Origin of the sequence: Aeromonas jandaei, from assembly GCF_037890695.1 — a bacterium.
Lineage (GTDB): Bacteria > Pseudomonadota > Gammaproteobacteria > Enterobacterales > Aeromonadaceae > Aeromonas > Aeromonas jandaei.
The window spans coordinates 653,348-710,482 of record NZ_CP149571.1 but is presented as its reverse complement, the minus strand read 5'-3'; the positions used below and the strand labels follow the sequence as shown (position 1 = coordinate 710,482).

The 57,135-nt window shown below is 60.9% G+C and carries 52 protein-coding genes and 1 tRNA gene (2 of these 53 only partly in view); 26 read left to right on the top strand and 27 right to left on the bottom strand.

The window, feature by feature from the left end; genetic code table 11:
• From WE862_RS03550 to argS, 8 genes are all read right to left on the bottom strand, one after another.
• Positions 1-1,390 carry the 5' portion of an ATP-binding cassette domain-containing protein gene (locus WE862_RS03550; protein WP_339058701.1) on the bottom strand. Its footprint begins 365 nt before the window's first position, so only the first 1,390 of its 1,755 coding nucleotides appear in the window; its start codon is at positions 1,388-1,390; the stop codon falls past the left edge of the window.
• Positions 1,387-2,355: a secretion protein HlyD gene (gene hlyD / locus WE862_RS03545; protein WP_042029556.1), complete on the bottom strand. Its 969-nt coding sequence runs from the start codon at positions 2,353-2,355 to the stop codon at positions 1,387-1,389. Before hlyD ends, WE862_RS03550 begins: the two co-directional genes overlap by 4 nt.
• A gap of 85 nt (positions 2,356-2,440) precedes the next feature.
• Positions 2,441-3,082 carry a TetR/AcrR family transcriptional regulator gene (locus tag WE862_RS03540; protein ID WP_042029554.1) on the bottom strand — a complete coding sequence of 214 codons (642 nt, stop codon included), beginning with the start codon at positions 3,080-3,082 and terminating at the stop codon, positions 2,441-2,443.
• 146 nt (positions 3,083-3,228) lie between these two features.
• A complete protein-coding gene (locus WE862_RS03535; protein ID WP_042029553.1) occupies positions 3,229-3,579 on the bottom strand; it encodes a hypothetical protein in 351 nt (116 codons plus the stop codon).
• A gap of 126 nt (positions 3,580-3,705) precedes the next feature.
• On the bottom strand, positions 3,706-5,034 hold the full coding sequence (gene hslU / locus WE862_RS03530; RefSeq protein ID WP_033115662.1) for an HslU--HslV peptidase ATPase subunit: 1,329 nt from the start codon (positions 5,032-5,034) through the stop codon (positions 3,706-3,708).
• 60 nt (positions 5,035-5,094) lie between these two features.
• The gene (gene hslV, locus WE862_RS03525) at positions 5,095-5,628 is read right to left on the bottom strand and encodes an ATP-dependent protease subunit HslV (protein ID WP_033115661.1); all 534 of its coding nucleotides are present in this window, start codon (positions 5,626-5,628) and stop codon (positions 5,095-5,097) included.
• A 186-nt stretch (positions 5,629-5,814) separates the two neighbouring features.
• Positions 5,815-6,660, bottom strand: coding sequence for an SPOR domain-containing protein (locus WE862_RS03520; protein WP_042029552.1), 846 nt, complete (start codon positions 6,658-6,660; stop codon positions 5,815-5,817).
• A gap of 3 nt (positions 6,661-6,663) precedes the next feature.
• On the bottom strand, positions 6,664-8,409 hold the full coding sequence (gene argS / locus WE862_RS03515; protein ID WP_042029550.1) for an arginine--tRNA ligase: 1,746 nt from the start codon (positions 8,407-8,409) through the stop codon (positions 6,664-6,666).
• Positions 8,410-8,708: 299 nt separating this feature from the next.
• Here argS and WE862_RS03510 point away from each other — a divergent pair, with 299 nt between their 5' ends.
• The 3 genes from WE862_RS03510 to WE862_RS03500 all read left to right on the top strand — a co-directional run bounded on the left by WE862_RS03510 (position 8,709) and on the right by WE862_RS03500 (position 10,668).
• Positions 8,709-9,275 carry an LON peptidase substrate-binding domain-containing protein gene (locus tag WE862_RS03510; protein ID WP_042029548.1) on the top strand — a complete coding sequence of 189 codons (567 nt, stop codon included), beginning with the start codon at positions 8,709-8,711 and terminating at the stop codon, positions 9,273-9,275.
• A 141-nt stretch (positions 9,276-9,416) separates the two neighbouring features.
• Positions 9,417-9,986, top strand: a complete 570-nt coding sequence (locus tag WE862_RS03505) for a sigma-70 family RNA polymerase sigma factor (RefSeq protein WP_041209767.1) — start codon at positions 9,417-9,419, stop codon at positions 9,984-9,986.
• The gene (locus tag WE862_RS03500) at positions 9,979-10,668 is read left to right on the top strand and encodes a ChrR family anti-sigma-E factor (RefSeq protein WP_042029547.1); all 690 of its coding nucleotides are present in this window, start codon (positions 9,979-9,981) and stop codon (positions 10,666-10,668) included. Before WE862_RS03505 ends, WE862_RS03500 begins: the two co-directional genes overlap by 8 nt.
• A 64-nt stretch (positions 10,669-10,732) precedes the next feature.
• On the opposite strand, the gene bacA is transcribed toward WE862_RS03500, so the two are convergent.
• The 5 genes from bacA to galE all read right to left on the bottom strand — a co-directional run bounded on the left by bacA (position 10,733) and on the right by galE (position 15,924).
• A complete protein-coding gene (gene bacA / locus WE862_RS03495; protein WP_042029546.1) occupies positions 10,733-11,548 on the bottom strand; it encodes an undecaprenyl-diphosphate phosphatase in 816 nt (271 codons plus the stop codon).
• A 112-nt stretch (positions 11,549-11,660) separates the two neighbouring features.
• Positions 11,661-12,650, bottom strand: a complete 990-nt coding sequence (galM, locus tag WE862_RS03490) for a galactose-1-epimerase (protein WP_042029544.1) — start codon at positions 12,648-12,650, stop codon at positions 11,661-11,663.
• Entirely contained in the window at positions 12,647-13,795 is a 1,149-nt protein-coding gene (gene galK / locus WE862_RS03485; protein WP_042029543.1) for a galactokinase, read from the bottom strand. The genes galM and galK overlap by 4 nt, the downstream gene beginning before the upstream one ends.
• Positions 13,792-14,850: a UDP-glucose--hexose-1-phosphate uridylyltransferase gene (locus WE862_RS03480; RefSeq protein ID WP_042029541.1), complete on the bottom strand. Its 1,059-nt coding sequence runs from the start codon at positions 14,848-14,850 to the stop codon at positions 13,792-13,794. Before WE862_RS03480 ends, galK begins: the two co-directional genes overlap by 4 nt.
• 60 nt (positions 14,851-14,910) lie before the next feature.
• Positions 14,911-15,924 (bottom strand): UDP-glucose 4-epimerase GalE, encoded by a 1,014-nt coding sequence (gene galE, locus WE862_RS03475; protein WP_042029540.1) that lies wholly within the window; start codon positions 15,922-15,924, stop codon positions 14,911-14,913.
• Between the two features lie 203 nt (positions 15,925-16,127).
• On the opposite strand from galE, the gene WE862_RS03470 reads away from it, so the two are divergent.
• The 6 genes from WE862_RS03470 (at position 16,128) to WE862_RS03445 (ending at position 25,994) form a co-directional block, all read left to right on the top strand.
• Entirely contained in the window at positions 16,128-17,135 is a 1,008-nt protein-coding gene (locus tag WE862_RS03470) for a substrate-binding domain-containing protein (RefSeq protein WP_042029539.1), read from the top strand.
• A gap of 179 nt (positions 17,136-17,314) precedes the next feature.
• Positions 17,315-20,374 carry a beta-galactosidase gene (locus WE862_RS03465; protein ID WP_042029538.1) on the top strand — a complete coding sequence of 1,020 codons (3,060 nt, stop codon included), beginning with the start codon at positions 17,315-17,317 and terminating at the stop codon, positions 20,372-20,374.
• 244 nt (positions 20,375-20,618) lie between these two features.
• On the top strand, positions 20,619-21,608 hold the full coding sequence (mglB, locus tag WE862_RS03460) for a galactose/glucose ABC transporter substrate-binding protein MglB (RefSeq protein WP_041209758.1): 990 nt from the start codon (positions 20,619-20,621) through the stop codon (positions 21,606-21,608).
• Positions 21,609-21,661: 53 nt separating this feature from the next.
• Positions 21,662-23,182, top strand: a complete 1,521-nt coding sequence (gene mglA / locus WE862_RS03455) for a galactose/methyl galactoside ABC transporter ATP-binding protein MglA (RefSeq protein ID WP_042029537.1) — start codon at positions 21,662-21,664, stop codon at positions 23,180-23,182.
• 16 nt (positions 23,183-23,198) lie between these two features.
• Positions 23,199-24,209 carry a galactose/methyl galactoside ABC transporter permease MglC gene (gene mglC, locus WE862_RS03450; RefSeq protein WP_040069707.1) on the top strand — a complete coding sequence of 337 codons (1,011 nt, stop codon included), beginning with the start codon at positions 23,199-23,201 and terminating at the stop codon, positions 24,207-24,209.
• Positions 24,210-24,260: 51 nt separating this feature from the next.
• Complete coding sequence (locus WE862_RS03445; RefSeq protein WP_042029536.1) at positions 24,261-25,994, top strand: methyl-accepting chemotaxis protein; 1,734 nt, start codon at positions 24,261-24,263, stop codon at positions 25,992-25,994.
• A 58-nt stretch (positions 25,995-26,052) separates the two neighbouring features.
• Here the strand turns inward: WE862_RS03445 and trmA are convergent, their stop codons facing one another.
• The gene (trmA, locus tag WE862_RS03440) at positions 26,053-27,186 is read right to left on the bottom strand and encodes a tRNA (uridine(54)-C5)-methyltransferase TrmA (RefSeq protein ID WP_042029534.1); all 1,134 of its coding nucleotides are present in this window, start codon (positions 27,184-27,186) and stop codon (positions 26,053-26,055) included.
• A gap of 170 nt (positions 27,187-27,356) precedes the next feature.
• Here trmA and WE862_RS03435 point away from each other — a divergent pair, with 170 nt between their 5' ends.
• Both WE862_RS03435 and WE862_RS03430 read left to right on the top strand, forming a co-directional pair.
• Positions 27,357-28,505 (top strand): DUF5610 domain-containing protein, encoded by a 1,149-nt coding sequence (locus WE862_RS03435; RefSeq protein WP_042029531.1) that lies wholly within the window; start codon positions 27,357-27,359, stop codon positions 28,503-28,505.
• Between the two features lie 94 nt (positions 28,506-28,599).
• Entirely contained in the window at positions 28,600-29,133 is a 534-nt protein-coding gene (locus WE862_RS03430) for an ATP--cob(I)alamin adenosyltransferase (protein ID WP_042029528.1), read from the top strand.
• Between the two features lie 111 nt (positions 29,134-29,244).
• Here WE862_RS03430 and malZ read toward each other — a convergent pair whose 3' ends face one another.
• The 9 genes from malZ to WE862_RS03385 form a co-directional block, all read right to left on the bottom strand.
• Positions 29,245-31,074 carry a maltodextrin glucosidase gene (gene malZ / locus WE862_RS03425; protein ID WP_042029526.1) on the bottom strand — a complete coding sequence of 610 codons (1,830 nt, stop codon included), beginning with the start codon at positions 31,072-31,074 and terminating at the stop codon, positions 29,245-29,247.
• Positions 31,075-31,079: 5 nt separating this feature from the next.
• Positions 31,080-31,928 (bottom strand): HDOD domain-containing protein, encoded by an 849-nt coding sequence (locus tag WE862_RS03420; protein WP_040069699.1) that lies wholly within the window; start codon positions 31,926-31,928, stop codon positions 31,080-31,082.
• A gap of 70 nt (positions 31,929-31,998) precedes the next feature.
• The gene (locus WE862_RS03415; RefSeq protein ID WP_040069697.1) at positions 31,999-32,415 is read right to left on the bottom strand and encodes an META domain-containing protein; all 417 of its coding nucleotides are present in this window, start codon (positions 32,413-32,415) and stop codon (positions 31,999-32,001) included.
• 146 nt (positions 32,416-32,561) lie between these two features.
• Positions 32,562-33,929, bottom strand: a complete 1,368-nt coding sequence (gene yegD / locus WE862_RS03410) for a molecular chaperone (protein WP_042029524.1) — start codon at positions 33,927-33,929, stop codon at positions 32,562-32,564.
• 102 nt (positions 33,930-34,031) lie between these two features.
• Entirely contained in the window at positions 34,032-35,021 is a 990-nt protein-coding gene (locus tag WE862_RS03405) for a 2-hydroxyacid dehydrogenase (protein WP_042029522.1), read from the bottom strand.
• A 74-nt stretch (positions 35,022-35,095) separates the two neighbouring features.
• Positions 35,096-35,590: a CreA family protein gene (locus WE862_RS03400; protein WP_042029520.1), complete on the bottom strand. Its 495-nt coding sequence runs from the start codon at positions 35,588-35,590 to the stop codon at positions 35,096-35,098.
• Between the two features lie 26 nt (positions 35,591-35,616).
• A complete protein-coding gene (locus WE862_RS03395; protein ID WP_042029519.1) occupies positions 35,617-36,063 on the bottom strand; it encodes a DUF962 domain-containing protein in 447 nt (148 codons plus the stop codon).
• Positions 36,064-36,492: 429 nt separating this feature from the next.
• Positions 36,493-37,350, bottom strand: a complete 858-nt coding sequence (locus tag WE862_RS03390) for a hypothetical protein (protein ID WP_042029518.1) — start codon at positions 37,348-37,350, stop codon at positions 36,493-36,495.
• Positions 37,351-37,500: 150 nt separating this feature from the next.
• Positions 37,501-37,887: a TraR/DksA family transcriptional regulator gene (locus WE862_RS03385; protein WP_033115635.1), complete on the bottom strand. Its 387-nt coding sequence runs from the start codon at positions 37,885-37,887 to the stop codon at positions 37,501-37,503.
• Positions 37,888-38,354: 467 nt separating this feature from the next.
• Between WE862_RS03385 and WE862_RS03380 the strand changes: the two genes are divergently transcribed.
• From WE862_RS03380 to WE862_RS03340, 9 genes are all read left to right on the top strand, one after another.
• Complete coding sequence (locus tag WE862_RS03380; protein ID WP_041209747.1) at positions 38,355-39,686, top strand: glutamine synthetase family protein; 1,332 nt, start codon at positions 38,355-38,357, stop codon at positions 39,684-39,686.
• Between the two features lie 300 nt (positions 39,687-39,986).
• On the top strand, positions 39,987-41,348 hold the full coding sequence (locus WE862_RS03375) for an aspartate aminotransferase family protein (protein WP_042029517.1): 1,362 nt from the start codon (positions 39,987-39,989) through the stop codon (positions 41,346-41,348).
• A 54-nt stretch (positions 41,349-41,402) separates the two neighbouring features.
• Complete coding sequence (locus tag WE862_RS03370) at positions 41,403-42,500, top strand: polyamine ABC transporter substrate-binding protein (RefSeq protein WP_081849363.1); 1,098 nt, start codon at positions 41,403-41,405, stop codon at positions 42,498-42,500.
• A 120-nt stretch (positions 42,501-42,620) separates the two neighbouring features.
• The gene (locus WE862_RS03365; protein ID WP_042029516.1) at positions 42,621-43,706 is read left to right on the top strand and encodes a polyamine ABC transporter substrate-binding protein; all 1,086 of its coding nucleotides are present in this window, start codon (positions 42,621-42,623) and stop codon (positions 43,704-43,706) included.
• Between the two features lie 78 nt (positions 43,707-43,784).
• Positions 43,785-44,939, top strand: a complete 1,155-nt coding sequence (potA, locus tag WE862_RS03360) for a polyamine ABC transporter ATP-binding protein (RefSeq protein WP_042029514.1) — start codon at positions 43,785-43,787, stop codon at positions 44,937-44,939.
• Positions 44,936-45,841, top strand: coding sequence for an ABC transporter permease subunit (locus WE862_RS03355; RefSeq protein WP_042029512.1), 906 nt, complete (start codon positions 44,936-44,938; stop codon positions 45,839-45,841). Before potA ends, WE862_RS03355 begins: the two co-directional genes overlap by 4 nt.
• Positions 45,838-46,683, top strand: a complete 846-nt coding sequence (locus WE862_RS03350; protein ID WP_370689175.1) for an ABC transporter permease subunit — start codon at positions 45,838-45,840, stop codon at positions 46,681-46,683. Before WE862_RS03355 ends, WE862_RS03350 begins: the two co-directional genes overlap by 4 nt.
• Positions 46,684-46,728: 45 nt before the next feature.
• Positions 46,729-47,433, top strand: a complete 705-nt coding sequence (locus WE862_RS03345) for an MOSC domain-containing protein (protein WP_042029511.1) — start codon at positions 46,729-46,731, stop codon at positions 47,431-47,433.
• 155 nt (positions 47,434-47,588) lie between these two features.
• Positions 47,589-47,665, top strand: a tRNA-Pro gene (locus tag WE862_RS03340).
• Between the two features lie 387 nt (positions 47,666-48,052).
• Here the strand turns inward: WE862_RS03340 and WE862_RS03335 are convergent.
• Together WE862_RS03335 and WE862_RS03330 are read right to left on the bottom strand one after the other, a co-directional pair.
• Positions 48,053-48,580: a hypothetical protein gene (locus WE862_RS03335; protein ID WP_033115627.1), complete on the bottom strand. Its 528-nt coding sequence runs from the start codon at positions 48,578-48,580 to the stop codon at positions 48,053-48,055.
• Positions 48,581-48,704: 124 nt separating this feature from the next.
• Positions 48,705-49,169, bottom strand: a complete 465-nt coding sequence (locus tag WE862_RS03330; RefSeq protein ID WP_041209740.1) for a thioesterase family protein — start codon at positions 49,167-49,169, stop codon at positions 48,705-48,707.
• A gap of 133 nt (positions 49,170-49,302) precedes the next feature.
• On the opposite strand from WE862_RS03330, the gene recQ reads away from it, so the two are divergent.
• Positions 49,303-51,138, top strand: coding sequence for an ATP-dependent DNA helicase RecQ (gene recQ, locus WE862_RS03325; RefSeq protein WP_041209739.1), 1,836 nt, complete (start codon positions 49,303-49,305; stop codon positions 51,136-51,138).
• Between the two features lie 72 nt (positions 51,139-51,210).
• Here recQ and WE862_RS03320 read toward each other — a convergent pair whose 3' ends face one another.
• Positions 51,211-51,513: a c-type cytochrome gene (locus WE862_RS03320; RefSeq protein ID WP_042029510.1), complete on the bottom strand. Its 303-nt coding sequence runs from the start codon at positions 51,511-51,513 to the stop codon at positions 51,211-51,213.
• A 106-nt stretch (positions 51,514-51,619) separates the two neighbouring features.
• Between WE862_RS03320 and WE862_RS03315 the strand changes: the two genes are divergently transcribed.
• The 3 genes from WE862_RS03315 (at position 51,620) to WE862_RS03305 (ending at position 54,114) form a co-directional block, all read left to right on the top strand.
• Positions 51,620-53,047 (top strand): protein adenylyltransferase SelO, encoded by a 1,428-nt coding sequence (locus tag WE862_RS03315; RefSeq protein WP_042029609.1) that lies wholly within the window; start codon positions 51,620-51,622, stop codon positions 53,045-53,047.
• 10 nt (positions 53,048-53,057) lie between these two features.
• Positions 53,058-53,345, top strand: a complete 288-nt coding sequence (locus tag WE862_RS03310; protein WP_042029509.1) for a DUF3630 family protein — start codon at positions 53,058-53,060, stop codon at positions 53,343-53,345.
• 94 nt (positions 53,346-53,439) lie between these two features.
• Positions 53,440-54,114 (top strand): 7-cyano-7-deazaguanine/7-aminomethyl-7-deazaguanine transporter, encoded by a 675-nt coding sequence (locus WE862_RS03305; protein WP_042029507.1) that lies wholly within the window; start codon positions 53,440-53,442, stop codon positions 54,112-54,114.
• 268 nt (positions 54,115-54,382) lie between these two features.
• On the opposite strand, the gene rraA is transcribed toward WE862_RS03305, so the two are convergent.
• Positions 54,383-54,868 (bottom strand): ribonuclease E activity regulator RraA, encoded by a 486-nt coding sequence (gene rraA / locus WE862_RS03300; RefSeq protein ID WP_021138460.1) that lies wholly within the window; start codon positions 54,866-54,868, stop codon positions 54,383-54,385.
• Positions 54,869-55,012: 144 nt separating this feature from the next.
• On the opposite strand from rraA, the gene WE862_RS03295 reads away from it, so the two are divergent.
• Both WE862_RS03295 and WE862_RS03290 read left to right on the top strand, forming a co-directional pair.
• Positions 55,013-56,866 carry a methyl-accepting chemotaxis protein gene (locus tag WE862_RS03295; protein WP_041209793.1) on the top strand — a complete coding sequence of 618 codons (1,854 nt, stop codon included), beginning with the start codon at positions 55,013-55,015 and terminating at the stop codon, positions 56,864-56,866.
• Between the two features lie 122 nt (positions 56,867-56,988).
• A protein-coding gene (locus WE862_RS03290; protein ID WP_041209735.1) for a chromophore lyase CpcT/CpeT crosses the window boundary here: on the top strand, positions 56,989-57,135 show its 5' portion. Its footprint extends 498 nt past the window's final position; only the first 147 of its 645 coding nucleotides appear in the window; the start codon lies at positions 56,989-56,991; its stop codon lies beyond the right edge, outside the window.

Below are 57,135 nucleotides of genomic sequence, written 5' to 3'. Positions count from 1 at the left end.
GCAGGGATTCCGCCTTCTGATCGAGCCAGGGGGCGAGGGCAAAGGCAGTCACCATGGCATCGATCCGCGTCTGCTGGTGGCGGCCGAACAGGCCGTAGATACCGGCGAAGAAGGAGAGGTTCTGTGCCACGGTGAGCTGCTTGTAGAGGGAGAACTTCTGCGCCATGTAGCCGAGGCGCTGGCGCGCCGCCGAGGGGCTGTGAGCCAGATCGATGCCGGTCACCAGTGCCTGCCCCTCGCTCGGGCGCAGCAGGCCGCACTCCATCTTGAAGGTGGTGGACTTGCCCGCCCCATTGGGGCCGAGCAGGCCGAAGATCTCGCCGCGGCGCACCGCAAAGCTGACATCATCGGTGGCGGCAAAATCGCCGAAGCGCTTGGTGAGGTGGCGCGCCTCGATCACCGCCTCGGGAGAGACCCCTTGCGGCAGTTCAGCTTCCCGCATCCCGGCCGCCAGACTCGACTCCCCGCCGGGGCCGCCGCCGAGCAGGTCGATAAAGGCATCTTCCAGCCGGGGCTGGGCCGGTTGAAAGGCGCCGTGGGCGAGATGCAGCTCCGCCAGCGGTGGGGGCGTCATGCCCGGGTGCAGCAGCAGGCGAACCCGCTCCCCCGCCACCGCGCCATCCATCACCGCCGGGTGAGCCAGCGCCCGGCGCAGCAGGGCGCGTCGCTCGCGGCCATCCAGTTGCCCCGCCTCCAGCAGCCAGCAGCGGCTGGCCATGGCCCCCATCAGATTGGCCGGCGTGCCGCTGGTGCGCACCTCGCCATCCGCCATCAGCAGCACGTGGTCGCACAGCTCCGCCTCATCGAGATAGGCGGTACTCCAGAGCACCGTCATCCCTCCCTTGGCCAGCTCGCGTACCATCTGCCAGAGGGCGCGGCGAGAGATGGGATCGACCCCGACCCCGGGTTCGTCGAGCAGCAGCACATCCGGGGTGCCGAGCAGGGCGCAGGCCAGCCCGAGCTTCTGTTTCATCCCGCCAGAGAGCTTGCCTGCCGGTCGTGCGGTGAAGCGGGCAAGATCGGTGAAGGCGAGCAGCCGCGCGAAGGTGGGCGAGCGTTCGGGCTCCAGTACGCCGCGCAAGTCAGCGTAGAGGGTGAGGTTCTCCAGCACGCTGAGATCCTCGTAGAGGCCGAACTGCTGGGGCATGTAGCCGAGGCGCTGACGCAGCAGATCTCCCTCGCTCACCGGATCCAGCCCCAGCACCCGGATGGTGCCCGCCTCCGGGATCAGCAGACCGGCCAACAGGCGCAGCAAAGTGCTCTTGCCCGCGCCGTCGGGGCCGACCAGCCCGGTGATACCACCGGTCGGAATGGTGGCCGAGATGGCGTTGAGGGCGACCCGCTCGCCAAAGCGTTTGGTGAGCCCCTCAAGGGAGATGGCGCTGTTCATGGAGCAAGCCTGACGGTGACCGGCATCCCCTGGCGCAGGGCCAGGTCGGGATCCTGCACCACGATGCGCAGCCGGTAGACGAGGTGAGTGCGCAGGTCAGGCGTCTCCACCGATTTCGGGGTGAACTCGGCGGTCGGCGAGACAAAGCCCACCACCCCGTGATAGGGCTTGTCTGGCCGCGAGTCGGTGGTGAGGGTCACTTTGGCGCCGCTCGGGAAGTGGCCGAGCCAGGGCTCCTCCACATAGGCGCGCACCCAGACTGGCGCGGTCAGGGAGAGGTTGAAGGCGGTCGCTCCGCTCTGCACCATGCTGCCGTTCTCGATGGCGCGACTGATGATGATGCCGTCGCTGGGGGCGGTCAGGTTGGCATCTGCCAGCGCCAGTTCGGCACTGGCGAGCGCCGCTTTGGCTCCTTCCAGCTGGGCATCGGACTGGGCGATTTCCTCCGGGCGGTAGCCGGTTTCGAGCTGGGCGAGCTGTTCGCGGGCCGAGCGTACCTGCGCCTGGGTCTGATCTCGCTGGGAGCGGGCGGTATCGAGCTGACCGCGGGAGATGGCGCCGGTGGCTGCCAATGTGCTCTGGCGGCGCCACTGCTGGTCGGCTTCCAGCGCAGCGGCCTCGGCGGCGGCCAGTGCGGCCCGGGCGCGGTCGGTCTCTTCGCTGCGATAGCCTTTGTGGATCAAGGTGTTGGCGGCAGTGAGCGCGGCCAGATTGGCGCGAGCGCTGTCGCGGCTGTGGGTGAGGGGAGCCGGATCGAGGCGGGCCAGCAGTTGACCGGCTTTTACCCTATCCCCCTCATCGACCAGTACCTGATCGACGCGGCCGCCGACCCGAAAGGCCAGATTGACGTCGCGAATATCGACGTTGCCGTAGAGGATGGAGCCGTCGGCCGGGCGCCCCTGCCACCAGAGGTAGCCACCGATAACGGTTAGCAGCAGGGCCACGATTGCAATGCGTTGCTTCATACCACTTCTCCTTGAGGATGGCTCTGCAACCAGAGGCAACCACTGAGAACCGCCAGCAGCAGAGCTACCATCGCGATGCGTTGTTTCATGCCGCTTCTCCTTCTTTCATGTTGTTGGGGCGCAGGCCGCGCAGGGCCCATACCAGCCGCTGTCTGGCGGCCTCTGGGCTGTCTATCTGGCTCAGAAAGGGGGCGGCCTGTTCGGGCAGCCAGCCGAGCTGGCGACCGCTGCCGGCGATCACCAGCGGCAGGCCGACCGACCCCATGATGAAGATCATCAGCTGGAGCGGGTGACCGGCGACCAGCGACCCTTCTGCCTGTGCCATCCGTACCTGCTCGATCAGCAGCAAAGGGTGGCGGCGCGGCAGGCTGAGCAGAAAGCGCTGGGCCGCCCCTTCGCCCGCCAGCGCATCGCCAAACAGGTGGTTGATAAAGCCGCGCTGGCGCGCCACCAGCCCGATCAGCGCCTCCATGGTGGCCTCGAACATGGCGATGGCAGATGAGTAGGAGCCTTTGGCTGCTACCGCCTTGAGCTCGTCATAGAGGGGGGCGTACCAGAGCTCGACCAGCTCGTCGATAAAGGCATCGCGGTTGCCGAAGTGGTAGACGAAGGAGCCGAGGTTCACCTCGGCCGCCGCCGCCAACTCGCGCACCGTCAGGCCGCGCAGCCCCTTCTCGGTGGCGATGGCGAGGCCGGTATCGAGCAGTTTCTGCCGGGTTGGATTCATCTTTCTGGTTCCTGCTGCACAGATTTCGATCTGATTTATACGTATGTATAAATCAGCCGCGGAGAATAGGAAAGATCTTTTTTTGAGCAGATTTCAGCGGGGATGAAAAAATGACGCCTCCGCAGAGGGAGGCGCTCATAGGTCTCTTATTGGTCGGTTTCCCAGTCAGGAAACTCGAATGTCCAAATGCCGTTATTGTATTCGGAGACGTGTCCGCGCTTGCCGATTCTGTTCTGCATGGACCCTATGCTGGTCCACTCTAGGTCAAGGGACTGCTTTGGTTGCCGGGATAATGAATAAAGCCAATTCTCAGCATCGCTATCAGGACTGACTTCCAGACGGACTCTCTGGCCGCGGAGGCTGCCCATCAAGATAGCGGTGCCCCCAATGCCTCTCCTCAGGTGCTGCTGTCCCAAGGGGCCCAGCGCATGAATATCGATTATTTCATGCAGTTGACGTCCATTGAGCATCACGACTTCTAGATCTGGATTCATCATTGATTCTCTCCGTCTGAGGTGAGATTCAATAATATCAATTACTTATGTGACAGGCTCGTCAGGTTAGGCAAATAGTCTGGCATAAAAAACGCCTCCACAAGGGAGGCGTTTTCAGATCACTCGCGCTTACAGAATAAAGCGGCTCAGATCTTCGTCTTCAATCAGCTTGCCGAGGTGGGCGTTGACGTAGTCGGTGTTGATGACGAAGGTCTCGCCGGATTTCTCGGAGGCGTCGTAGGAGATATCTTCCATCAGGCGTTCCATCACGGTGTGCAGACGGCGGGCACCGATGTTCTCGGTACGCTCGTTGACCTGCCAGGCCGCTTCGGCCAGACGGCGGATACCATCCTGAGTGAACTCGATGTTGACCCCTTCGGTGGCCATCAGCGCCTTGTACTGATCGGTCAGGGAGGCGTTCGGCTCGGTCAGGATCCGCTCGAAATCTTCAGTGGTCAGCGCGGTCAGCTCGACCCGGATCGGCAGACGGCCCTGCAGCTCGGGGATGAGATCGGACGGCTTGGCGATCTGGAAGGCACCGGAGGCGACAAACAGGATATGGTCGGTCTTGACCATGCCGTGCTTGGTGTTGACGGTGCAGCCCTCGACCAGCGGCAGCAGGTCGCGCTGAACCCCTTCACGGGAGACATCCGGGCCCGAGCTCTCGCCACGCTTGCAGATCTTGTCGATCTCGTCGAGGAAGACGATGCCGTTGTTCTCGACCGCAGCGATGGCCTTCTGTTTCAGCTCTTCCGGGTTGACCAGTTTGGCCGCTTCCTCTTCGATAAGCGCTTTCATGGCCTCTTTGACCTTGATCTTGCGCTTCTTCTTCTGGTTCTGGCCCAGATTCTGGAACAGCCCCTGCAGCTGGTTGGCCATCTCTTCCATGCCCGGCGGGGTCATGATTTCGACGCCCATCGGGGAGGCGGCCAGATCCAGCTCGATCTCCTTGTCATCCAGCTGACCTTCGCGCAGTTTCTTGCGGAAGATCTGGCGGGTGTTGGAGTTGTCGGCTTTCTCTTCCTCGCCCCAGGTGTTGCGCGGGTTGGGCAGCAGCGCATCGAGAATGCGCTCTTCGGCGGCTTCCTCGGCGCGGTATTTCATCTTCTCCATCTCGGTCTCGCGCACCAGCTTGATGGCGACATCGGTCAGATCACGAATGATGCTGTCCACTTCCTTGCCGACATAGCCCACTTCGGTGAACTTGGTCGCTTCCACCTTGATGAAGGGGGCGTTGGCCAGTTTGGCCAGACGACGGGCGATCTCGGTTTTGCCGACACCGGTCGGGCCGATCATCAGGATGTTCTTCGGGGTCACTTCATGGCGCATCTCTTCGTTGAGCTGCATCCGGCGCCAGCGGTTGCGCAGGGCGACGGCCACCGCGCGCTTGGCATCGGCCTGACCAATGATGTGACGATCCAGTTCGTGGACGATTTCTCTCGGGGTCATCTCGGACATGATGGAGTTCCTGTATCAGGGGCGGGCAGGGCCCACCCCTTTGAGAATTGGTGGTCTGGCTTATTTAGCCGAATAGTCCAGCACTTCGACGGTGTGGTGCTGGTTGGTGAAGACGCAGATGTCGCCGGCGATCTTGAGCGCTTTCTCGACGATGCTCTTGGCATCCAGATCGGTGTTTTCCAGCAGGGCGATGGCCGCAGACTGGGCGAAGTTGCCGCCGCTGCCGATGGCGATGAGATCGTGCTCCGGCTGCACCACGTCACCGTTGCCGGTGATGATGAAGGATTTTTGCTCGTCGGCGACGGCCAGTAGTGCTTCGAGGCGGCGCAGGGCGCGATCGGTGCGCCAATCTTTGGCAAGCGCCACGGCGGCGCGCTCCAGATTACCCTGATGGGCCTGCAGTTTTGCTTCGAAGCGTTCGAGCAGGGTGAAGGCGTCGGCTGTGCCACCGGCAAAACCTGCCAACACCTTGCCGTTGTAGAGGCGATGAACCTTGCGGGCGTTGCCCTTCATGACGGTGTTGCCAAGAGAAACCTGGCCATCGCCACCGATGACGACCTGACCGTTGCGGCGAACTGAAACTATGGTAGTCACTTTACTTACCTCGCTTGAGCCGAATGACGGCCTGACTGTGCATGGGAGAAAAGATGGGGATGGCAAAACAGCTTTTCAAGCCTGCAATCGGTCGGGACAAGCGCGAGATGGGACTATGGGTGCGAAGGGAGCCCAAAGAAGAGGGGCCGGGTGTTGCCACCCGGCCCCTCATGGTAAAACGGGCGCTTACCCTTTCTTGGGAATGCAGCCGCTGATGCCCGAGCTCTGCAGCTTGCGGTTGGCCGCGTCGGCGGCGGCCTTGCCGTTGAAGGGGCCGACCATCACCTTGTAGACGGTGCCGTTGGTGCCATTGATCACCTGCAGGCTGGAGGAGAGGCCGGCGGTGAAGGCGATGCGTGCCTTGAGCGACTCCGCCGAATCCTGCGAGCGCAGGGCGGCACACTGCATCATATAGCGGCCGCTGTCGGCAGCTGCGGTCTGGGCAGGCTGAGCTGCCGGTTGGGCTTTGGCTGCAGCGGCTCGCTCACGCTCCAGCTCGGCGCGGATCTCCCGCTCCATCCGCTCACGCTCGGCCTTGCGGTCGATCACCTGCTCCTGGGCGCTGGCAACCGGCGCACCGGAGGTGGAGGGGGTGGTTGCCGGATTGGGCTGATAGGGCTTGGGCTGGCCGATCGGTGTTCCCGGCTGGGGAATATCGGTCGGTACCGGCTGCGGCAGCTTCTCCGGTTGCAGGGTCATGGTATCGGCAGGAGGCGGCGGCAGAACGCCCGGCTGGGTCGGCGGCTCTATGATATCGACCTGCTTGTTCTCAAGCCGCTCGATGTAGCTCCACTTCTCCTGAGGCAACCCGTTGTTCTGCGGTTTTGGCTTGTTGGCTTTGACCTGCTCTTCGATGGTGGGGGCATCGTGGCCCTTGCCATTGATCATGTAGAGGAAGCCGCCAAAGCCTGCCAGCAGCGCCCCGGCCAGCAGGGCCGGGATAACAGGAAAGCGGCGCGGAGCCGCTTTCTTGGTGTTGCGACCGCCCGCGCGACGTCGCGGACGGTTGCCGACATAATCCCGGGTCGCCATCTATTACATGCGCTCCAGGGTGTAGATACCCAGTACGCCGAGGCCCAGCTTGAGCACCTTGGCGGTGGCAGCACACAGCAGCAGACGGCTCTGACGGGTTGCTTCGTCCACGCCATCCTTGTTGATCGGGCAGGCTTCGTAGAAGGTCATGAAGTTGCCGGAGAGCTCGTACAGATAGGTACAGAGCAGGTGCGGCATCCCCTTGTCCGCCACGCCGTTGACCGCGTCGGAGAACTGGATCAGCTTCTGGGCCAGGGTCTCTTCCGCTTCCTCGTTCAGGGTCACATTGCCGGTCAGGGTAGCGGCATCGACGCCGGCCTTGCGGAAGATGGACTGAATACGGGTGTAGGCGTATTGCAGGTAAGGAGCTGTGTTGCCTTCAAAGGAGAGCATCAGATCCCAGTCGAAGATGTAGTCGGTGGTGCGGTTCTTGGAGAGATCCGCATACTTGACCGCACCCATGGCGATGGCGTGCACCACTTCGGCCTTCTCTTCGGCGGAGAGGTCGCTGTTGCGGCTCTCCAGCAGGGCGGCGGCGCGCTCTTCCGCTTCGTTCAGCAGGTCGACCAGCTTGACGGTGCCACCGGAGCGGGTCTTGTAGGGACGACCATCCTTGCCCAGCATCATGCCAAAGGCGTGGTGCTCGAGCGGCACGGATTCCGGCACATAACCCGCCTTGCGGGTGATGGTCCAGGCCTGCATCAGGTGCTGGTGCTGACGGGAGTCGATGAAGTACATCACCCGGTCGGCGCCCAGGGTTTCGTAACGGTATTTGGCACAGGCGATGTCGGTGGTGGTGTAGAGGAAACCGCCATCGCTCTTCTGGATGATGACGCCCATGGCCTCGCCATCCTTGTTCTTGAACTCGTCCAGGAAGACAACGGTGGCGCCTTCGCTCTCGACCGCCAGCCCCTTGGCTTTCAGGTCGGCCACGATCTCCGGCAGCATGTCGTTGTACATGGACTCGCCCATGATGTCCTTGTTGGTCAGGGATACATTCAGGCGGTCGTAGTTGCGCTGGTTCTGCTCCATGGTCATGTCGACCAGCTTCTTCCACATGGTACGGCAGTACTCGTCGCCACCCTGCAGTTTCACCACGTAGTTACGGGCGCGCTCGGCGAAGGCTTCGTCTTCGTCGTAGCAACGCTTGGCCTGGGTGTAGAAGGCTTCCAGGTCGCGCAGCTCCATGTCGGAGGCGTTCTCGTTGGCCATCTTCTCCAGATAGGCGATCAGCATGCCGAACTGGGTACCCCAGTCACCGATGTGGTTGGCTCGCACCACCTTGTGGCCGAGGAACTCCAGCGCACGGGCGGCCACGTCACCGAGTACGGTGGAGCGGATGTGGTGCACGGCCATCTCTTTGGCCACGTTGGGGGCGGAGTAGTCCACCACCACGGTCTGCGGGGTCGGCAACTTCACGTTGGCGTTGGCAGAGGTCACCATGGCCTCGACCTGACCGGCCAGCCAGCGCTGGTCGAAGAAGAAGTTGATGAAGCCGGGGCCGGCGATCTCGACCTTGGCGATCAGGTCGGAGGCAGGCAGGTGCTCGATGATGGCAGCCGCCAGCTCACGGGGATTCTTGCGGGCCGGCTTGGCCAGCAGCATGGCCAGGTTGGTGGCCAGGTCACCGTGAGCTTTTTCCTTGCATCGGTCTACTTGCACGCGGGCTTCCAGGTCCGCCGGCAGGACGCCTGCTGACTTGAGATTGGCTACCGTTTGTTCAAGTAGATGATGAATATGCTCTTTCATAACTGACCACCAAGGTTGCGCGTCGAAAAATGACTGATATATAAGGGCGTGAATTTTACCCGCATCGGCTCGAGAAAACTATAGGGATGACCCGCCGCTCGCTGTCGGGCGGATATTTCACTGCGTTTGGCGCCATATTCCAGAATATTGGACGGAAATTATGGTGCTTATCCATTTCTACTGCATATCGAAGCGCCTTGTCCAGGCTATTTCCCCTGATTGTTAAGGGTTTTTCCCGACACTGATCTCCCGCTGGCTGTTGCACGTACCTAGAGTCGTAACCCGGCAAGGAGTTTGTGATGCGACTGGCACTGTTTCCCCTATCAGCCCACCTGCTGCCCGGCGGCATCATGCCGCTGCGGATCTTCGAGCCCAGATACCTGCGGATGGTGGCCGAGGCGGGGGAGGCGGGCTTTGCCCTCTGCATGGTGGATCCGCGCCAGCCCGACGCCCTGCGCAACATGCTACCCATCGCCACCCGGGTCAAGGTCATCGACTTCGACCGGCTGCCGGACGGCATGCTGGGGATCACGGTGCAGGGTATGGAGCGGGTACAGATCGACGATTTGTGGCAGGAGCAGGATGGCCTGCGCATCGGTGAGGTGACCCCGCTGCCGGCATGGCCGCCCCGGCGGCTCCATCCCGATCAGCTGCCACTGGCCGAGGCGCTGCGGGAGGTGTTTGCCGACTATCCAGACTATGCCGCCCTCTATCCCGCGCCCCGCTGGGACGATGGCAACTGGGTGGCGCAGCGCTGGCTGGAGGTGCTGCCGATCCCCCCCGAGCAGAAGCAGCTGCTGCTGGCCGCTGCCGACAATCTGCCTGCCATTGCCCTGCTCAAGGGGGTGCTGGTGGCCAGCCACTGATTTTTTCCTGACCAGCTGATCCACCAGCGCCGCAGGGCCGTACCAGTCATTACCACAGCATGTTCGACAGCACACCAAAGGGATGGCGCAATGGCATATACTGGCCAACCACACTCGACCATACGCAGGACTTCGCCCGTGATGGATAACCCGGATGGCGACCTCAAATCTCTGCTGATCAGGGTGGCAGAGCAGGCTGACAAGGCCGCTTTTGCCCGCCTGTTCCAACACTTTGCGCCGCGCATTCGCAGCTACGGGCTGCGCCATCTCGGCAGCGAGGCCAACGCTATGGAGCTGGTGCAGGAGACCATGCTGCTGGTGTGGCAGAAAGCGCGTCTCTATCACCCGGAGAAGGGGGCGCCAACCACCTGGATCTACACAGTGATGCGCAACCAGTGCTTCGATCTGCTGCGCCGACGCCGTGCCAGCAAGGAGGATCTCTGCGCAGAAGAGCTGTGGCCGGTGCTGGAGTTTCAAGCCGAAGAGGAGCATCTGAGCGGAGGCGAGGATGCCGTGCTGACCCGCCAGATGGCCCACTATCTGGGCACCCTGCCTGAGCCGCAACAGCAGGTGGTGCGTGGCATCTATCTGCAGGAGTTCTCCCAGCAGGAGCTGGCGGAGCGCCTTGGCGTGCCGCTCGGTACTATCAAGTCCCGCCTCAGACTGGCGCTACAGAAACTGAAAGAGCAAGTGGAGCAAGGCCATGATTAAAGCCCATCCAACCGACCCTATGCTGCGCGCCTTCGCCGCCGACGAGCTCCCTCTGCCGCTGGCGGTGGGGCTCTCCGCTCACTGCGAGCTCTGCCCTGATTGTGCGGCCCGATTGAAAGCATTTGAGGAGGAGCTGGCGCAGCAATATCTTGCCTCGCAAGCAGAGCCCGAGCTGGCCTCCCGAGATGATGTGGCGCTGGATGCCGGATTTGACGCCATGCTGGCGGATATTCTGGCGCAGCCCGAACCGGTTGCCGCACCCGTTACCGATCTGCCCCGAGCCCAGCCAACCGAGCTCGAAGTGGCCGGTCATGCCTACCGCTTGCCGCGGGTGCTGGCCCGTTACCGCTCGCCCAAGTGGCGCCATATCGGGGCCATTCGTCAACAGAGTTTGCCGCTGGACGAGATGGGGGCTCGCGCCAGTCTGCTCCATATCGAGGCGGGTGGTCGTATCCCCGAGCACACCCATCAGGGTTATGAGCTGACCCTGCTGCTGGCGGGCAACATTCAGGATGGCGACACCCTCTATCAGGCCGGGGATTTTATCTGGCGCGATGCCAGCCATGCTCACAGCCCGCATACGCCGGACGGCTGCCTCTGCTACACGGTGCAGGATGCGCCGGTGCAGTTCACCAAGGGGTTGTCGCGGCTGCTCAACGGCATCAGTCAGCACCTCTACTGAGGGGCTTGGACAATAGAAAAGGGACCTTGCCGGTCCCTTTTGTCATTTGATTGCTGGCTGAGGGTCAGGCGACAAACAGTAGATAGACGGCGAATGCCACGATAAAGCGGTAGATGGCGAACGGGATGAAGTCGAGGCGGCGGATCAGCGCCAGGAAGCTCTTGATGGCGATCATGGCGACCACGAAGGCGGTGATAAAGCCCACTGCAAACATCGGGAAGTCGGCCATAGAGAGGAAGTCGCGGCTCTTGTAGAGGTCGAGCGTACTGGCCGCCATCATCATGGGCACCGCCATGATGAAGGAGAACTCGGCCGCTGCATGGCGGCTGATCCCCATCAGCATGCCGCCGCTGATGGTGGCGCCTGAGCGTGAGAAGCCGGGCCACAGCGCCAGACACTGGAACAGGCCGATGCCGAATGCCTGTTTGTAGCTGATGTCATCCAGGGTTTCGGAGCGAACTGCCGGGCGGAACTTCTCGGCGATGATCAGCAGGATACCGCCCGCAACCAGCGCATACATCACAGTCTGCGGGCCAAACAGGTTGGCTTTGATCCAGCTGTGGATGGCCAGACCGACCACGATGGCGGGCATCATGCCGAGGATGACGTGCACCAGCGACAGGGTGGCGTGGCCAGGTTCCGGCTTCTGGCCGAAGTGGATGCCAATCAGACCAAACAGGCGGCGCCAGAAGACGGCAACCACCGCGAGAATCGAGCCAAGCTGGATCACCACTTCGAAGGTGGCGGCCTTGGGCCCTTCAAAGCCCAGCAGATGGCCGACGATGATCATGTGGCCGGTTGAAGAGACGGGGAGGAACTCGGTCAGCCCCTCGACGACGCCCAGAATAAAGGCGACCAGCAGGCTATAGGTGTCAGTCATCGAACAGAATCCTTGCTACGTTGATGCAAAAACGCCCCGGAAGGGTCTCGGGGCGGCTTATCTTGCTCGAATGTGGCTGGCGCTGCTACGGAAAAATTGTGAAACCTTTAAGTCAGTCGCGGATAAAGCGGTAGCGCGTCTGGTGGTGATAGCGCTCTCCCGGCACCAGCCAAGGGTTACCCAGCTCGGGCCGGTTCGGACTGTCCGGTAGCTGTTGTGCCTCAAGACAGAAGCCGTCGTGATCCCGGTGCGCCAGACCTTGGCGATTCGGGGTATTGGCCAGCCAGTTGCCGCTGTAGAACTGCAGCGAGGGCTGGTTGGTATAGACCTCCATCGCCAACTGTTTGTCACCCGATACCACGCGAGCAGCCCACTCCTGCACCGGGCCGTTGAGCACAAAGGCGTGGTCGTATCCCTTGGCCTGTTGCTGCTGGGGATGGCTCAGCCAATCCAGCCCGACAAGGCGCTCGTGGCGCAAATCGAACGGCCCCTCCGCCGGGGTGATGGCGATCGGCAAACCGCTCGGGTCGGTCGGCAGGAAGTGGTCGGCATTGATGCTGATGAGGTGGTCACGCACATCGCCGCCGTCGGGATTGTCATCGAGATTGAAGTAGGCGTGGCTGGTGAGGCTGACCGGGGTCGCGGCATCCGTGCTGGCGATAAAATCCACCACCAGATCGCTCTGCTCCAGCCGGTACTCCAGGGTTACCCGCAGATTGCCGGGAAAGCCCTGATCCCCCGCTCGGGAGAGCAGCGCCAGCTTGACCCGATCCGCTTCCAGCTCCTTGATCTGCCACTGCTGGCGATGAAAGCCCGTCTGCCCGCCATGCAGGCAGTTGGGAGCCTGATTGGCATCCAGCAACCAGCGCTGGCCATCGCGCACCAGCTCGGCGCCGCCGATGCGGTTGGCAAACCGTCCGGCTACCGCGCCCAGCCACACCTGCTGGTTGGGATAGGTGTCGTCGGCACAACCCAGCAGCACTTCGCGCCGTTTGCCCGCTACCGGCAGGGTGAGGGAGGTGAGGGTAGCGCCGAAGTCGAGGCCGCGAAGGCGTAGCCCCTCCTCGTTTTCCAGTTCGAATGGCGTTATGGCGCTGCTCATAGCTTGCCTGCACCGGCGCTGGCAGAGCAGACGTAGTAGTCAGCCTTGAGGCCGAAGCGGGTCGGATACTCGGCTTCAACCGCGGCGATCACCTCGGCCACCTTGTCGGGGCGCAGCAAGGCGACCACGCAGCCGCCGAAGCCGCCACCAGTCATCCGCACGCCGCCTTCGGTGCCGATCCTGGCCTTGATGATCTCCACCAGACCATCGATGGCGGGCACTGTGATTTCGAAGTCATCGCGCATGGCTGCGTGTGAATCGGCCATCAGCTCGCCGAGACGGGTCAGATCGTGGCTCGCCAGTGCATCGGCCGCCGCCAGAGTGCGGGCGTTTTCACCGACGATGTGGCGGGCACGGCGGTAGCAGACCTCATCCAGTCCGGCTTTGCCCGCTTCCAGTCCGGCCAGATCGAGGTCGCGCAGCGCCTTGACCCCGTAGTGACGGGCGGCCGCTTCGCACTGCTGGCGGCGGGTGTTGTATTCGCTATCCACCAGACCGCGGCGCACGTTGGAGTTGACGATCAGCACCGCCAGATCGGTGGGCATGGGGATGAGGCGGGTTTCCAGCGAGCGGCAGTCGAGCAGCAGGGCGTGATCGGTTTTGCCGCTGGCAGAGATCATCTGGTCCATGATGCCGCAGTTGCAGCCGACGAACTTGTTCTCCGCCTGCTGACCGTTGAGGGCGATCTCGGCCTGAGTGATGGCGAGCCCCAGTGCCTCCTTGAAGGCCTGGCCGATGGCGACTTCCAGCGAGGCGGAGGAGGAGAGACCCGCCCCCTGCGGCACGTTGCCGGAGACCACCAGATCGAGGCCGCGCAGGGCATAACCGCGCTCCTGCAGATATTTCACCACGCCGCGGATGTAGTCGCTCCAGCGCTGGCTGGGGTGGTGCTCGATGGGCTGGTCGAGGTCGAACTGGTCGCGCTGGTTGTCGTAGTCGGCGGCGATCACCTGTACTTGCCGGTCATCGCGCAGGCCGATGGCGACGCAGGTCTCGTAGTCGATGGCGCAGGGCAGCACGAAGCCGTCGTTGTAGTCGGTATGTTCACCGATGAGGTTGACGCGGCCGGGGGCGCGCACCAGCAGATCGGGCGCTTTGGCAAATTGCTCGGCAAAAACGGTGCTGACGCGTTGGCTCGGGGTCATAGGGCCTCCTCATTGGTTTGATTGGTCTGGTTGTAGTGAATGGGGCTCAGGGCGCGCAGCCGCTCGGCGGCCTGCTCCGGAGTCAGGTCGCGCTGGGTTTCGGCCAGCATCTCGAAGCCGACCATGAATTTGCGCACGGTGGCGGAGCGCAGCAGCGGCGGATAGAAGTGGGCATGCAGTTGCCACGCCTCGGGGCACTCCGACTTGGGCGGCGCAAAGTGCCAGCCCATGGAGTAGGGGAAGCTGCACTCGAACAGGTTGTCGTAGCGGCTGGTGAGCTCCTTGAGCGCCACCGCCAGATCCTGTTGCTGGGCCTTGGTCAGGTTGAGCATGGAGGGGACGTGCGCCTTGGGCTGCAGCAGGGTTTCGAACGGCCAGGCGGCCCAGAAGGGAACTACGGCGAGCCAGTGCTCGGTCTCCACCACGATGCGCGAGCGATCCGCCAGCTCCCGCTCCACATACTCCAGCAGCATGGGACGGCCATGCTCGGCCAGCCAGTCACGCTGGTGCTGCTCTTCGCGGGCGATCTCGTTGGGCAGGAAGTCGCTGCCCCAGATCTGGCCGTGGGGGTGCGGGTTGGAGCAGCCCATGACGGCGCCTTTGTTTTCAAATACCTGCACCCACTCCCACTGGGCCGACAACTCGGCGACCTGATCCATCCAGGTGGTGATCACCCCCTCGATGGCGGGCAGCGGCAGCTCGGGCAGGGTCTTGCCGTGATCCGGCGAGAAGCAGATCACCCGGCTGGTGCCGCGGGCGGCTTCCAGCTTCAACAGGGGATCGTTGGCACTATCGGCGGCCGGGGTATCCTGCATCAGGGCGGCGAAGTCGTTGGTAAAGACGAAGGTGCCCTTGTAGTCGGGGTTGATGTCGCCGGTGACCCGGGTGTTGCCTGCGCAGAGGAAGCAGTCGGGATCGTGGGCCTGTTTGGGGGCCTGACTCACCTTCTCCACCTGCCCCTGCCAGGGGCGTTTGGCCCGGTGGGGGGAGACCAGCACATACTGGCCGGTCAGCGGGTTGAAGCGGCGATGGGGATGATCGACGGGGTTGAACATCATCTCTCCTGAATAAGGTATTGAAAAATAGAGTCGTTTATTACCGGGGAGCAGGCGGGCCTACTCCTCGTAACCGTTCGGATTGGCGGATTGCCAGCGCCAGCTGTCGGCGCACATGGCGTCTATGTCCCGGGTCGCCTGCCAGCCCAGTTCCCGCTCGGCCTTGGCCGGATCGGCCCAGCAGGCGGCGATATCGCCGGGACGGCGCGGTTCGATGCGAAACGGCAGCGGCTTGCCGCAGGCATTGGAGAAGGCAGCGACCAGCTGCAACACGCTCTGGCCCTGACCGGTGCCCAGGTTGTAGGTGTGCACGCCACCCTTGCCGGCGCAGTGTTGCAGCGCCTTGACGTGCCCCTCGGCGAGATCCATCACGTGGATGTAGTCGCGCACGCCGGTGCCATCAACAGTTGGGTAATCGTTTCCAAAGACCGACAGGCAGTCGCGACGGCCGATGGCGACCTGAGTGATATAGGGCATCAGATTGTTGGGAATGCCTTGGGGATCTTCCCCCATGGTGCCCGACTCGTGGGCGCCGACCGGGTTGAAGTAGCGCAGCAGGGTCATGCTCCAGTGCGGCTCGGCCAGCTGCAGATCCTCGAGGATCTCCTCGATGATCAGCTTGGAGCGACCGTAGGGGTTGGTAGCGCTGCGGGGGAAATCCTCGCGGATCGGCAGAGTGGCGGGATCGCCGTAGACGGTAGCTGATGAGCTGAACACCAGATTGTGCACCCCGGCTCGTTTCATCGCCTGCAGCAGGGTGAGGGTGCCGCCGAGGTTGTTCTCGTAGTAATCCAGTGGAATGCGGGTCGACTCACCGACCGCCTTGAGGGCGGCAAAGTGGATCACAGCATCGATCTGCTGCTCGGCGAAGATCCGGTCCAGCAGGGCGGCATCGCGAATATCCCCTTGATAGAACACGGGTTGCTGGCCGCTGATAGCTGCGACTCGAGTCAACACGCTGCGCTTGCTGTTGCAGAGGTTGTCCACCACGACCGGGGTCATGCCTGCGGCTTGCAGGGCCAGAGAGGTGTGGCTGCCGATATATCCGCAGCCGCCGGTGACCAGAACCTTCATCTTGCTCTCCACTGAAAATGACGCTGCAAGCAGTCTAGCCGAGGGGTTGGCTTGCAAACTGTGAACTTGCTTGCAAAACAGTGTAAACGATTACACTGTTTTTGTGATCGCTTCTCTGGCAGATCGTGCGTTATCCCCTGTTTTCAATGGGGTTGGTGGGTATAATGGTCAATCTGTCGCAGAGTGAAATAAGTGAAAACAGCATGAGTACCATCAAGGATGTCGCCCGTTTGGCCAATGTGTCGGTGGCAACGGTTTCACGGGTGATGAACAACTCGCCCAAGGCCAGTGCCGCCTCCCGCGCCGCCGTCCAAAAGGCGATGACGGAGCTGGGCTATACCCCTAACGCCAACGCGCGGGCGCTGGTCAGCCAGACCTGCGATACCATGGGCGTCGTAGTGGGAGACGTGGCCGATCCCTTCTTCGGGGCTCTGGTGAAGGGGGTCTCCGGCGTGGCCGTCGAGCAGAATCTTCACCTGTTGATGGGTAACGGTTTTCACAAGGCGCGCCAGGAGCGCGAGGCGATTGAGCTGCTGATCGGCAAGCGCTGCGAGGCGCTGGTGGTGCACAGCAAGGCGCTCAGCGACGAAGAGCTCTGCGACTACGCCATGCGAGTGCCCGGCATGGTGCTTATCAATCGCGATATTCCCGCCATAAAGGGGCGCTGCATCGCCCTCAACAACCGGCTGGGGGCCGCAACCGCAACCCGTCATCTGATCGAGCTGGGCCACCGCCACATCGCCTTTATCAGCTCGGATCACGCCATCGAGGATGCCACCTTGCGGCTGCAGGGGTATCAGGATGGATTGGCGGAGGCTGGTCTGGCGGCCGATCCGGAGCTTATCGAGAGCGGCACGCCGAACGAGGAGGGGGGCGAGCGCGCCATGCTCAACCTGTTGGCCAAGGGGCTCAAGGTGACCGCCGTGGTGGCCTATAACGATGCCATGGCGGCCGGCGCCATCTCGGTGCTGGCGGACAATGGGCTGCGGGTGCCGGAGGAGGTCTCGGTGGTGGGCTTCGATGACATCATCTACGCCAGATACCTGAGGCCCAAGCTCTCTACCATGCGTTACCCCATCGAGTTGATGGCGAGTCAGGCAGCCAAGCTGGCGTTGCAGCTGGCGGCAGGGGAGAGCGAGGCACAGCAGAACCGCATCTATACCCCGACCTTGATCAATCGCCATTCGGTGGCGCCGGTTCGCGCAGGATAGGGGCCGTTTGCGGCTCATTTATCGAGCTTTTATTGTTTTACCTATTTTTAATGGTTTTTACTCCGCTTTACTTAACAAAATTAGTGTAATCGTTTACATCTGTGTGAGCGAGATCGCCGATCCCCTGGCCACACTTCTCTAGACTGGAATACGTTTTCCAGTCATCAGGGAGAAGGGGAATGCTCAGGGAGATAGTGGCGCGTCAGGATTGGCAGACTCAGGCGATTACTTCGGTAAACCGCCTGGCAGCCCATACCCCCATGTTCAGCTGGCGTAGCGAAGCGGATGCCAGAGACGATCTCCTTTCACCCTCACGCCGTGCACTGGATGGCGAATGGTGCTTCTCCTTCTTTGCCGCTCCCGAGCTGGTGCCCGAGAGCTGGCTGGCGCAGGATCTGGCGGATGCCTGCCCCATTACGGTGCCGGGCAACTGGCAGCTGGATGCCGCCTATCCGGCAACACGGCCGCTTACCGATGGCCCCATCTACACCAATATCAAGTACCCCTTTCCCTGCGATCCACCTCGGGTGCCTGCAGAGAACCCCACCGGTTGCTACTCCCGCGAGTTCGAACTTCCTGCCGACTGGCTGGTCAGCGGTCAGAGCCGGATCATCTTCGACGGGGTGAGCAGCGCCTTTTACCTGTTCTGCAACGGTCGCTGGGTCGGCTACTCCCAGGACAGTCGGCTGCCAGCCGAATTCGATCTGACTCCTTATCTACAGAGCGGTCGCAACCGGCTGGCGGTGCTGGTACTGCGCTGGTCCGACGGCTCCTATCTGGAAGATCAGGATATGTGGTGGTTGTCGGGGATCTTCCGCTCCGTCAGCCTGTTGCACAAACCGGCCCGTCATCTGATGGATATTCGGGTCACCCCCGAGCTGGATGCCTGCTATCGGGATGGCCGCCTCAAGATTGCACTGCAGGCGGCCAATGCAGTTGGCCTCTCGGTGGAGGCCAATCTCTATGACGGTGGCGAGCGGGTTGCGACCCTGCGCCAGCCGATCGGTACCCAAGCCATTGATGAAAAAGGGGCATATGACGATCGCGCCGAGCTGTGGCTCGATGTGGCTGCGCCGCACCAGTGGAGCGCCGAGACGCCTCACCTCTATCGCCTGACCCTGACCCTGCTGGACGAGCAGGGCGAGCCTATGGAGAGCGAAGCCTATGATGTGGGCTTCCGGACGGTTGAGATCCGTGGCGGCCTGCTGCGGGTCAACGGCCAGCCGCTGCTTGTTCGCGGTGCCAACCGTCACGAACACCACCCCGCCAAAGGCTATGCCATCGATCGCGCCACCATGGAGCGGGATCTGCTGCTGATGAAGCGGCACAACTTCAACGCGGTGCGCTGTTCCCACTATCCCAACCACCCCGACTTCTATCGCCTGTGCGATCGGCTCGGCCTCTATGTGGTGGACGAGGCGAATCTGGAGACCCACGGCATGACCCCCATGGGGCGGTTGGCGCGGGATCCCGCCTGGAGCAACGCCTTTCTGGAGCGGGCCACCCGCATGGTGGCACGGGATTTCAACCACCCCTCGATCATCATCTGGTCGCTGGGCAACGAGTCGGGTTACGGCCCGGCCCACGATGCCATGTATGGCTGGATCAAGCGCAGCGACCCGAGCCGTCCGGTGCAGTATGAGGGGGGCGGGGCCGATACTCCGGCGACCGACATCATCTGCCCCATGTATGCCAGAACCCATCAGGATCAACCCTTCCCGGCGGTGCCCAAGTGGGCGCTGGCCAAGTGGATTGGTCTGCCCGAGGAGCATCGGCCGCTGATCCTCTGCGAATATGCTCATGCCATGGGCAACAGTCTGGGAGGCTACGCCCACTACTGGCAGGCGTTTCGCGATCATTCGAGATTGCAGGGGGGCTTTGTCTGGGATTGGGTCGATCAGGGGCTCGACAAATACACCGCCGATGGTCGCCATTACTGGGGCTATGGCGGTGATTTTGGCGATGTGCAAAACGATCGCCAGTTCTGCTGCAACGGCCTGCTGTTCCCAGATCGCTCTCCCCATCCCACGCTATTTGAGGCAAAGCGCGCCCAGCAGCCGTTCCGCTTCACTCTGCTTGGGCACTCCCCGCTGCGAGTGCGGATCGAGAGCGAATACCTGTTCAGGAAAACCGACAACGAGCGGCTTTGCTGGCAGCTGAGTGAAAACGGCCAAGTGGTGCTGGAGGGGGAGGTGTCTCTCGCGCTGGCAGCGCAAGGGGCGGTCGAGTTGACCCTGAGCGGGACGCTACCCGCTTTTGCGGCGGGCTCGCTGGCCTGGCTCGATCTGGCCATCTTCCAGCCGGATGCCACCCCCTGGTCCGAGGCCGGGCACGAGGTGGCGCGCCAGCAATTCATGCTGCCGTCACCGCTGGCGCTACCTGCACCAGTCAGCCCTGCGGTTATGGTTGAGCAGGTCGACGGCTGGCTGGTCACCACTGCTAACAGTCAGTGGCGGCTCGACAAGCAGAGCGGCCGCATCACCAGCTGGCTGAAATCGGGGCTGGAGCAGTTGCGGACGCCGATCACGGATCACTTCTACCGCGCGCCGCTCGACAACGACATCGGCACTAGCGAAGCGGATCACGCCGACCCCAACTCCTGGATTGCCCGCTGGCAGGCGTGTGGCCTTGAGCAGTGGCAGCACCGCTGTCTGGGCGTGGTGGTCGCCGGCAGTGAGCTGCGGGTGACTCACGGCTATTTCCATCAGGAGCAGTTGCAACTGCTGAGTCATTGGCATCACCGCTTTGCTGACGACGGCACCATGAGTCTCGACATCGAGTGCGAACTGGCGCAGGCATTGCCTTCGCTGCCGCGGATCGGTCTGCTGATCCATCTGGCTGACCCGGTTGAGCAGGTGCAGTGGCTGGGACGCGGCCCCCACGAAAACTATCCGGATCGCCTGCTGGGCGCCGATCTGGGTCGCTGGAGCCTGCCGCTGGAGGCCATGCACACCCCTTACGTCTTCCCGACCGACAACGGCTTGCGCTGCGATACCCGCGAGTTGCAGCTGGGGTCGATGCGTGTGAGTGGCGCTTTCCATTTCAGCGTCAGTTGCTTTAGCCAGCAGCAGCTGGCCACTGCCCGTCACCAGAGCGATCTGGTGGCAGAGGAGGGGCTGTGGGTCTGCCTCGATGGTGCTCACATGGGAGTGGGCGGAGATGACTCCTGGAGCCAGAGCGTGCGCCCCGAGTATCAGCTGACTGCCCGTCGCTATCGCTGGCACTGCACCCTTGGCTGAGCTTTTTGACAACAGCCCGTTAGCGACTAGCCTCAATGCTGCGGAACAGATTGAGTCCAAAAATTAACACTGAGATTTATGTTACTGAAAAATAAGAAAAAGATTCAATGTAACAGAGTGTAATCGTTTTCATTTTGTCGTCATGATCACAGAAGAAATGACAACAAATTGATTACATTGAAGGGCGATTGCTCAATAGCTCGCCACCCTACAACTCATGGATAGATACATCGGAGCACACACAATGAAAAAAATGACGACCGTTGCTGCCCTGCTGCTGGGCCTGATGGCTGGTGCCACTGCTGCCCACGCTGAAACCCGCATCGGGGTGACCGTCTACAAATATGACGACAACTTCATGGCGGTGGTACGCAAGGCGATCGAGAAGGAAGCGGCTGCCAACCCCGGGGTTGAGCTGCTGATGAACGACTCCCAGAACGACCAGTCCAAGCAGAACGACCAGATCGATGTGCTGCTGGCCAAGGGCGTGAAGGCGCTGGCCATCAACCTGGTTGACCCGGCTGCCGCTCCCGTGGTCATTGAGAAGGCCCGTGGCGAAGATATTCCGGTAGTCTTCTACAACAAGGAGCCGAGTGCTGCCGATCTGGCCAGTTACGACAAGGCCTACTACGTAGGTACCGACTCCAAGGAGTCAGGCATCATCCAGGGTCATCTGATTGCCAAACACTGGAAAGCCAATCCGGCCTGGGATCTGAACAAGGATGGCGTCATCCAGTATGTGCTGCTGAAAGGGGAGCCGGGCCACCCGGATGCCGAAGCGCGCACCACTTACGTCATCAAGACCCTGAACGACGGCGGCATCAAGACCCAGCAGCTGCACATGGATACCGGTATGTGGGATACCGCCATGGCCAAGGACAAGATGGACGCCTGGATCTCCGGCCCGAACGCCAACAAGATCGAAGTGGTCATCGCCAACAACGACGGCATGGCGATGGGCGCTGTCGAGTCACTGAAAGCACAGGGCAAGACTGCCATTCCGGTATTCGGTGTCGATGCGCTGCCTGAAGCGCTGGCACTGGTGAAGAGCGGTGCCATGGCCGGTACCGTGCTGAACGATGCGGCCAACCAGGCCAAGGCGACCTACGAGCTGACCAAGAACTTGGCTGAAGGTAAAGCGGCCGGTGAAGGCACCAAGTGGAACATCGTCAACAAGGTCGTGCGTGTTCCCTACGTCGGCGTAGATAAAGACAACCTGTCCCAATTCGAATAATTCCCTCCTCCAGGGCAAGGGAGATCCCCTTGCCCTTTTTTCAACCAGATGTGATGGCTGATATGACAACACAGCAACAATCAGAATGGCTGTTGGAGATGATTGACGTCAGTAAGAGCTTTCCTGGCGTCAAGGCACTCGATAATGTCAATTTACGGGTCCGTCCTCATTCTGTGCATGCGTTGATGGGCGAGAATGGAGCGGGAAAATCGACACTGCTCAAGTGCCTGTTCGGCATCTACGAGAAGGATCAGGGCAAGATCTTCTTCAAGGGGCAGGAGATCAACTTCACCTCCTCCAAAGAGGCGCTGGAGAACGGCGTGTCCATGGTGCATCAGGAGCTCAACCTGGTGCTGCAGCGCTCGGTGATGGACAACATGTGGCTCGGTCGCTATCCGACCAAAGGGTGGTTCATCGACCACGGCAAGATGTATGAAGACACCAAGCGCATTTTCGAGGAGCTGGATATCGACATCGACCCGCGGGTCAAGGTGGCGACCCTCTCCGTCTCCCAGATGCAGATGATCGAGATCGCCAAGGCATTCTCCTACGATGCCAAGATCGTCATCATGGATGAACCCACCTCCTCGCTGACCGAGAAAGAGGTGAGTCACCTCTTCAAGATCATCAACAAGCTGAAGGATAAGGGGTGCGGCATCGTCTACATCTCTCACAAGATGGAGGAGATCTTCCAGCTCTGTGACGAGATCACCATATTGCGGGATGGCCAGTGGGTGGCAACCCAGCCGCTCAAGGGGATGACCATGGATCAGATCATCGGCATGATGGTCGGCCGCGAGCTCACCCAGCGCTTCCCGGAAAAAACCAACCAGCCAAAAGAGGTGATCCTCGAGGTCGAACATCTGACGGCGAAGAACCAGCCCTCCATTCAGGACATCACCTTCAACCTGCACAAGGGGGAGATCCTCGGTGTCGCCGGGTTGGTGGGGGCCAAGCGCACCGACATCGTCGAGACCCTGTTCGGCATTCGCGATCGCAGCCAGGGCAGCATCAAGCTGCATGGCAAAGAGGTGGCCAACCACAACGCCCACGAAGCAATTCGTAACGGCTTTGCGCTGGTGACCGAGGAGCGCCGCTCTACCGGTATCTACTCCCGTCTCGATATCGCCTTCAACTCCCTGATCGCCAACATGGACAACTACAAGGGTTCCATGGGGCTGCTCAGCGACAACAAGATGAAGAGCGATACCCAGTGGGTCATCGACTCCATGCGGGTCAAGACGCCGACCCAGCAGACCCAGATCGGCTCCCTCTCCGGGGGCAACCAGCAGAAGGTGATCATCGGCCGCTGGCTGTTGACCCAGCCGGAGATCCTGATGCTGGACGAACCGACCCGTGGCATCGACGTGGGGGCCAAGTTCGAGATCTATCAGCTCATTCTGGAGCTGGCGAAGAAGGAGAAGGGGATCATCATCATCTCCTCCGAAATGCCCGAATTGCTCGGCATCACCGACCGCATCATGGTCATGAGCAATGGCCGGGTCGCCGGGATCGTCAACACCAAAGAAACTGACCAGAGCGAGATTCTGCGCCTGGCATCTCTGTACCTCTAGAGACAGGAAGACATTTATGGAGTCGGCTAAAAATTTCAATCTGATGCGGGCGCTCAAGGAGAACGGCATCTACGTGGTGCTGCTGGTGCTGCTCATGATCATCGTGATCAAGGAACCCTCCTTCCTGAGTCTCACCAACTTCAGCAACATCCTGACCCAGTCCTCGGTGCGGGTCATCATCGCGCTGGGGGTGGCAGGTATCATCATCACCCAGGGGACGGATCTCTCGGCCGGTCGTCAGGTCGGTCTGGCGGCGCTGATTGCGGCGACCATGCTGCAGGCGCTGACCAACGTCAACAAGGTGTTCCCGACGCTGGGGGAGGTGCCCATTCCTGCGGTGATCCTGCTGGTGTGCGTGGTGGGTGCTCTGATCGGTCTGGTCAACGGTCTTATCGTCGCCTATCTGAACGTGACCCCCTTTATCACCACATTGGGGACCATGATCATCGTCTACGGTATCAACTCCCTCTACTTCGACTCGGTGGGTGCCTCGCCGGTGGCCGGTTTTGACCCCCGCTTCTCCAGCTTCGCCCAGGGCTTTATCCGGATCGGCGGCTTCAAACTCTCGTACCTCACCTTCTACGCGGCCATTGCCAGCGTCTTTGTCTGGGTGCTGTGGAACAAGACCCGCTTTGGCAAGAACATCTTCGCCATCGGCGGCAACCCCGAGGCAGCCAAGGTCTCCGGCGTCAACGTGGCGGTCAATCTGGTGATGATCTATGCGCTGGCTGGGGTCTTCTACGCCTTCGGCGGCATGCTGGAAGCGGGCCGGATCGGCAGTGCCACCAACAACCTGGGCTTCATGTACGAGCTCGATGCCATCGCCGCCTGCGTGGTGGGCGGGGTGTCGTTTGCCGGCGGGGTGGGAACTGTCGCAGGTGTGATCACCGGCGTACTTATCTTCACCCTGATCAACTATGGTTTGACCTATATCGGCGTCAGCCCTTACTGGCAGTTCATCATCAAGGGCGGCATCATCATTCTGGCGGTGGCACTGGACTCCATGAAGTACGCCAAGAAGAAATAACGATTGGCAGGGAGGGTTGGCGTTGCCAGCCCTCTCTTCTGGAGGGATCCCATGCCATTCAAGGTCAAGATTTACGTCCTGTTGCTGCTGGCCATTCTGGTCACCATCGGTACCGCCTGGTTCAGCGTCAATCACTTCATCAGCGCCTACATCCGCACCCAGGCGACCAAGAACATCAACGAACAGATCACTCTGGTCAAAGAGAAGCTGGCCAGCGACATCAATCAAAAAATCCTGCTGGCCGCCAACCTCAACTTCGGGGTGACCAACGTCAAGAAGACCCTGCAAGAGACCGGCTTTCACAACATCGTCAAGGTGATCGGCGACATGGCGTTCGACGTGAGCGGTGTCATCAACGATACGGCCAAGGTCGATGCGCTGCGCAAGCTGATCCCCGCCGCCAACAACCAGATCACCGTCAGCCCGCTGCAACAGGTGGATGGCAAGCCGGTTATCACCATTCTGGTGCCGCGCGGTGCCGATTCGGCCTATCTCTACTACCTCGACATGAGCGAGTTCAAGAGCCTGCTGGCGAAGATGAGCGGCGAGGGGCGTTACTTCTCGCTGGCCGACGGCCAGGGCAATGAGCTCTACAGCAGCAAACCGCAGGGGGAGAGCGAAGCACGCCCCAATCAGCTGGATATTCGCGGCAACAGCTGGACCCTGACCGGTTACATCGACCTCGACTACATCCAGGCGATGACCCGGGCACTCAACGGCCAGATCATCATGGCGCTCCTCGGTGTCGCCGTGGTGGTGATGGTGCTCGCCATACTGGCGCTCAACGTGGCTTATCGCCCCATCCTCTCGCTGCGGGATCTGGTGCTGGAGCTCTCTCGCGGCAGTGGCGATCTCACCCGCCGGCTGGCGGTGACCAGTACCGATGATCTGGGCCAGATTTCAGCCGGCATCAACCGCTTTATCGAGCGGCTGCAGGAGATGATGGGCGAGGTGCAGGAGGCGAGCGGTCAGCTCAACAGCGGCATTGCCGGATTGGCCAGCCAGACTGGTGCAGCCCAGTCCCTGCTGGCGGATCATGTGCGCGAGACCGAACAGGTGGTGACTGCCATCAACGAGATGAGCCGCACCGCGGTCTCCGTCTCCGAGAGTGCAGCCAGCACGGCCCGGCTTACCGGCCAGAGCCAGCAGCTGGCGAGCCAGTCCCGGCAGGTGGTCGATCAGGCGATGGCCAGCGTGATGGCGCTGGTGGACGAGGTGGAGGAGACTGCCCGCTCCATCGAGGCGATGCAGCAGGATGTGCAGCAGATAGGCTCCGTGCTGGGGGTGATCGGCAGCATTGCCGAGCAGACCAACCTGCTGGCCCTCAACGCAGCAATAGAGGCGGCTCGTGCCGGCGAGCAGGGGCGTGGATTTGCGGTGGTGGCCGACGAGGTACGCTCCCTTGCCGCCCGTACCCAGCAGAGCACGGCGGAGATCCAGACCATGCTGGCCAGCCTGCAACGGGGTAGCCGCACCGTGGTGGAGGCGATGGAGAACACCAAGCAGAGTTGTCAGGGGGCGGCCGAGAACACTACCCGGGTCAATGAGTCGCTGGATCTGATGGCGGGAGAGGTGGTGGAGATCAATGATCTCATCAGCCATATCGCCACGGCGGCGGAGCAGCAGAGCGCGGTAGCCGAGGAGATCAACCGCAACATGAGCGCCATCGCCGAGGTGATCCGCCAGCTGACCCACAACGGGGAGGCGACGGTCGCCAGCGCCGGTTCGATGCAGCAGACCTACGACCGGCTCAGGGAGATAGTGAGCCACTTCCGGCTGCGGTAATGGCCGGTTGTGCCATAGAAAACAGGGCCAAGCGGCCCTGTTTTTTTATTCCTTCGAATCAACCCGCCTTGCGGCGCAGGTAGACCCCGGCCTCCATATGGTGGGTCCAGGGGAACTGGTCGAACAGGGCAAAGCGGGCGATCTCGTGGGTTTCGCCCAGCACCGCCATGTTGGCTTGCAGGGTTTCGGGGTTGCAGGAGATGTAGAGGATGTTGTCGTACTCCTGCACCAGCTTGACGGTGGCATCGTCGAGACCGGCGCGGGGCGGGTCGACGAAGATGGTGTTGCACTGGTAAGCGCCGAGATCGACCCCCTTGAGGCGGTTGAACTCCCGCTCGCCACGCATCGCCATGGTGAACTCCTCGGCCGACATGCGCAGGATGATCAGGTTGTCGACGCCGTTGGCCGCGATATTGAACTGGGCGGAGTCGACGCTCGGCTTGGCAATCTCGGTGGCCAGCACCTTGCGGAAGTTCTGCGCCAGCGCGATGGAGAAGTTGCCGTTGCCACAGTAGAGCTCCAGCAGGTCACCCTCGCTGCCGTTGGTGACTTCCAGCGCCCAGCCCAACATCTGCTCGTTGATGGCGGCATTGGGTTGGGTGAAGCTATTCTCCACCTGTTTGTAGATGAGCTGGCGGCCGGCCACGTTGAGCTGCTCGATGACAAAGTCATCGCCCAGACAGATCTTCTGCTTGTGGGCGCGGCCAATCAGCTGCAGCTCGAAACCTTTGGCGCGCAGATCGGCCTGCAGTGCCTCGGCGGCCTGCTGCCACTCGTTCTCCAGCTTGCGATGGTAGAGCAGGCTGACGATGATTTGGCCGGACTGGGTGGAGAGGTAGTCGATCTGGAACAGCTTGCGACGCAGCACCTGATGGGGGCGTAGCCCCTCCAGCAGCACCGGCATCAGCTGGTTGATGAGGCGGCAGGCAGTGGGGAAGTGGTCGACCCGGATAATCTCTTTGGTCGCCGGGGCATACATGCAGTGGAAGAGGTCGTCCCCTTCGTGCCAGATGCGAAATTCGGCGCGCATCCGGTAGTACTCCGCCGGTGAGCTGTGCACCTCCAGCGCGGGAGGGTTGAAGCTGGCAAACAGCCCGGTGAGGCGCGCGCTCTTCTCATCGAGCTGGGCCTGATAGTCGGCCGGGGTTCTTGGCGCCGGAGCATCCGCAGAAGGCTGTTGGGACTGGGTCATAGATACCTCATGTGCACACCGGCCGGGCCGGGTCGAAATCGCGGGATGGCAACAGGCCACCCAAAGGGGCCCGATTTTAAAAGCCAGCCGCAGATTGTCCAGCATTTTGTGGTCAAGAAGTGTTCAGTCAGGCCGATACCGGATCTACAGGCATGGTGGGAGGACACATTATGCAGATCGACGGCGTGGGCGCAGCCCAACCCATGGGAGTGGGTGTTTCTCCCAAATCGCCGCAACAGGCGGAGTCAAAACAGCTCAACAGCGAGGATGAGGTCTCCTTGCACAAGCCCCCGAAATGGGCACAGGTGCTGATCCAGCAGGCGCTGCAGTTTGCGCTGGAGATAAACGGGCAGAGCTATCAGGCGCCCAAGACCCAGGATCAGCCGGAAGAGGTTACCCCGGATACCCTGTTCGACTTCCAGTCGGTGGCGGACAACGTGTTGCAGTTTGTCACCGGACGGCTGGGTGCTGCCCGCGCCGACGGCAAGTCGGATGATACCCTGACCGGCATGATGGAGCAGGCTCGCAAAGGGGTGGACAAGGGCTTTGGTGATGCCCGCAAGCAGCTGGGTGACTGGGCTGACAACGGCGATATCAAGACCGGCATGGATCAGAGCTACAAATTGATCCAGAAGGGGCTCGACGAGTTCGAGAAGGAGTTCTTTGGCAAGGTCTCCACTACCGATATGGGGCAGGCCGAGATGGCCAGTCGCCAGCAGGGTTCGCTGGAGATCCAGACCAAGGATGGCGACAAGGTGGTGCTGCGCTTCAACGACAACTGGCAGACCCGATCCCAGAAGAGCGACAGCGGCAGCCAGTTCAGTCTCAAATCGAGCCAGAGCTTCAGCTTTTCGCTGGAGGGGGATCTCAGCAAGGAGGAGATGGACTCCATCGGCAAGCTGGTCAAGGGGATCGACGGTCTGGCCGGCGACTTCTTCTCCGGCAATCTGGATGATGTGCTGAAGAAGGCGGGCGACCTGAAGCTGGATGACACCCAGCTGGCCTCTTACTCGCTCAAGCTCAAGCAGAGCGTCAAGCTGAGCCAGACCTATCAGGGGGCCAGCTCGCTGCAGGATCTGCTCAAGCCCTTTGCCGACTATCTGCCCAAGCTGGACGAGGTACAGAAGCAGGCCGATGCCGTGCTGCCGGAGTCCCAGCAGCAGGCGCTGACCCCGGCCGTGCTGGCTGCGCGTGGGCAGACTGATCCGGCGCAGGTCAGCAGTTTCACCAGCTTCAACGAACGCATGCTGCAGGCGCTGCGGATGCTGAGCCAGTTCCAGCCCGCGACCGACCCTGCCAGCAGCGGCAAGAGTGCCTGAGTGCTTGCCATCGGGATTGATTAACTCCTGACCGGCCGTTTGCCAGCTCCTGCGATGGCTGGCAAACTGGCCTTTTTCCCGATGCGGCCAGCCAATGAACCCGAAAAAGCCCAGAGACAAGCGCGAGCTTTGCTACCCCTTCATCTTCGAAACCTCGCTCAAGTGTGACTTCGAGATCGCCACTGACGAACTCTGCTGCCAGGTCGGCGCCGTGCTGTCACACCTTGCGCCGGATGCCGATATTGCGCCCATGCTGGCGGATCTCGCGGCGTTGCAGCGGCTTATCTATAACCTCAACGGTTCGGTGCGCGGCAAGCTGGGGATCTTCGAGGCAGACCTTGAGTGGCTCAAGGCCCGTTACGATCACTACAACGAGGCGAGCCGGGGCCGGGTCACCGGTTTTGTTCTACCGCAGGGGCCGCAACCGATCCCGACCCTTCATCTGTGCCGCTGTGGCAGCAAGAAGGTGGTGCGACTGCTGGTGCGCCTCGAGGAGAGCGGTGTCAGCTTTGACCCCATCCTCTACCGTTTCGCCAACCTGCTGGCCAACTTCTTCTTCGTGCTCACCGTCTATCTCAAACAGCTGTGGCTGGTGCCGGAAGTGCCCTACGTCAGCATCAACTACTGATGCTCAGCCCGGCTCGCTGGTGGCCTGCACAAGGCTACGACTGGCCAGCTGTGGCGCATAAAAAAACCGGAGCCCACAGGCTCCGGTTTTTTATTGGCGAGATAAGATCCCTCAACTGGAGAGCAGCACCCGGGCCGAGTTGGCCGGAATGGTTAGCTGAAGTTCCCCCTGCACCACTTCAAACTTCTCGCCGTTGAATGCGTCGGTGAAGCGGCTGGCCGGGCTCGCGGTCTGCCAGAGGGGCAGGCTGATGGTGCGCGGCTCGCTCGGGTGGCGGTTGCAGGCTACCACCACCTGATCGCTCTGCAGGGTGCGGGCAAACACATAGCTGTGGGGGCCGGCATAGAGGGTCTGGATATCACCGCGGCGCAGGGAGGGACGCTGACGGCGGATCTGGATCAGCCGACGATAGTGGTCGTGCAGCACGTGATCCCAGTCAGTTGTCTCCCACGGGAAGCAGCGGCGGCAGTCCGGGTCGTTGCCGCCGGAGAGCCCCACTTCATCGCCGTAGTAGATGGATGGCACGCCGATATAGGTGAGCAGCAACGTGGCCGCGAGACGCATCCGCTGCTTGTCCTCACCCAACAGGTGGAGGAAGCGGGCGGTGTCGTGGCTGTCCAGCAGGTTGAACTGGGCCAGCTGGTTTTTGAACGGGATGTGGGCCCGCGCCAGCTTGAGCCAGCGATCCAGCTCTTCGGCACTGATCTTGATGGGGTGGTAGGCGATATCCTTGCCGGCCAGGAAGGCGCGGATCGGATGGGCGAAGCCGTAGTAGTTCATGGCGCCGTCCTCCTGATCCCCCTGTAGCCACTGGCTCGCCTCGAAGAAGTGTTCGCCCAGCACGTAGGCGTCCGGGTTCTCCTGTTTCACCGCGCCGCGAATGGCGCGCACGTGGCCGCTGTTGCCCTCGGCGGTGCCGCGTTCCCCCAGCATGTGGATGACGTCGAAGCGCCAGCCGTCGATCTGGTAGGGGGCGCGCATCCAGTAGCGCAGGATGGCATCGTCAGCGCGGTAGACGGCGTCCTGCACCTTCTCGCAGGAGAAGTCGAGCTTGGGCAGGCTGCGAATCCCCTTCCAGCTGACGTAATCCCCTTCGTTGTCAAAGGTGTAGAAGCTGCGCCACGGCGAATCCGGGTTGCTCTGGGCGCCGAGCGGCGGGCAGAACCAGGGGTGCTGGGTCGAGGTGTGGTTGACCACCGCATCGAGAATGATCTTCATGCCGCGCTGATGCAGGTTGCGGGTCAGCTCGGCGAACTGCTCGTTGCTGCCGAGGTGGGCATCGACCTTGAAGTAGTCCTGGGTGTCGTACTTGTGGTTGCTCGGCGAATCGAAGATGGGGTTGAGGTAGAGTGCCGTCACCCCGAGAGATTGCAGATAGTGCAGCTTGGCATCGATCCCCGCCAGATCGCCGCCATAGAATTCGCAGGCACCGTGCCCCTCTTCGTGGCGACTGACCGGCTCGCCCCACGCCTTGCTGATGACTGCCTTGCCGCGGTACTCGTACTCGTGATGCTTGACGCTGAGGGACGGATCGCCGTTGCAGAAGCGGTCGGGGAAGATCTGATAGAACACCTGATCCTGCACCCAGGCCGGTGGCTGGTGCAGGCTGTTGAAGCGAAAATGCTGCTCGCGCGGCGGCATGGTGGAACTGACGCCAGCGCCGTGCAGCCACCACTGCTCCTCGTCGGTGAGGCACTTGAAGCAGTAAAGGTGGATATCCTGCCCCTTGCCAAGCGGCAGGTTCACCTGCCATACCTGCAGCCGGTCGCGGGTCGAGATCGCCGTCATCGGGATCAGGTACTCCTCGTTGTCCGGCTCGTGGCGCAGCCACACCTCGCGGATGGGGGCATCCAGCTCGCTGAACAGGGTCAGTTGCAGGGCATCGGCGCTCTCTTTGAACCAGGGCGCCACCTGGGGATGAAACAGAAACGGATGGGTCATGATGCTTATTGAGTCAGAAGATCGGCGAGGGCATTACCCTGTTCATGCAGTGTTTCGAGCTGGCCGGCCAGCGACTTGGGATCCAGTCCCAACTGGTCGGCGAGCGGTTTGGGGAAGCGGGCTATGATGGCCTGGGCAGGCACCCCGGCGTTCCAGGCGAAGGAGATGAAGACCGCCAGCCGGATCAGTACCGCCTCCTTGCTGACCGGATCGTGGGAGAGGGGATCCAGCTGCTGGGAGATGGCGTCGACAAAGCTCTCCGACAGGTTCCAGCGCCGCGCCAGCTCGGCACCGAGCTGGGCATAGTCATAGCCCAGCATCTCGCGCTGGGCCTCGACCCGGCTGCTCCCCTTCTGGATCGCCAGATTGATGAGCTCCGCCTCTTCCGGCAAGGTGCTCTGGATCAGCAGCTCGCCGATGTTGTGGATAAGGGCGCAGGTAAAGGCGGTCTCAGGGTCGAGCACCCTGGCCTCCTGCGCCAGCGTCTTGGCGATGGTGGCGACCTGAAAGGTCTCGGTCCAGAACTTGTTCTTGTCGAAGCTGGGGGGGGCCTTGAAGCTGCCGATGATGCCGGAGGCGACCACGATGGAGCGCAACCGGTTGAAGCCGAGGCGGATCACCGCCTGATCGATGGAGGTCACTTCGTTGCCACGACGCAGGGCGGCCGAGTTGGCCATCCGCAGCACCTTGACGCTGATCACCTGATCCATGGCGATCTTGGCCGCAATCTCGTCGATGCGGGCATTCTCGTCGTTGAAGCTCTGCATCAACTCGTGCAGCAGCTTGGGAATGGTGGGGAGTTGTTTGATCTTGTCAAACAGACGATCCATCGACATGGCTGAGGCAGCCTCCATTGCGAACACTGCCTCATATTGTGCCACAGCCGGGCAACATGTTCCTGTTTGTAATGCCGGTTTGTGAGCCCTAGAGCACCCAGTCGCGCAGGGTGTATTCCAAACGGTGCTGTTTGCCCTGCAGAACCAGGTCTTGGCTGGAGCCGCTCAGGGTCGCCCCCTCGGTCAGAGTGGTCAACACGGCCTGTTCTATGGTGTCGAGCGGGGGCATGCAGGCCATCTCGGTGCTGCCCAGACTGGTGACCCAGAACCTGTCCCCTTTCATATGGCCCTGACCGAAGTAGCGGTTGCAGCCGGCGATGCCGTTGACGGTGAAGTGCTCGCCGATCTCGAAGTCGGGCGGATTGTCGCGCAAGGCGGCAACCGGTTCGCCATCCAGCTTGCTCAATACCCAGTGGTGATGTTGCAGATCCTGCCGGACAAAGGGGGCTGAACTGCAGCCGGCGAGCAGGAAGAGGGGGATGAGCAGGAGTGACAATCTGGACATGGCGGGGCTCCGGTTGATGGGAGCCGCAAGCATAGCCTGTTTGCTTGTCCCGTAGCAGGGCGGAAGCTGGGGCGACCGACCGCTTCTGTCGCCCCTTTGCCGCCAGAGTGTCGTTAAATGGCAACACTCTGGCGATTTAGCCCCATTCAGGGCTTGGTTGCGAAGATCCGCTCGGCATAACGGGCCAGACCCGCGGCCACCGAGCCGAAGTCATCGCCCCCCTCGAGCGGGATGGTCGGCAGCTTCTGGCGGATAAAGCTGGCGATCAGCGGCGAGCGGGCGCTACCACCGGTGACGAAGATGCGGTCTGGCTGCACGCCGGCGGCGGCGATCGCCTCATCCATCAGCTCGCCAATCTTCTCCAGCAGCAGGGCCGAGGCGCCGGCCAGCTGCTCACGGGTCAGCTCCGCCTCCAGCCCTTTTTCCAGCTCGCTCAGGGAGTGGCGGCTGCTCTCCTGCTCCGAGAGGGCGATCTTGCCCTGCTCGGCGCGCCAGACCAGCTGGTGGCTCAGCTTGTGGGCCCGCAGGTTGGCAAGGCGCCCCAGCTTGCTGCCGGGCTGGCTGTCGAGCTGCAGATCCTGCAGCTGGCGGGCGGTATCGAGACTGTAGAAACGGCTCTGGGCGCTGACGTCGTTGATGGCGGCTGCATCCCAGAACAGCGGGTGGGGCAGCGGCTTGCCGGTTTTGAGCACCTCGTGCATGCCGAGCAGCGGCATCATCCCCTCTACCGTCAGGCGGATGTCGAAGTCGTTGCCGCCGATCCGCTGGCCGCTGTGGCCGAGCAGATCGTCGGTGCGATCGAGCCGGTCGCGGTAGCTCGGGCCCATCCGCAGCATGGAACAGTCGGTGGTACCGCCGCCGATATCCACCACCAGCACCACGGCGTCTTCGGTTAGGCGGGCCTCGAATTCAAAACCGGCCGCCACCGGTTCGTAGAGAAACTCCACCTGCTCGAAGCCGGCGATGCGGGCCGCTTCGCTCAGAATGGCGATGGCCTGACGGTTGCTCTCTTCGCCAGCCAAGCCCTGAAAGTTGACCGGACGGCCGATCACCGCCTGACGGATCGGGGCGCCGAGCTGCTGCTCCGCCTGCTGGCGGACGTGGAGCATCATGGCGCAGACGATATCTTCGAACAGAGCGATCTGGGGGGCCTTGAGGCCGTAGGCGCCGAGGAAGGATTTCGGCGACTTGATGTAGTAGCCCTCGTCCGGCTCCTCCAGATAGCGCTCCAGCGCCGCAGAGCCAAAGCTGAGCTCGTCGATCAGCCCCTCTTCGCGCATCTGGCGTCGCACCGCCTGGGCCCGGGTCACCACGGGGCCGCGCAGCTTGAGATAGGCCGCCTGCTGGCTGTCGGCCAGCCCTTCGGCCAGCAGACCGGCGATAGCGTCCCGGTGCGGCGCGTGCAGGGTGGAGGGGAGGTAGCGGGAGGGGCCGAGATTGAGCAGCCGCGGGCTGCCCTGTTCCATCACGGCCACGGCACAGTTGGAGGTACCGTAATCAAATCCGATAAACATGGGCAGTCAGCTCCTTGGAAAAAAGGGGAGCTAGCCTACCCGATGGCGCCGGGTCTCACAACCCGGCGTGCAGAGATGAGGCGCTGCAGTAGCGCGCAGGGGTTACTCGACCTCGTTGTCGCTGCGGCCCTGACTCTCGATAGCCTGAATGTTGCCGAGGGTGGTGTCGGCGATGGCGTGCAGCGCCTCGCGGGTCAGGAAGGCCTGATGACCGGTGAACAGCACGTTGTGGCAGGCTGACAGGCGGCGGAACACGTCATCGGTGATCACCTCGTTGGACTTGTCGGAGAAGAAGAGATCCTCCTCCTCTTCGTAGACGTCCAGCCCCAGCGCGCCGATGCGGGAGGTCTTGAGCGCCTCGATGGCGGCGTTGGAGTCGAGCAGGCCGCCACGACTGGTGTTGATGATCATCACCCCGTCCTTCATCTTGGCGAACGCCTCCTGATTGAGCAGGTGGTAGTTCTCCTTGAACAGCGGGCAGTGCAGGCTGATGATGTCGGACTGGCGGAACAGGGTGTCGAGATCCACATACTCGGCCCCCAGCTCGATGGCAGCCGGATTCTGGTAAGGGTCGTTTACCAGCAGGCGAACCCCGAAGCCCTTGAGAATGCGCAGGGCGGCCAGACCGATCTTGCCGGTGCCGATGACGCCGACCGTCTTGCCATACATGTTGAAGCCGACCAGCCCCTCCAGCGAGAAGTTGGCGTCGCGGGTGCGCTGATAGGCTTTGTGGATGCGGCGGTTGAGGCACATCATCATGCCGACCGCATGCTCGGCGGTCGCCTCGGGGGAGTAGGCGGGCACTCGCACCACCTTCAGCCCGAGCTCTTTGGCGGCGGCCAGATCCACGTTGTTGTAACCGGCACAGCGCAGGGCGATCACTCTGGTGCCGTTGGCCGCCAGCTCGGTCAGCACCTCGCGGTCGGCATCGTCGTTTACGAACAGGCACACCACCGGGAAGCCGTGGGCCAGTCGGGCCGTCTTGGCCTCCAGCCGCACATCGAAGAACTCCAGTTCAAAGCCGAAGCGGCTGTTGGCCTGGGTGAAATGCTCTTTGTCATAGCTCTTGGTGCTGAATACGGCGACTTTCATGGTGTGCTCTCCGCAGATGATTTGTAGTTAAATTACAACAAAGCGAGTCAACTATCACCGGACAAACCGGCTGGTTATTGCCCCCACGGCATGATGGGTACGGCGCTGACAGCACTCTTGTACGAACCATCCACCAGCTTGGTGCTGTAGGTCAGATAGACCAGTGCATTGCGCTTCTGGTCGTAAAAGCGCACCACCTTCTGCTCCTTGAACACCAGCGAGGTGCTGACGTCGAACACCTCTTCCCCCGCTTTCAGCTTGGCGGGCAGGGTGATGGGGCCAATCTGGTGGCATGAGAGGGAGGCGTGGGAGGGATCTTCCGCCAGCCCGAGCCCGCCCTTGACGCCGCCGGTCTTGGGGCGCGCCAGATAGCAGGCGACGCCGTCGATGCGGGGATCGTCGAACGCCTCGACCAGGATCTTGTGGTTGGGGCCGAAGAGCTTGAAGGCGGTGCTCACCTCGCCGACCGTATCAGCCTTGTCGGCCAGCGCCGGGCCAGCAAACAGGACGCCCAGCAGCAGGGGCAGGGCGCGGCGCAGAGGTGAATTAAGAGTGTGGCGGTGTGACATGGTCTCTCCTGTTGGCCCGGCATCCCTCAATAGGGAATGCCCAGGCGACGATAGAGGCTGGCAAGCACCCAGGCGGGGCCTATCAGCAGAAATTGCAGGTCGGCGAGGAAGGAGGGGCGTTTGCCCTCGATCCTGTGGCCGACAAACTGGGCTATCCAGAGCAGCACGAAGATAAACAGCGCGGGCCACAGCAGCGGCCCCTGCCACTGGTGGCAGAAGGCCAGCCCGAGCGCGGTCAGCCCTGCCATCCCGACAAACAGCGAAAACGACAGCTGCAGGTAGAAGGCCAGCACCGGAATGGCGGCCACCGCCGCCCAGTTGAGCCCCGCTGGCAGCGGCCCGGCGGGCAGACTCCAGAGCAGCCCCAGCGAACAGAGATAGATGCCCGGCACCGCCAGCTTGTGGATGGCGACGTTGACCGGATGGCGATGGCTCTGGCCGTACTCTTCAAACCACTCTTCGATTCCCTTCATGGCACCTCCTTGGCACGCACTCTGCTTCGCGGCTCTGGCCGCCCCCGGTAAACGGGCGCGGCATCGCAAGCATGATGGCGGAAGCGCGCGACCAATGCCAGATGGCAACGCCGGCCCATGCAGCATTCTGATCAGATAGCGGCAGATGGTAATGCAAGAGGGTGTGTGGATCGGCTGATGGCTCTGGCGGGCCTGTGAACCGTGCCGACCGCCTGCCCGGCGGGCTTTGGCATCACTATAAATTTAATTTATGGGTTTTCCCTTTATGGCCCAATTTTAACTTATAGCTAGCCGGATCCCGCCACAGGCGCAGCTCTGCGCCCGTCAGCGGTTGTCACAGGTGGTTGTCCGATCCCAAGCGGGGAGTCCGGCTGCATCAGCTTTGATAGGAACAAAAACAGCACCGCCCCTGACGGGGCGGCTGGCAGCTTATCCCTGCGGAGGGTATTCCCAATATTGCGCCGGGATGCGCTTGAGCAACGGCGTCATATCGGGGTTGGGCAGCTGGATGGTGACCCGCTGGTCGAGATTGGCGCTGGCCAGCGCTTCGCGGATCTTCGGGTTTTCACGGAAGAACTGCATGAAGCTGCCGTCGGCATAGGCCCGCTCAAGGCCGGTCTGGATCGCCTTGGCCAGCTCGGGATACTCGGGGCTGACGAAGAAGAACTGGGCGAAGGGGTAGCGGATCAGCAGATGCTGCTCGATGGCGAGGTTGGGGTATTGCGCCACCAGCTCGCTGCGCTCGGCGAAGATCTCCACCATGGCGCGCGGAAAGAAATCGACCTTGTCGCCGTCGTTGATCAGGCGAAACAGGGTGCTGAAACGACCGGAGTAGGTCGGGATGCCGGCGCTTTCCAGAATCTTGTTGTCGGCCCAGCCGACCCCTTGCGCCGCTTTCATCTGCCTCAAATCGGCCAGAGTATTGATCTGGTTGAACTTCTCCTGGGCATCAGCGTGGATGAAGGAGAGGCGCAGCCCTTCCAGCCCGCGAAACAGCGGAATGGGGACGGCAAGCAGGGAGGACTCGAGCGCGCTGGAGGTACCCATCCAGAAAACATTGATGGTCTTGCCCTTGCTCAGCTGCTGCTGGAGGGTGAACTGGTTGAGATCGAGCTCGACGGGCTGGATGCGAAAGGGGGTGCCGGAGTGGGTCAGGGCCAGTTCCAGCAGCTTGTACTGGTACTCCTGATCGAGATTATTGACGGGGCGACTGGGCACCTTGACCGTCAGAACCTGTGCTTGTGCCAGCAGCGGCAGGCACAAACACAGTTTGATGAGCCATTTCACTCTCTGTTCTCCTGTAGAGTCCGGGACGTGCCCGGAGTCTAACAGAACTTTTCACCCTCTTGCTGCGGCGCGGTGTGCAAGATTCGGGCGTTGGCCCTCGCTTGTCGACCGCCTATTGCTGCCAGAGGAGAGTGATTTCCCGGAGAGGGATCAGGCGACGCGGCGGAACACGTGGGTATCGTTGAATTCCTTGGTGCTCTGGCACTCGACGCAGAAACGGGACTCCGGACGGGCATGCAGACGCTTGAGAGAGATCTCGTCGCCGCAAGATTCGCAGTAACCGAAATCCCCTTCGCTGATGCGCTTCAGCGCGCCGCGCAGTTTGCGCAGGTGCAGCTTGTCGTGCTCGATGCGGTTCAGCTCCAGACGGCGGGCTTCCTCGATGCTGGCACGGTCAATTTCATCGGCCATCTCGTTGGTGTCGGTGGCGATGGCCTGGCTGGCCTGGGAGTTGAGGCGATCTTCGAGTTCGAGGATCTGGCGCTCGATCTGTCCCTTGTAAAAGGCCAGTTGGTCTTCAGTCATGAAATCACACATACGATTTACTACCAGTCAGTTTACTAACCCAATTATCCCTGTTTATGGGGGCTGTCTGCCTGCAGACCAAGCCCTTGTATCCCGATTTGCACCGTTTTCATGCAAGAGAGTGCAAATCAGGGCGGGCCTTGTACCAAAAAAAAGCAGCCAAGCAAAGCAAATAGGATACGGATTGTGCGCCTTTGCAAAAAAATGGCCTCTTTAGCGGCTGATCTGACGGGATCTGACATCTGGTTCTGGCCGGTTGGCACCGGCTTTGCACTGGCGAGAGGCGAGGCCACGAGTGTTTAGTATTTGGTGCCGCATTGGTCATTATATGCGCCGTTATTTATAGTTTTTTAAACACACACCCTTGACATTGCCCTTCATGGCGGGCTTTTATGGTGGTGTTGATTACAATTTTATAACAAGGGTGTTCCATATATTAGACACCCTTGCCAATGGCAACCGTAGAGTCGGGGTTTAACATGGACAGTATCAAGGGCTGGATGGAGAGCAATCGCATCACGGAAGTGGAGTGTCTGTTCCCGGATTTCACCGGCAACGCCCGGGGCAAGATCATTCCAGCCAACAAGTTTTTGCGCGAAGGGGGCATGCGACTGCCCGAGGTGATCTTCACCCAGACAGTGACAGGTGAGTATCCGGATGACGACAGCATGATCGACCCGCTGGAGCGGGACATGCAGCTCTATCCCGACCCCAATACCATCCGCTTTGTCCCCTGGGCGCTGGAGCCGACTGCCCAGGTGATCCACGACTGTTTCGACGTCAACGGCAAGCTGATCGACATCGCGCCGCGCTCCGTGCTGCGTCGCGTTCTGTCATTTTACGAGAAGCAGGGGTGGAAACCTGTGGTGGCGCCCGAGCTGGAGTTCTATCTGGTCACCCGCAACGAAGACCCCGACTATCCGCTGATGCCGCCGGTCGGCCGCAACGGTCGCCCGGAGACCGCCCGCCAGTCGTTCAGTATCGATGCGGTCAACGAATTCGACCCCATCTTTGAAGACATGTATGACTACTGCGAGGCGCAGGAGCTGGAGGTGGATACCCTGATCCACGAATCCGGCGCCGCCCAGATGGAGATCAACTTCCTGCACGGGGATGCCATCGATCTGGCCGATCAGGTGTTCCTGTTCAAGCGCACCATGCGGGAAGCGGCCCACCGTCACGGCATCTACGCCACCTTCATGGCCAAGCCGATGAGCAACGAGCCGGGCTCCGCCATGCACATCCACCAGAGTCTGGAGGATATGAACGGCCGCAACCTGTTCGGTACCCCGGATGGTGGCAACTCCGAGCTGTTCATGCACTTCATCGCCGGTCTGCAGAAGTACACCCCCGCGGTGACCGCCCTGCTGGCTCCCAACGTCAACTCCTACCGCCGCCTCACCTTCGGCGAGAGCGCGCCGCGCAACGTCCAGTGGGGGGTGGAAAACCGCACCTGCGGCCTGCGCGTGCCCTTCTCCGACCCCAGTGCCCGCCGGGTGGAGAACCGCTTCGCCGGTGCCGATGCCAACCCCTATCTGGCGCTGGCCGCCACTCTGGCGTGCGGCTATCTCGGCATGATGGAGAAGCTGGAGCCGCTGCCGGAGATGAAATCGAGCGCCTACGAGCTGCCATACAGCCTGCCCCGTTCGCTGGAGGAGGCCCTCAGCCATCTGGAGCAGTGCGACCCCATCAAGGAGATGCTGGGCGAGCGCTTTACCCGTGCTTTTGTGGCGGTCAAACGCAAAGAGTACGAGACCTACTTCGGGGTGATCAGCCGCTGGGAGCGCGAGTTCCTGCTGCTGAACGTTTGACCCGGATGCGTGCCGGCCACGCATCGTCCGAACCGGGGAGGCAGGCCGCCTCCCCTGCCTGTAACCGGTAATACGGGATGGAGGAGTGCCTCCCCCCGCGGATGGTTGTGAGCGAAAAGTGGCTCGCCACAGCTCTGGTTACATGGTTGATAACAGTTTTTGGCTCGAATTGAAGGATGCGAGGAGCAAGCCGTGCCGCAGCCGCAGGCCGCCCGAAAGTGGCCGTGACTGCGGGAGGGGCAGCCCTCCTGATGATCGACGAACAGACCCAGCTAAATCGAAGGAACCGAGGAGCTAACAATGCAACAGACTACCCGTGAGTGGCAGCAACAGGATGCCAGCCACCACCTGCACCCCTTTACCGACTTTCAGGCCCTGAACAAGAAGGGCAGCCGTATCATCACCAAGGCCAGTGGCGTCTATCTGGAAGACTCCGAAGGCAAGCGCATTCTGGACGGCATGGCGGGACTCTGGTGCGTCAACATGGGTTATGGTCGGCAGGAGCTGGTGGATGCCGCGGCCAGACAGATGGAGCAGCTTCCCTACTACAACCTCTTTTTCCAGACCGCGCACCCGCCGGTGATCGAGCTGGCCACCCTGCTGGCCGAAGTGACGCCGTCCCATCTCAACCACGTCTTCTTTACCGGCTCCGGTTCCGAGTGCAACGACACCGTGCTGCGGATGGTGCGCCACTACTGGGCCAGCAAGGGGCAGCCGGAGAAGCAGGTGATTATCAGTCGCCACAACGCCTACCACGGTTCCACCGTGGCGGGGGCGAGTCTGGGCGGCATGAAGGGGATGCATCAGCAGGGCAACCTGCCCATTCCCGGCATAGTCCATATCGACCAGCCCTATCACTTCGGTGAGGGGCAGGGGATGAGTGCCCACGAATTCGGACTGGAGCGGGCTCGCCAGCTGGAGCAGAAGATTCTGGAGCTGGGGGTGGACAAGGTGGCTGCCTTTATCGGCGAGCCGATCCAGGGAGCGGGCGGCGTCATCATTCCGCCCGACAGCTACTGGCCCGAGATCCAGCGTATCTGCGATCACTACGGCATTCTGCTCATCGCTGACGAGGTGATCTGTGGCTTTGGCCGCACCGGCCACTGGTTTGCCAGCGAAGGGTTTGGCATCAAGCCGGATCTGATGTGTCTGGCCAAGGGGATCACCTCGGGTTACCTGCCGCTCGGCGCCGTCATGGTGAGCGACCGGGTCGCCAAGGTATTGGTCGAGGAGGGGGGCGAGTTCAACCACGGCTTCACCTATTCGGGTCACCCGGTCTCCTGTGCGGTGGCGGTTGCCAATATCCAGCTTATGCAAAAGGAGAGCATAGTTAAGCGCGTCCATGATACCATCGGCCCCTATTTGCAGCGCCGCTGGGCGGAGCTGGCCGACCATCCGCTGGTAGGGGAAACCCGTGGCCGCGGACTGGTTGCCGCACTGGAAATAGTGCAGGACAAACAGACCAACCAGCGTTTCCCGGCGCACGCAAATGCGGGGATGACCTGCCGGGAGTTCTGCTTTAACAATGGCTTGGTGATGAGGGCGGTAGGCGATACCATGATCATATCGCCCCCCTTGGTCATCACCGAGGAACAGGTTGATGAATTGGTCAAGCTCGCCAGGCTCAGTCTGGATCTGACAGCCGCCAAGCTGAAGGGTTGAGGTGCGGCCGGGCAGGTTGGCATGCGCATACAATTTGCTTAGGAGACAAGGATGATGTCTTTCAAAACGGGAGTGATCGCTGCCTCTGTGGCTCTGGTCATGGCAAGTGCCGGAGCAATGGCCGACGAGAAGGTGCTGCACGTCTACAACTGGAGCGACTACATCGCGCCGGATACGCTGGATAACTTCCAGAAAGAGACGGGCATCAAGGTAGTGTATGACGTGTTCGACAGCAACGAGGTGCTGGAGGCCAAGTTGCTGGCCGGCAAATCGGGCTATGACATCGTCGTGCCGTCCAACCCCTTCCTGGCCAAGCAGATCAAGGCGGGCGTGTTCCAGAAACTGGACAAGTCCAAGCTTCCCAACTGGCAAAACATGGATCCTGCCCTGCTCAAGGCGCTCGAGCCGAGTGACCCGGGCAACCAGTACTCCATCCCCTACATGTGGGGCACCATCGGCTATGCCTACAACCCCGAGAAGGTGAAGGCGGTGCTGGGGGCCGATGCGCCGGTCAACTCCTGGGATCTGGTGTTCAAGCCGGAGAACATGGCCAAGCTGAAGGAGTGCGGTGTCTCCTTCCTCGACTCGCCGACCGAAATGCTGCCGGCCGCCCTGCAATATCTGGGCTTCAAACCGGATAGCCAGAAGCCGGACGAGCTGAAGAAGGCCGAGGCGCTGTTCCTCTCCATCCGTCCCTATACCGCCTATTTCCACTCCTCCAAGTACATCTCGGATCTGGCCAACGGCAACCTCTGTGTGGCGGTTGGCTACTCCGGTGACTTGCAGCAGTCGAAGGCGCGGGCGGCGGAGGCCAACAACGGCGTGTCGCTGACCTACACCATCCCGAAAGAGGGGGCGGGCAGCTTCTTTGACATGATCGCCATCCCGGCCGATGCCCAGAACGTCGAATCCGCCCACGTCTTTATCAACTACCTGATGAAGCCCGAGGTGATCGCCAACATCACCAACGTGGTGAAATTCCCGAACGGCAACAAGGCGGCGACCCCGTTGGTCAATGCGGAGATCCGCAACGATCCGGGTATCTATCCGAGTGAAGAGACCATGCAGAAGATTTACACCTTCCCGGATCTGCCGGCCAAGGTGCAGCGTGTGATGACGCGCAGCTGGACCAAGATCAAGTCCGGCAAGTAAGTGACGAGTGCCCCTCCCGGTCCGCAGTTCGGCCGGGAGGGTAGTGATGCCATCTTTCGGGATGGGCCGCGCGAGAGGATGCGCAGACGGTCAACCACTAAACACAGGAGAACTGAAACCGTGCATACAACCAGATTGGCAACCATTGCCCTGACCATGGGGTTGGCAAGTGGTGTTCAGGCAGCAACTGAACTCCATTTCTACAACTGGTCTGATTATATCGGCGAGACCACCCTCAGCGATTTCCAGCAGGCGACCGGGATCAAGACCGTCTATGACGTGTTCGACTCCAACGAGACCCTGGAGGGGAAGTTGCTGACGGGGCGTACCGGTTATGATCTGGTGGTGCCCTCCAACAACTTTCTGGCCAAACAGATAAAAGCAGGAGCGTTCCAGAAGCTGGACAAATCCCTGCTGCCCAATATGGCCAACCTGGATCCGGTGCTGCTCAGCCAGCTCGACAAGGTGGATCCGGGCCATCAATACGCCGTGCCCTATCTGTGGGGCACCAACGGCATCGGCTACAACGTCGACAAGATCAAGGCCGTGCTGGGGGTCGACAAGATCGACTCCTGGGCGGTTATTTTCGAACCGGAAAACATGGAGAAGCTCTCCCGTTGCGGCGTCGCCTTCCTCGACTCTGCCGACGAGATGATCCCTGCCGCCCTCAACTATCTGGGGCTCGACCCCAACAGCCATGAGCCTGCTGACATCAAGCGGGCCGAAGAGCAACTGCTCAAGGTGCGCCCCTATGTCGCCTACTTCCACTCCTCCAAGTACATCGGTGATCTCGCCAACGGCGACATCTGCGTGGCGGCGGGTTTCTCCGGCGACATTCTGCAGGCCGCCGCGCGGGCCAACGAGGCCGGCAAGGGGGTGAAAATTGCCTACAGCATTCCGAAAGAGGGGGGCAATCTCTGGTTCGACATGATGGCGATCCCGGCCGATGCCACCAATGTCAAAGAGGCGCACGCCCTCATCAACTACGTCCTTCAGCCCGAGGTGATCGCCAAGGTCAGCAACTATGTGGGCTATGCGAATCCCAATGCCAGGGCGGCGGCGTTCATGGATGAGAAGGTGCGCGATGATCAATCTGTTTATCCACCGCAGCCGGTGCTGGCACGACTCTATGTCTCTCAGGAACATCCTCGTGCAATCCAGCGGCTGATGACCCGGAGTTGGAGCAAGGTCAAGTCCGGAACCTAACCTTGGTGCCCGTTCGGGGGCGCCAAATTGCTTTTATGGATCGGCCGCGAGGTCGATATCACGTTGGGGAGTTTGGTAATGGCGATAGCCTCCAGTGCCTACAAGAAAGCCCTCGAGGGCAGCCAGCAGCGTAAAGAAGTGCTGGTCAAGATTGATCGGGTAAGCAAGCAGTTCGATGAAACGCTGGCTGTCGATAACGTATCGCTCAACATCAACAAGGGGGAGATCTTCGCCCTGCTCGGTGGCTCCGGCTCCGGCAAGTCGACCCTGTTGCGGATGCTGGCCGGTTTTGAACGTCCGACCGAGGGGCGGCTCTATCTCGATGGTGTCGACATCACCGACATGCCGCCCTATGAGCGTCCCATCAACATGATGTTCCAGTCCTACGCCCTGTTCCCCCATATGACGGTGGCGCAAAACATCGCCTTCGGCCTCAAGCAGGATGGCCTGCCCAAGGCGGAGATCGATGCCCGGGTGGAGGAGATGCTCAAACTGGTGCAGATGACCCAGTATGCCCGCCGCAAGCCGCACCAGCTCTCCGGTGGCCAGCGCCAGCGGGTGGCACTGGCCCGTTCGCTGGCCAAACGCCCCAAGCTGCTGCTGCTGGATGAACCCATGGGGGCGCTCGACAAGAAGCTGCGCTCCCAGATGCAGCTGGAGCTGGTCGAGATCATCGAACGGGTCGGGGTTACCTGCGTCATGGTGACCCACGATCAGGAAGAGGCGATGACCATGGCCGAGCGGATCGCCATCATGCACCTCGGCTGCATCGAGCAGATCGGCAGCCCGATGGATATCTACGAAACCCCGGCCAGCCGGCTGGTGTGCGAGTTCATCGGCAACGTCAACCTGTTCGACGGTCTGCTGGTGGAGGATGAGCAAGACCACGCCATCATCGCCTGTGCCGATCTGGAGCAGCCCATCTATGTGGGCCACGGCATCAGCTCCCGTGCCGAGAACAAGAAGGTGACCTACGCCCTGCGCCCGGAAAAGTTGCTGATGAGCCTGCAAAAACCGGCGGAGATCGAGCATCCTGACTTCAACTGGACCAAGGGCAAGGTCTACGACATCGCCTATCTGGGCGGCCACTCGGTTTATCACATCGAACTGCCCTCGGGTAAAATCGTTCAGGCTTTCATCGCCAATGCCGAACGCCACGGCAAACGGCCAACCTGGGATGACCAGGTGTTCCTCTACTGGGAAGATGACAGCGGCGTGGTGCTGCAATCATGAAGGCATTGAGACGACTGAAGCATGTGTGGGGTCGCCAGCTGGTGATCGGCATCCCCTTCTTCTGGCTGTTCCTCTTCTTCCTGCTGCCCTTCATCATCGTGCTGAAGATCAGCTTTGCCGAAGCGGATGTGGCGATCCCGCCCTACACCGACGTGGTGAGCTGGGCCGACAACCAGCTCACTATCCTGCTCAACATGGGCAACTACCTGATGTTGCAGGAGGATGAGCTCTATATCGCCGCCTATCTCGGTTCGCTCAAGATGGCCTTTATCAGCACCATCCTTTGTCTGCTGATCGGCTATCCGATGGCCTACTCCATCGCCCGGGCCAACAAGGAGACCCAGACCGTTCTGCTGCTGCTCATCATGATGCCGACCTGGACCGCGATTTTGATCCGGGTCTACGCCTGGATGGGCATTCTCAGCAACAACGGCCTGCTCAACAGCTTCTTGCTGAGCATCGGTCTTATCCACGAGCCGCTGCAGATCCTCAATACCAACCTGGCGGTTTATATCGGCATCGTTTACTCCTACCTGCCGTTCATGGTGCTGCCGCTCTACGCCAATCTGGTCAAGCATGACCAGAGCCTGCTGGAGGCCGCATCTGATCTGGGCGCCCGCAACCTGACCCGCTTCTGGCAGATCACGGTGCCGCTCTCCAAGAACGGCATCATCGCCGGCTGCATGCTGGTGTTCATTCCGGTGGTGGGGGAGTTTGTTATCCCGGAACTGCTGGGTGGCCCGGAGACACTGATGATCGGTAAGGTGCTGTGGCAGGAGTTCTTCAACAACCGCGACTGGCCGGTGGCCTCTGCGTTGGCGGTAGTGATGCTGGCGGTGCTGATCATCCCCATTATCCTGTTCAACCGTAACCAGGCCAAAGAGCTGGAGGGCAAGGCATGATGAGACGTTTTGGTTTTGCCAAGCTGATGCTCTGGCTGGGGCTGCTGTTTATCTATCTGCCCATGGTCATCATGGTGATCTACTCCTTCAACGCCTCCAAGCTGGTGACGGTATGGGGGGGCTGGTCGCTCAAGTGGTACTTTGGCCTGCTCGACAACAAGCAGCTGATCGGTTCGGTGCTGCGCTCGCTGGAGATCGCCTTCTATACCGCGATTGCGGCAGTCGCGCTGGGAACGGTGGCGGCTTTCGTGCTGACCCGGATCCCGCACTTCCGTGGCCGCACCCTGTTCGGCGGTATGGTGACGGCGCCGCTGGTGATGCCCGAGGTGATTACCGGTCTGTCGCTGCTGCTGCTGTTCGTGGCGATGGCCCAGCTGGTGGGCTGGCCTGCCGAGCGTGGCATGCTGACCATCTGGATCGCCCATACCACTTTCTGTACCGCCTATGTGGCGATCGTGGTGTCGGCCCGCCTGCGCGAGCTGGATCTCTCCATCGAGGAGGCTGCTATGGATTTGGGGGCCAAACCGTGGAAGGTGTTCTTCCTGATCACCATCCCGATGATCGCCCCCTCGCTGGCGGCAGGTGGCATGATGTCGTTTGCTCTGTCGCTGGATGACTTGGTGCTGGCCAGCTTTGTCTCTGGCCCGGGATCGACCACCTTGCCGATGGAGGTCTTCTCGGCGGTGCGGCTCGGGGTGAAACCGGAGATCAACGCGGTTGCCAGCCTGATCCTGTTGTCGGTATCGCTCTTTACCTTTGGCAGCTGGTATCTGATGGCCAAGGCAGAGAAGCGCCGCCGTGCCGAGATCGCCATGACCACCCAGATGCAGGCGGTTGCCTGACCTCGTGTTAAGATCCGCACTCTCTCGTCAACCCGGAGGATGAGAATGCGGATCTCCCTTTTTAGCGGCCGCGGCACCGAGCTGGTGCCCGGCCTTGTCTCTGCCATCCACAAGCAGCCGGTGACCGTGCCGGTTCTTTGTACCTTTGCCGGTCTGGAAGAGGACGAGCAGAGCGATCTGCGTCATCACGGCGGCCCGGATCGGGCGCTCCACTACTACCCCGCCGATCACTATCTCTGGTGGCAGACCTGGCAAACTGCGCTGGGTCTTCCTGCTCCCCGCACTCCCTGGCAACCCGCCGCCTTTGGCGAGAACCTGTCCGGTGTCGGGCTGATCGAGACGCAGGCCTGCATTGGCGATGTCTATCGACTCGGCGAGGCACTCATCCAGATAAGTCAGCCAAGATCGCCCTGCTTCAAGCTCAACCAGCGCTTTGGCTATGGCCAGATGTCGCAGGTGATGCAGCTGAGCGGCCGTTGTGGCTGGCTGCTGCGGGTGCTGGAGGAGGGGATGATTACACCCGAGGTGACCATGGAGCTGGTAGACAGGCCTTACCCGGATCTGACGGTAAAGCGCACCGCCGATATCCTGTTCAATCAGGTACGTAACGAAGCGGATCTGTTGTTGCTGCTGGAGAATCCGGCCCTCTCGCCCAACTGGCGTCAGCATGCGGCGGATTGGCTGGAGCACGGTACCGTCGCTGACTGGCAACGTCGTCTGCTGGGGCCCGAGTCGCTGCGCTTGCCTTGAGGCAGAGTTAGCGGAATGTCACCATCCGGCTGCATTTCGGTAAACGGGGGCGAAGAGTGCTGAATAGTTGAGCGAACGGCACTTTTTTTCCCTTTAAATGCAAAAAAGGCTTGTGTCGGGTCGACCCTTTCGGTAAATTCCCGTCCCGCAGACATCGGTGTGTAGCGCAGCTTGGTAGCGCACTTCGTTCGGGACGAAGGGGTCGGAGGTTCGAATCCTCTCACACCGACCAAATTTGAAAAGGCCGCTCAATAGAGCGGCCTTTTTGCATTTCGCTTTCCTGTTTTCTCGCTTCACTTTACCTGCCGACCTGCCGACCTGCCGACCTGCCGACCTGCCGACCTGCCGACCTGCCGACCTGCCGACCTGCCGACCTGCCGACCTGCCGACCTGCCGACCTGCCGACCTGCCGACCTGCCGACCTGCCGACCTGCCGACCTGCCAATTAGCCGAGTGATTTCACTTGCTGTATGCGGGACCGAAGCAAAACCAAAGATATTAAAAGGGCCACCGCTTGGTGGCCCATTGGTGGAGTCTATTCTGACTCCGGCACTCTAGATTGTGGCAATCTCGTTATGGTTCTTGTCTATGGTGCCCTCCTTGCGCGCTAGGCGCTTGTTCAGATATGCCAGTGCTGATGCCGCAAAGCCTTTAAACTGTGTTGGGGCAGCAAGGCCGCGTGTTTGGGGTACTCACAAATAAAATGTTCGATTCCCTCCATCAGTTGTTCACGTAATGAAATCACGGGCTCATGCCAGGCTTGCAGGCATAGGTGGCCGGGGATCAACTGCTCCTGATAATCTTCCAGCAGCTGCTCTGGCCAGGGCTCAATACCGGAATTGCGTTGCAGCAAATAGTGGGCGGCGGGTTCACGGGCATAAATGAACTGAATTTGGGCCAGATCGCGTTGGCTTAGCGTTTGACTGTTGATGTGACAGGTCAAATATTTTCCCGTCTTCAGGTCCAGAAAGTGACCGCGTTGCCGACAGGGGACGATGCGATACCAAGGCAGGGGTGAGGAGAGAGAATACCCCTCAAGCTCCTGTTCCAACCAGTGGCGACACTCGGGTGTCTGCACCTCGTCGAGCATGGACTCGAGCTGTGTCAACAAGGCTCTGGATGGTTTGATGGCCAGTTTCGCACTCATCACCTGCAATCCTCCCTCTGCACACAATCCCGACTATGAGTATGGACCTGCTTTAGCCAGAGGGGGTAGGGAATCTAATGATTAAAAGTGGATTAGCAGAGTGCTTTTTATGCATTAATGGCGTTTAGCCCACCAGATAGGTGCCGGTCCCAAAGGCGATATGGGTGCCCTCTTCGTTGTGCAATTCCATGCGGGCTACCGCGACCTTGCTGCCGGCCCGGATGATGTGGGCGGTGGCGATAAACTCGTTGCCGCGCCCCGGTCGCAGATAGTCCACCCGCAGATCGATGGTGCCGAGGCGGGAGAAACGCTCCTTGAGATAACTGGGGGAGAAATCTTCCAGATCGTCGATGCAGGAGGCCGCGACTATCATGCCACCTGCAACATCCAGCAGACTGGCAGTGACGCCACCGTGCAGGATGTTGTGGAAGGGGTTGCCGATCAGCTTCTCCTCCATCTTGATGCGCAGCTCCACCCGGTCGAAGTCGTAGTGGGTCACCTGCATGCCGATCAGCTTGTTGAAGGGCATCTTTTCGGCGAACAGGTTGGCAATGCCACTGAGCGCCATCTTCTTGAGCATCTGTTTCATTCCTTGAATCCGCTCCCTGTTTGCAAAGCCGAGTAAAAGCTCCAGCCAGTCTGCAACAGTTCTTTAACAGTCGCAATGGCAGGTTTATTGTGGGCGGCGGCTGCTTTAGAATGGCGACCCCAAAGGAGAGCCCATGACCGCGATTGCCGAAACCCTGCCAGATCCTCAGCCAGAGAGTCCGCTTGCCCTGCTGCAGGCGGTCTTCGGCTATCAGCAGTTCCGGCCGGGTCAGCTCGAGATTATCGAGCAGATCGTCGCGGGGCGCGATGCGCTGGTGCTCAAGCCCACCGGCGGTGGCAAGTCACTCTGTTACCAGATCCCGGCGCTGCTGCGGCCCGGTCTCGGGGTGGTGGTCTCTCCCCTCATTTCGCTGATGAAGGATCAGGTCGACAGCCTGCGCGCCAACGGTGTGGCAGCTGTCTACATCAACTCGGCCCTGAGCCGGGAGGAGATGATCCAGAACTTCGCCGCCATGCGCCGTGGCGAGATCAAGCTGGTCTATGTCTCCCCCGAGCGACTGCTGCAGCACGAGTTTATGGATCGGCTGGCCGAACTGCCGCTCGGGCTGTTCGCCATCGATGAGGCGCACTGCGTTTCCCAGTGGGGCCATGACTTCCGACCGGAATATGCGGCGCTGGGCCGGCTCAAGCAGTGGTTCCCGCAGGTGCCGGTGGTGGCGTTGACCGCCACCGCCGATGAGGCGACCCGCAGTGATATGCTGCACCGGTTGGAACTGAGCGATCCCTTTATCCACACTGCCAGCTTCGATCGCCCCAATATCCGCTACAGCCTGGTGGAGAAGTTCAAGGCGGCCGAGCAGTTGCTGCGCTACGTGCAGAGCCAGAAGGGCAACTGCGGCATCGTCTACTGCTCCAGCCGCAACCGGGTGGAGGAGGTGGCCGAGCGGCTATCCCGCCACGGCTGCAAGGCAGCGCCCTATCATGCCGGTCTGCCGCTCGAGCTGCGTCAGCAGACTCAGGAGGCCTTCCTCAAGGATGATATCGAGATAGTGGTGGCGACGGTGGCGTTCGGTATGGGCATCGACAAGCCCAATGTGCGCTTCGTGGTGCACTACGACATCCCGAAGAACATCGAATCCTACTATCAGGAGACCGGCCGCGCCGGGCGCGATGGCACCCCGGCCGAGGCGCTGCTGCTCTACGATCCTGCCGATATCGGTCGGGTGCGCCGCCTGCTCGACAACATCGAGAATCCCCAGCAGTTGCAGGTGGAGCAGTACAAGCTCAACGTGATGGCGGCCTTTGCCGAGGCGCAGACCTGCCGCCGTCAGGTGCTGCTCAACTACTTCGGCGAGTACAACGACAAGCCGTGCGGCAACTGTGATATCTGCCTCGATCCGCCCAAAAGTTATGATGGCACCGAAGATGCCCAGAAGGCGCTCTCCTGCGTCTGGCGGGTGGGGCAGAATTTCGGGGTGGGTTATGTGGTGGAGGTGCTGCGCGGTTCGCTCAACCAGCGCATCAAGGATCACGGCCACGACAAGCTCTCGACCTATGGCATCGGCAAGGATCAGAGCCACGAATACTGGATGAGCGTAATCCGCCAGCTGATCCACAAGGGGCTGCTGACCCAGAACATCACCCGTAATCTGGTGCTGCAGCTGACCGAGGCTGCCCGCCCCGTGCTGCGTGGCGAGGTGAAGCTGGAGCTGGCGGTACCCCGCCTGCAGCCTATCTCCAGCCGCAAGGAGAAGCGCAACGGTCTGCTCGACAATGCCAACTACGACAAGCGGCTGTTCAAGGAGCTGCGCGCTCTGCGCAAGCAGATTGCCGAGGATGAAGAGGTTCCGCCCTACGTGGTATTCAACGATGCGACCCTGGTGGAGATGGCTCAGTTGATGCCGATGACCGAGGAAGAAATGCTGGCGGTCAACGGTGTCGGTCACCGCAAGCTGGAGCGTTTCGGTGAAGCCTTTATGGACCTGATCATCGACTATTGCCGGCGGTAAGAAAGCTTGGCGAAGCATGGCCGAATGGATGCTTCGCCAACGAGGAGGCGCCCGACAGTCGGGCGCAGCAGATTACTTGAGGCTGGCGTAATAGGCCGCCAGATTCTCCATATCCGCATCGGTGAGCGGTGCCATAAAGGGAACCATCAGGGGCTCTTTGCGGCTGCCATCCTTGAAAGCCTTCAGCTGTTTCACCAGATAGGCGGCATTCTGTCCGGCCAGATGGGGGTAGTTGGGGATCATCGCCTTGCCTTCCACGCCGTGACAGGCGGCACAGACGGCCGCTTTGGTCTTGCCCGCTTCGATATCGGCTGCCTTGACCTGATGAACCCAGGCCAGAGCCAGCAGGGGCAGGGCATATAGCCACTTTTGCATATTCTTCTCCTTGAATTGAACAAATGAGGATTGCCGGTTGGCGGACAGCCTGCTGACGGCAGTATAAAGAGTGACACGAGCATACTCAGGGATGAATGGCACAACCATGAAGCTGATCAACACTTTTGCGAGCGAACTGCCCTGGGCCTGTGAACCTGTGGTGCCCCAGCCGCTACAACAACCCCGGCTACTTCACCTCAACCGCGCTTTGCTGGCAGAGTTGGGGTTGGGAGGTGTCAGCGAGTCTGACTGGATCGCCTGCTGTGGCGAGGGGAAATTGCTGCCCGGCATGCACCCGGTGGCGCAGGTGTATGCCGGCCATCAGTTCGGCGGCTATAGCCCACGCCTTGGCGATGGCCGGGCGCTGCTGCTGGGTGAGCAGCAGGCGCCAGATGGCCAGCGCTGGGATCTCCATCTGAAGGGGGCAGGAAAGACGCCGTTTTCCCGCTTTGGCGATGGCCGCGCCGTATTGCGCTCGAGCATTCGCGAATATCTGGCCTCCGAAGCACTCCATGCCCTCGGCATACCGACCACCCGGGCACTGGTGCTGGTGGGCAGCCAGGAGCCCGTTTACCGCGAACAGGTGGAGACGGGGGCGACTGTGCTGCGCACCGCCCCCAGCCACCTGCGCTTCGGTCATATCGAGTATTTCGCCTGGAGCGGGCAGGGGGAGAAGATTCCGCTGCTTATCGATTATCTGCTGCACCACCACTTCCCCGAGCTGGAGAGTGGCGCCGAGCTGTTTGCCGAGGTAGTGCGTCGTACCGCGCGGCTGATTGCCAAATGGCAGGCGGCGGGCTTCTGTCACGGGGTGATGAACACCGACAACATGTCGCTGCTCGGCCTGACGCTGGATTACGGCCCCTACGGCTTTATCGATGCCTATGTGCCGGACTTTGTCTGCAATCACTCGGATCCGGCGGGTCGCTATGCGCTGGATCAGCAGCCGGCGGTCGGCTACTGGAATCTGCAAAAGCTGGCGCAGGCGCTGGCGGGACATGTCGACGGTGATGCGCTGGCAGCGGCGCTGGCCCAGTACGAACACCAGTTGATGCTGCACTACTCCGAGCTGATGCGGGCCAAGCTCGGGCTGGCGGTGTGGGAGGAGGATGACCCGGCACTGTTCCGCGAGCTGTTCCGTTTGCTGGCGGCCCGCAAGGTGGATTACCACCTGTTCCTGCGCCGGCTCGGTGAGGTGACGGGAGAGGGGGCATGGCCGGCATCCTTGCTGGTGTTATTAGCCGACCCCGCTGCGTGGCAGGGGTGGTTGACTCGTTACCGGGAGCGGCTGGTGCGGGAAGGAAGCGAAGATAGTGTGCGCAAGGCGCGGATGGATGCCATCAATCCCAAATATGTGCTGCGCAATGCGCTGGCCCAGCAGGTGATCGATGCTGCCGAGGCGGGCGATATGCAGCCGTTCGAGCGCTTGTTTGCCGCTTTGCAACGCCCCTATGATGAGCAACCCGAATATGAGGATCTCGCTACCCCGCAACCGGCATGGTATTGCGGTGGCGAGCTATCCTGCAGCAGCTGAGAGATTTGGAATGAGATGGCAGATCAAGCAGATAGATAGCGATGCCGGAGTTGTCATGCTGGCGTGTCCCGCTCTCGATTGGGACACTTTTCCGGCCTTGGCCGGGGCGCTGCTGCAGGCGTGGGAGCTGCATCCACTGGAGCGGGATGTCGGTGCCGATCGCCATAGCTGGTTGCTGGATTTCGAGGGAAGCCAGTTCAGACTGGAGTTTGAGCACTACAGCGGCTGCTGGTTGGAGGCGGTGCGCCCTGAAGATCGGGAGGCGCTGCTCTGGCTTGCCAGACAGCATAAAGATTGAACTATCGTGTGCGGGGCGTATAATCTCGCGCTTCGCTTATCGCCAATGGTGGCGATATGGGTTCCCTAACCCCATTAACCAAAAAGGTCACAAGATGAATCTGACCCCTGAGCAGTACCAAACGGCGCTCGTTCGCCTGTCGTTGTTCCATATCCTCGTTATTGCCAGCAGCAACTATCTGGTTCAGCTGCCTATCACCGTCTTCGGTTTTCACACCACCTGGGGTGCGTTCAGCTTCCCGTTTATCTTTCTGGCGACCGACCTGACGGTGCGGATCTTCGGTGCCGGTCTGGCGCGCAAGATTATCCAGACCGTGATGCTGCCGGCACTGGCCATCTCCTATGTGCTCTCCGTACTCTTCTTTGAAGGGAGCTTCCAGGGTGTAGGTCATCTGGCCGAGTTCAACCTGTTTGTGGCGCGTATCGCGCTGGCCAGCTTTATGGCCTATCTGGTGGGCCAGTTTATGGACGTAGTGGTATTCAACCGCCTGCGTCTGCTCAAGCACTGGTGGATTGCGCCAGCGGCTTCCACCCTGTTTGGCAACATGGTCGATACCATCGCCTTCTTCAGTGTGGCCTTCTGGCGCACGAGCGACCCCTTCATGGCAGAGCACTGGGTCGAGATCGCGACCGTGGACTATGTGTTCAAGCTGCTGATTAGCCTTGGTTTGTTTGTGCCGCTCTACGGCGTGCTGTTGCGCTATCTCAGTCGCAAGCTGGTGGGAGAGGCGGGATTGCCCGGGTTGCAATCCGCAGTCCGACAAGCCTGATGAAATTGGCCACCCTTAACGGTGGCCAATTTTTTTGCCTGACTGGCAAATAAAGCTTGCTCAATTAAATGAGAATGATTATCGTTAACTTGTTTTCCGGGAAAGGCCTCATCCGTTCCAACGTGATGGACTTCTTGTGAAGGCACGACATTGCTCACATTGCTTCCAGTTAAGGGCCAGTTTATCTGGCCCTCTTTTTTTGTCCCGGTTTCGGCAAATTGCGGGCATAAAAAACGGGAGCCGCTGCTCCCGTCATCATGCTGTTGGCTTACTCGATGTCGAGTGCCTCGGGGGAGAGGATCACCCCTGTGGTATCGGCGTAGAGATGATCGTCAGGCAGGAAGGTGACTCCGCCAAAATTGACCGGCAGATCCGTTTCCCCCACATCCTTGCTGTCGGCGCCGACCGGAATGGCCGCCAGTGCCTGAATGCCGATGTCGAGATCTTCGAGGATATCCACTTCGCGGACGCAGCCGTAGCAGACAATCCCTTCCCACTCGTTTTCAGCGGCAGTGGTGGCTATCTCGCTGTCGATCAGGGCGCGGCGCATGGAGCCACCGCCATCGATCAGCAGCACCCGGCCGACGCCGTTCTCTTTGACGAGTTCACGGATGAGACCGTTCGATTCGAAGCACTTGACGGTGGTGATGACGCCGCCGAAAGAGGCACGGCCGCCGAAGGAGCAAAGCATGGGTTCGAGCACATCCACCATGTCCTGATAGATGTCGCACAGTTCTGAAGTGTTGTATTCCATAGTGTCAAATCCACGGCTGGAAACAGGTGGATCCAGTATAAGGAGTGAGACCGGCATTTCAATGAATATTCCTTGAACAGCCACAGGGATAACGTTTTCCGCATAAGCTCAATGCAGTTCATCCGTACAGGTGAGAGGTGCATCGTGCTGATCCGTCATAAGTTGATTCTGAATACCGTACTGGTTGCCATTGCCATGGTGGTACTGAGTGGCCTCTTTATCTATTCGAGCCAGGTCACCCGCAGCCTGACTCAAGCCCAGCGCAATGTGGACGGGCTGGAGATCGCCATGCTGAATCTGCGGCGGGCCGAGAAGGATTTCCTGCTGCGCAAGGATCTGAGCTTCGTTAACCATTTCAATGAGGTCATGACGCAGTTCCACCAGCTGGACGAGACCCTGGGCCGTGACGACAACCTGGCTGCGGTGCATGCCGATCTGGCCAGGCTGGATCAGCAGATGGCGGCTTACGGCAAGGCGTTTCTGGAGCTGGTTGCCCAGCAGCAGAAGATTGGTCTTGGGCCGGAGGATGGGCTCTATGGCAAGCTGCGGACTGCCGTGCATGAAGTGGAAGATGGCCTCAAAAAGCTGGATCAGCAGGGGTTGCTCATCACCATGCTGCAGCTGAGACGGGCGGAGAAAGACTTCATGCTGCGATCAGATGTCCAGTATCTCGACCGTTTCCAGACTCTGCACAAGAGTTTTCAGCAGAGTCTGGCCGCCTTGCCGGAAGCCGACCGCGGCAAGCTGGAGCAGGCGAGTGAACAGTACCGGCAGGACTTTGTCGCATTGGTGCAGGGTATGCAGGTGCTGGGGCTCAATGAGGATGAAGGACTGCGCAACCAGATGCGGGGTCTGGTTCATCAGACCGAGCAGGTGTTCTCTGCCGTCGACCAGCATATCGCCGGTGAGCTGGATCAGCAGACTGCTCGCCTCAATACCCTGATGTTGATGTGTGGCGGTGTGATCATCGTACTGATAGGTGTCATGAGCGTGCTGCTGGGTCGCAGCATCGATCGCCCCATTAGCCGGGTAAATGATACCGTCAATCGCATTCGTCAGGATAATGACCTGCGCCTCAAGATCGAGTTGCAGGGAGCCGATGAAATGGCTCAACTGGCGGGTAACCTCGATGTGATGCTGGGCGGGTTCCGCAACCTGATTGGCGATGTGAAGCAGAGCGTGCATACCCTGACGGAGGCGGCAGATCACCTCTCGGACAACGTTAAACGTACCAGCGAGGGAGCTGCTCGCCAGCTGCAGGAGACCGATATGGTGGCCACCGCCTCGACCGAGATGGGCTCCACCATAGAGGAGATCGCCCGCAACACCGAGCAGGCCGCCAACAATGCCCAGGCGACCAACAACAAGGCGATGGAGGGGCGCAGTGCGGTGGAGAACACCGTCGACCAGATCCGTCTGCTGGCTGACAATCTCGAGCACTCCTCCCGCGAGGTTGGTCAGTTGCAAAGAGAGAGCGAGACCATCGGTTCGGTGCTGGACGTGATCCGCGGTATTGCCGAGCAGACCAACCTGTTGGCCCTCAACGCGGCGATCGAGGCGGCACGGGCGGGGGATCAGGGGCGTGGTTTTGCGGTGGTGGCGGATGAGGTGCGCAGCCTTGCCATCCGAACCCAGAAATCGACTCAGGAGATTGCCGGCATTATCAGCTCGCTGCAGAAGCAGACCGGCAGTATCGTCGAGGTGATGGCGACCTGCCGCGAGCAGGGGAGTCGCAGTTCCGATCAGGCCAACGTGGCGGGGGCGCTGCTGGAGCAGATCACCCAGGATGTTACCCACATCATGGATATGAGTACCCAGATTGCGGCAGCGATCGAGGAGCAGAGCCTGGTCGCCAACGAGGTGAACCGCAACGTCAACAACATCCGCGACATTGCGCAGGAGTCGAGTGCCATGGCGGCGGAGAATGCCAGATCCAGTCAGGGTCTGAACGAGCAGGCCAAGCTGCTGAATCAGGCGGTCGCGAAATACCGGGTTTAGTGATCGGGCGGGCATCCTTGCGAGGTTTTTTCACCAGAGTGGCAATGATTTGATCGTAATGGCTGTTATTGGGCGGCTTCGCTCATATAATCGCCGCCACTATGATGATTCGGAAGGATTCGATGACAAAGTTGCTGGTGGCCGTATTCGGGCTGTTTTGCTCCTGTCTGGTATCAGCAGGAGTATCATCCCGGGCCACTGTTTCCGGCATGGAGCCGCTGCTCAGCTGGTTCAGCGGTGATTTTTCGAGCCAGGAGCAGGCGCGATAC

Bases quoted from the DNA above. Each gene is read 5' to 3' on its own strand.
- WE862_RS03535 (WP_042029553.1), bottom strand. From the start codon at position 3,579: ATGATGAATCCAGATCTAGAAGTCGTGATGCTCAATGGACGTCAACTG.
- WE862_RS03305 (WP_042029507.1), top strand. From the start codon at position 53,440: ATGAATCTGACCCCTGAGCAGTACCAAACGGCGCTCGTTCGCCTGTCG.
- recQ (WP_041209739.1), top strand. From the start codon at position 49,303: ATGACCGCGATTGCCGAAACCCTGCCAGATCCTCAGCCAGAGAGTCCG.
- potA (WP_042029514.1), top strand. From the start codon at position 43,785: ATGGCGATAGCCTCCAGTGCCTACAAGAAAGCCCTCGAGGGCAGCCAG.
- WE862_RS03420 (WP_040069699.1), bottom strand. From the start codon at position 31,928: ATGGAGGCTGCCTCAGCCATGTCGATGGATCGTCTGTTTGACAAGATC.
- WE862_RS03510 (WP_042029548.1), top strand. From the start codon at position 8,709: ATGCGACTGGCACTGTTTCCCCTATCAGCCCACCTGCTGCCCGGCGGC.
- WE862_RS03435 (WP_042029531.1), top strand. From the start codon at position 27,357: ATGCAGATCGACGGCGTGGGCGCAGCCCAACCCATGGGAGTGGGTGTT.
- WE862_RS03380 (WP_041209747.1), top strand. From the start codon at position 38,355: ATGGACAGTATCAAGGGCTGGATGGAGAGCAATCGCATCACGGAAGTG.
- bacA (WP_042029546.1), bottom strand. From the start codon at position 11,548: ATGACTGACACCTATAGCCTGCTGGTCGCCTTTATTCTGGGCGTCGTC.
- rraA (WP_021138460.1), bottom strand. From the start codon at position 54,868: ATGGAATACAACACTTCAGAACTGTGCGACATCTATCAGGACATGGTG.
- WE862_RS03500 (WP_042029547.1), top strand. From the start codon at position 9,979: ATGATTAAAGCCCATCCAACCGACCCTATGCTGCGCGCCTTCGCCGCC.
- WE862_RS03330 (WP_041209740.1), bottom strand. From the start codon at position 49,169: ATGAAACAGATGCTCAAGAAGATGGCGCTCAGTGGCATTGCCAACCTG.
- hslU (WP_033115662.1), bottom strand. From the start codon at position 5,034: ATGTCCGAGATGACCCCGAGAGAAATCGTCCACGAACTGGATCGTCAC.
- mglC (WP_040069707.1), top strand. From the start codon at position 23,199: ATGGAGTCGGCTAAAAATTTCAATCTGATGCGGGCGCTCAAGGAGAAC.
- WE862_RS03310 (WP_042029509.1), top strand. From the start codon at position 53,058: ATGAGATGGCAGATCAAGCAGATAGATAGCGATGCCGGAGTTGTCATG.
- WE862_RS03385 (WP_033115635.1), bottom strand. From the start codon at position 37,887: ATGTGTGATTTCATGACTGAAGACCAACTGGCCTTTTACAAGGGACAG.
- WE862_RS03355 (WP_042029512.1), top strand. From the start codon at position 44,936: ATGAAGGCATTGAGACGACTGAAGCATGTGTGGGGTCGCCAGCTGGTG.
- WE862_RS03375 (WP_042029517.1), top strand. From the start codon at position 39,987: ATGCAACAGACTACCCGTGAGTGGCAGCAACAGGATGCCAGCCACCAC.
- WE862_RS03315 (WP_042029609.1), top strand. From the start codon at position 51,620: ATGAAGCTGATCAACACTTTTGCGAGCGAACTGCCCTGGGCCTGTGAA.
- WE862_RS03400 (WP_042029520.1), bottom strand. From the start codon at position 35,590: ATGTCACACCGCCACACTCTTAATTCACCTCTGCGCCGCGCCCTGCCC.
- WE862_RS03480 (WP_042029541.1), bottom strand. From the start codon at position 14,850: ATGTTCAACCCCGTCGATCATCCCCATCGCCGCTTCAACCCGCTGACC.
- galM (WP_042029544.1), bottom strand. From the start codon at position 12,650: ATGAGCAGCGCCATAACGCCATTCGAACTGGAAAACGAGGAGGGGCTA.
- WE862_RS03445 (WP_042029536.1), top strand. From the start codon at position 24,261: ATGCCATTCAAGGTCAAGATTTACGTCCTGTTGCTGCTGGCCATTCTG.
- WE862_RS03540 (WP_042029554.1), bottom strand. From the start codon at position 3,082: ATGAATCCAACCCGGCAGAAACTGCTCGATACCGGCCTCGCCATCGCC.
- WE862_RS03470 (WP_042029539.1), top strand. From the start codon at position 16,128: ATGAGTACCATCAAGGATGTCGCCCGTTTGGCCAATGTGTCGGTGGCA.
- WE862_RS03395 (WP_042029519.1), bottom strand. From the start codon at position 36,063: ATGAAGGGAATCGAAGAGTGGTTTGAAGAGTACGGCCAGAGCCATCGC.
- WE862_RS03350 (WP_370689175.1), top strand. From the start codon at position 45,838: ATGATGAGACGTTTTGGTTTTGCCAAGCTGATGCTCTGGCTGGGGCTG.
- malZ (WP_042029526.1), bottom strand. From the start codon at position 31,074: ATGACCCATCCGTTTCTGTTTCATCCCCAGGTGGCGCCCTGGTTCAAA.
- WE862_RS03320 (WP_042029510.1), bottom strand. From the start codon at position 51,513: ATGCAAAAGTGGCTATATGCCCTGCCCCTGCTGGCTCTGGCCTGGGTT.
- WE862_RS03505 (WP_041209767.1), top strand. From the start codon at position 9,417: ATGGATAACCCGGATGGCGACCTCAAATCTCTGCTGATCAGGGTGGCA.
- WE862_RS03405 (WP_042029522.1), bottom strand. From the start codon at position 35,021: ATGAAAGTCGCCGTATTCAGCACCAAGAGCTATGACAAAGAGCATTTC.
- WE862_RS03430 (WP_042029528.1), top strand. From the start codon at position 28,600: ATGAACCCGAAAAAGCCCAGAGACAAGCGCGAGCTTTGCTACCCCTTC.
- argS (WP_042029550.1), bottom strand. From the start codon at position 8,409: ATGAAAGAGCATATTCATCATCTACTTGAACAAACGGTAGCCAATCTC.
- trmA (WP_042029534.1), bottom strand. From the start codon at position 27,186: ATGACCCAGTCCCAACAGCCTTCTGCGGATGCTCCGGCGCCAAGAACC.
- WE862_RS03335 (WP_033115627.1), bottom strand. From the start codon at position 48,580: ATGAGTGCGAAACTGGCCATCAAACCATCCAGAGCCTTGTTGACACAG.
- galE (WP_042029540.1), bottom strand. From the start codon at position 15,924: ATGAAGGTTCTGGTCACCGGCGGCTGCGGATATATCGGCAGCCACACC.
- mglB (WP_041209758.1), top strand. From the start codon at position 20,619: ATGAAAAAAATGACGACCGTTGCTGCCCTGCTGCTGGGCCTGATGGCT.
- hlyD (WP_042029556.1), bottom strand. From the start codon at position 2,355: ATGAAGCAACGCATTGCAATCGTGGCCCTGCTGCTAACCGTTATCGGT.
- galK (WP_042029543.1), bottom strand. From the start codon at position 13,795: ATGACCCCGAGCCAACGCGTCAGCACCGTTTTTGCCGAGCAATTTGCC.
- WE862_RS03415 (WP_040069697.1), bottom strand. From the start codon at position 32,415: ATGTCCAGATTGTCACTCCTGCTCATCCCCCTCTTCCTGCTCGCCGGC.
- mglA (WP_042029537.1), top strand. From the start codon at position 21,662: ATGGCTGATATGACAACACAGCAACAATCAGAATGGCTGTTGGAGATG.
- yegD (WP_042029524.1), bottom strand. From the start codon at position 33,929: ATGTTTATCGGATTTGATTACGGTACCTCCAACTGTGCCGTGGCCGTG.
- WE862_RS03370 (WP_081849363.1), top strand. From the start codon at position 41,403: ATGTCTTTCAAAACGGGAGTGATCGCTGCCTCTGTGGCTCTGGTCATG.
- WE862_RS03465 (WP_042029538.1), top strand. From the start codon at position 17,315: ATGCTCAGGGAGATAGTGGCGCGTCAGGATTGGCAGACTCAGGCGATT.
- WE862_RS03520 (WP_042029552.1), bottom strand. From the start codon at position 6,660: ATGGCGACCCGGGATTATGTCGGCAACCGTCCGCGACGTCGCGCGGGC.
- WE862_RS03345 (WP_042029511.1), top strand. From the start codon at position 46,729: ATGCGGATCTCCCTTTTTAGCGGCCGCGGCACCGAGCTGGTGCCCGGC.